Origin of the sequence: Streptomyces sp. NPDC053431 (assembly GCF_044544925.1) — a bacterium.
In the GTDB taxonomy this organism is placed as follows: domain Bacteria; phylum Actinomycetota; class Actinomycetes; order Streptomycetales; family Streptomycetaceae; genus Streptomyces.
Genome location: NZ_JBITXX010000001.1, coordinates 556162 through 613311 on the forward strand (window position 1 = coordinate 556162; position 57150 = coordinate 613311).

45 protein-coding genes and 3 tRNA genes (1 of these 48 only partly in view) are annotated in these 57150 nt (G+C 73.5%); 19 read left to right on the forward strand and 29 right to left on the reverse strand.

The features are described from left to right. The 6 genes from ACIGXE_RS02375 to ACIGXE_RS02400 all read left to right on the forward strand — a co-directional run. Positions 1-327: the 3' end of a hypothetical protein gene (locus tag ACIGXE_RS02375; RefSeq protein WP_399741768.1), read on the forward strand. It extends 375 nt beyond the left edge of the window; 327 of the gene's 702 nt are visible here — the last part of the coding sequence; its start codon lies beyond the left edge, outside the window; it ends in the stop codon at positions 325-327. Positions 328-417: 90 nt separating this feature from the next. After that, positions 418-1311, forward strand: coding sequence for a sirohydrochlorin chelatase (locus tag ACIGXE_RS02380; protein WP_399741771.1), 894 nt, complete (start codon positions 418-420; stop codon positions 1309-1311). Between the two features lie 36 nt (positions 1312-1347). After that, positions 1348-2703: a deoxyguanosinetriphosphate triphosphohydrolase gene (locus ACIGXE_RS02385; protein ID WP_399741774.1), complete on the forward strand. Its 1356-nt coding sequence runs from the start codon at positions 1348-1350 to the stop codon at positions 2701-2703. Between the two features lie 172 nt (positions 2704-2875). After that, positions 2876-4138 carry an NAD(P)/FAD-dependent oxidoreductase gene (locus ACIGXE_RS02390; protein WP_399741777.1) on the forward strand — a complete coding sequence of 421 codons (1263 nt, stop codon included), beginning with the start codon at positions 2876-2878 and terminating at the stop codon, positions 4136-4138. Positions 4139-4174: 36 nt separating this feature from the next. Further along, on the forward strand, positions 4175-6073 hold the full coding sequence (gene dnaG, locus ACIGXE_RS02395; RefSeq protein WP_399741780.1) for a DNA primase: 1899 nt from the start codon (positions 4175-4177) through the stop codon (positions 6071-6073). Positions 6074-6237: 164 nt separating this feature from the next. Continuing rightward, positions 6238-7302: an RNA polymerase sigma factor gene (locus ACIGXE_RS02400; RefSeq protein ID WP_399741783.1), complete on the forward strand. Its 1065-nt coding sequence runs from the start codon at positions 6238-6240 to the stop codon at positions 7300-7302. A gap of 88 nt (positions 7303-7390) precedes the next feature. On the opposite strand, the gene ACIGXE_RS02405 is transcribed toward ACIGXE_RS02400, so the two are convergent. The 4 genes from ACIGXE_RS02405 to ACIGXE_RS02420 all read right to left on the reverse strand — a co-directional run bounded on the left by ACIGXE_RS02405 (position 7391) and on the right by ACIGXE_RS02420 (position 13210). Further along, a complete protein-coding gene (locus ACIGXE_RS02405) occupies positions 7391-9316 on the reverse strand; it encodes an ABC transporter ATP-binding protein (RefSeq protein ID WP_399741786.1) in 1926 nt (641 codons plus the stop codon). Continuing rightward, positions 9316-11049 carry an ABC transporter ATP-binding protein gene (locus ACIGXE_RS02410; RefSeq protein ID WP_399741789.1) on the reverse strand — a complete coding sequence of 578 codons (1734 nt, stop codon included), beginning with the start codon at positions 11047-11049 and terminating at the stop codon, positions 9316-9318. Before ACIGXE_RS02410 ends, ACIGXE_RS02405 begins: the two co-directional genes overlap by 1 nt. A gap of 397 nt (positions 11050-11446) precedes the next feature. Next, on the reverse strand, positions 11447-12886 hold the full coding sequence (locus tag ACIGXE_RS02415; protein WP_399741792.1) for an FGGY family carbohydrate kinase: 1440 nt from the start codon (positions 12884-12886) through the stop codon (positions 11447-11449). Between the two features lie 36 nt (positions 12887-12922). Continuing rightward, entirely contained in the window at positions 12923-13210 is a 288-nt protein-coding gene (locus ACIGXE_RS02420; RefSeq protein WP_399741795.1) for a YtxH domain-containing protein, read from the reverse strand. 136 nt (positions 13211-13346) lie between these two features. Between ACIGXE_RS02420 and ACIGXE_RS02425 the strand changes: the two genes are divergently transcribed. The 3 genes from ACIGXE_RS02425 to ACIGXE_RS02435 all read left to right on the forward strand — a co-directional run bounded on the left by ACIGXE_RS02425 (position 13347) and on the right by ACIGXE_RS02435 (position 13740). Beyond that, positions 13347-13419: transfer RNA gene (locus ACIGXE_RS02425), tRNA-Asn, on the forward strand. A 5-nt stretch (positions 13420-13424) separates the two neighbouring features. Further along, positions 13425-13500, forward strand: a tRNA-Asn gene (locus tag ACIGXE_RS02430). 163 nt (positions 13501-13663) lie between these two features. Then, positions 13664-13740, forward strand: a tRNA-Ile gene (locus ACIGXE_RS02435). A 492-nt stretch (positions 13741-14232) separates the two neighbouring features. Here the strand turns inward: ACIGXE_RS02435 and ACIGXE_RS02440 are convergent. The 9 genes from ACIGXE_RS02440 to ACIGXE_RS02480 form a co-directional block, all read right to left on the reverse strand. Beyond that, positions 14233-15453, reverse strand: a complete 1221-nt coding sequence (locus ACIGXE_RS02440; protein ID WP_399741797.1) for a DUF6236 family protein — start codon at positions 15451-15453, stop codon at positions 14233-14235. An 88-nt stretch (positions 15454-15541) separates the two neighbouring features. Beyond that, on the reverse strand, positions 15542-15805 hold the full coding sequence (locus ACIGXE_RS02445; RefSeq protein ID WP_399741799.1) for an HAD-IA family hydrolase: 264 nt from the start codon (positions 15803-15805) through the stop codon (positions 15542-15544). 220 nt (positions 15806-16025) lie between these two features. Next, entirely contained in the window at positions 16026-16526 is a 501-nt protein-coding gene (locus tag ACIGXE_RS02450; RefSeq protein ID WP_399741802.1) for a hypothetical protein, read from the reverse strand. 19 nt (positions 16527-16545) lie between these two features. Continuing rightward, positions 16546-16896 carry a hypothetical protein gene (locus ACIGXE_RS02455; RefSeq protein WP_399741805.1) on the reverse strand — a complete coding sequence of 117 codons (351 nt, stop codon included), beginning with the start codon at positions 16894-16896 and terminating at the stop codon, positions 16546-16548. A 145-nt stretch (positions 16897-17041) separates the two neighbouring features. Then, positions 17042-19096: a phosphocholine-specific phospholipase C gene (locus ACIGXE_RS02460; RefSeq protein WP_399741808.1), complete on the reverse strand. Its 2055-nt coding sequence runs from the start codon at positions 19094-19096 to the stop codon at positions 17042-17044. 429 nt (positions 19097-19525) lie between these two features. After that, entirely contained in the window at positions 19526-22360 is a 2835-nt protein-coding gene (locus ACIGXE_RS02465; protein ID WP_399741811.1) for an aKG-HExxH-type peptide beta-hydroxylase, read from the reverse strand. A gap of 21 nt (positions 22361-22381) precedes the next feature. Next, the gene (locus ACIGXE_RS02470) at positions 22382-22561 is read right to left on the reverse strand and encodes a hypothetical protein (RefSeq protein ID WP_399741814.1); all 180 of its coding nucleotides are present in this window, start codon (positions 22559-22561) and stop codon (positions 22382-22384) included. Between the two features lie 81 nt (positions 22562-22642). Continuing rightward, a complete protein-coding gene (locus ACIGXE_RS02475) occupies positions 22643-23857 on the reverse strand; it encodes a caspase family protein (protein ID WP_399741817.1) in 1215 nt (404 codons plus the stop codon). Next, a complete protein-coding gene (locus tag ACIGXE_RS02480) occupies positions 23854-25029 on the reverse strand; it encodes a hypothetical protein (RefSeq protein WP_399741820.1) in 1176 nt (391 codons plus the stop codon). Before ACIGXE_RS02480 ends, ACIGXE_RS02475 begins: the two co-directional genes overlap by 4 nt. A 294-nt stretch (positions 25030-25323) precedes the next feature. Between ACIGXE_RS02480 and ACIGXE_RS02485 the strand changes: the two genes are divergently transcribed. Further along, entirely contained in the window at positions 25324-26679 is a 1356-nt protein-coding gene (locus tag ACIGXE_RS02485) for a cation:proton antiporter (RefSeq protein ID WP_399741823.1), read from the forward strand. Positions 26680-26798: 119 nt separating this feature from the next. Here the strand turns inward: ACIGXE_RS02485 and fxsT are convergent, their stop codons facing one another. From fxsT to ACIGXE_RS02505, 4 genes are all read right to left on the reverse strand, one after another. Further along, complete coding sequence (gene fxsT, locus ACIGXE_RS02490; protein WP_399741827.1) at positions 26799-31250, reverse strand: FxSxx-COOH system tetratricopeptide repeat protein; 4452 nt, start codon at positions 31248-31250, stop codon at positions 26799-26801. Next, positions 31250-32455, reverse strand: a complete 1206-nt coding sequence (locus ACIGXE_RS02495; protein WP_399741830.1) for an AAA family ATPase — start codon at positions 32453-32455, stop codon at positions 31250-31252. Before ACIGXE_RS02495 ends, fxsT begins: the two co-directional genes overlap by 1 nt. Next, the gene (locus ACIGXE_RS02500) at positions 32452-33909 is read right to left on the reverse strand and encodes a hypothetical protein (protein ID WP_399743692.1); all 1458 of its coding nucleotides are present in this window, start codon (positions 33907-33909) and stop codon (positions 32452-32454) included. Before ACIGXE_RS02500 ends, ACIGXE_RS02495 begins: the two co-directional genes overlap by 4 nt. A gap of 191 nt (positions 33910-34100) precedes the next feature. Then, positions 34101-34517 (reverse strand): organic hydroperoxide resistance protein, encoded by a 417-nt coding sequence (locus tag ACIGXE_RS02505; RefSeq protein ID WP_399741833.1) that lies wholly within the window; start codon positions 34515-34517, stop codon positions 34101-34103. Between the two features lie 127 nt (positions 34518-34644). On the opposite strand from ACIGXE_RS02505, the gene ACIGXE_RS02510 reads away from it, so the two are divergent. From ACIGXE_RS02510 to ACIGXE_RS02525, 4 genes are all read left to right on the forward strand, one after another. Continuing rightward, positions 34645-35157, forward strand: a complete 513-nt coding sequence (locus tag ACIGXE_RS02510; protein WP_399741836.1) for a MarR family winged helix-turn-helix transcriptional regulator — start codon at positions 34645-34647, stop codon at positions 35155-35157. A gap of 41 nt (positions 35158-35198) precedes the next feature. After that, on the forward strand, positions 35199-35663 hold the full coding sequence (locus tag ACIGXE_RS02515; RefSeq protein ID WP_399741838.1) for a GNAT family N-acetyltransferase: 465 nt from the start codon (positions 35199-35201) through the stop codon (positions 35661-35663). Next, positions 35660-36943: an MFS transporter gene (locus tag ACIGXE_RS02520; protein ID WP_399741841.1), complete on the forward strand. Its 1284-nt coding sequence runs from the start codon at positions 35660-35662 to the stop codon at positions 36941-36943. Before ACIGXE_RS02515 ends, ACIGXE_RS02520 begins: the two co-directional genes overlap by 4 nt. 184 nt (positions 36944-37127) lie before the next feature. Next, positions 37128-37301 (forward strand): hypothetical protein, encoded by a 174-nt coding sequence (locus ACIGXE_RS02525; protein ID WP_399741843.1) that lies wholly within the window; start codon positions 37128-37130, stop codon positions 37299-37301. A 28-nt stretch (positions 37302-37329) separates the two neighbouring features. Here ACIGXE_RS02525 and ACIGXE_RS02530 read toward each other — a convergent pair whose 3' ends face one another. The 6 genes from ACIGXE_RS02530 to ACIGXE_RS02555 all read right to left on the reverse strand — a co-directional run bounded on the left by ACIGXE_RS02530 (position 37330) and on the right by ACIGXE_RS02555 (position 45245). Then, positions 37330-38631, reverse strand: coding sequence for a carboxyl transferase domain-containing protein (locus ACIGXE_RS02530; RefSeq protein WP_399743695.1), 1302 nt, complete (start codon positions 38629-38631; stop codon positions 37330-37332). Positions 38632-38944: 313 nt separating this feature from the next. Continuing rightward, positions 38945-40519 carry an acyl-CoA synthetase gene (locus ACIGXE_RS02535; protein WP_399741846.1) on the reverse strand — a complete coding sequence of 525 codons (1575 nt, stop codon included), beginning with the start codon at positions 40517-40519 and terminating at the stop codon, positions 38945-38947. A 20-nt stretch (positions 40520-40539) separates the two neighbouring features. Continuing rightward, entirely contained in the window at positions 40540-41724 is a 1185-nt protein-coding gene (locus tag ACIGXE_RS02540; RefSeq protein ID WP_399743698.1) for an MFS transporter, read from the reverse strand. Between the two features lie 112 nt (positions 41725-41836). Next, positions 41837-43378, reverse strand: a complete 1542-nt coding sequence (locus ACIGXE_RS02545; protein WP_399741849.1) for a GAF domain-containing protein — start codon at positions 43376-43378, stop codon at positions 41837-41839. A 34-nt stretch (positions 43379-43412) separates the two neighbouring features. Then, positions 43413-44459, reverse strand: coding sequence for a rod shape-determining protein (locus ACIGXE_RS02550; RefSeq protein WP_399741852.1), 1047 nt, complete (start codon positions 44457-44459; stop codon positions 43413-43415). Positions 44460-44606: 147 nt separating this feature from the next. After that, positions 44607-45245, reverse strand: coding sequence for a hypothetical protein (locus ACIGXE_RS02555; protein WP_399741855.1), 639 nt, complete (start codon positions 45243-45245; stop codon positions 44607-44609). Positions 45246-45367: 122 nt separating this feature from the next. Between ACIGXE_RS02555 and ACIGXE_RS02560 the strand changes: the two genes are divergently transcribed. Beyond that, positions 45368-46243: a hypothetical protein gene (locus tag ACIGXE_RS02560; protein ID WP_399741858.1), complete on the forward strand. Its 876-nt coding sequence runs from the start codon at positions 45368-45370 to the stop codon at positions 46241-46243. Positions 46244-46261: 18 nt separating this feature from the next. Here ACIGXE_RS02560 and ACIGXE_RS02565 read toward each other — a convergent pair whose 3' ends face one another. Next, positions 46262-46693, reverse strand: a complete 432-nt coding sequence (locus ACIGXE_RS02565; protein ID WP_399741861.1) for a MarR family winged helix-turn-helix transcriptional regulator — start codon at positions 46691-46693, stop codon at positions 46262-46264. A gap of 90 nt (positions 46694-46783) precedes the next feature. On the opposite strand from ACIGXE_RS02565, the gene ACIGXE_RS02570 reads away from it, so the two are divergent. The 3 genes from ACIGXE_RS02570 to ACIGXE_RS02580 all read left to right on the forward strand — a co-directional run bounded on the left by ACIGXE_RS02570 (position 46784) and on the right by ACIGXE_RS02580 (position 49263). Further along, positions 46784-47803 carry an NADP-dependent oxidoreductase gene (locus ACIGXE_RS02570; RefSeq protein WP_399741864.1) on the forward strand — a complete coding sequence of 340 codons (1020 nt, stop codon included), beginning with the start codon at positions 46784-46786 and terminating at the stop codon, positions 47801-47803. Positions 47804-47867: 64 nt separating this feature from the next. Continuing rightward, complete coding sequence (locus tag ACIGXE_RS02575; RefSeq protein WP_086831271.1) at positions 47868-48290, forward strand: organic hydroperoxide resistance protein; 423 nt, start codon at positions 47868-47870, stop codon at positions 48288-48290. Between the two features lie 154 nt (positions 48291-48444). Then, complete coding sequence (locus ACIGXE_RS02580) at positions 48445-49263, forward strand: EI24 domain-containing protein (RefSeq protein WP_399741867.1); 819 nt, start codon at positions 48445-48447, stop codon at positions 49261-49263. 55 nt (positions 49264-49318) lie between these two features. On the opposite strand, the gene ACIGXE_RS02585 is transcribed toward ACIGXE_RS02580, so the two are convergent. The 3 genes from ACIGXE_RS02585 to ACIGXE_RS02595 all read right to left on the reverse strand — a co-directional run bounded on the left by ACIGXE_RS02585 (position 49319) and on the right by ACIGXE_RS02595 (position 53048). Continuing rightward, positions 49319-50542 (reverse strand): serine hydrolase domain-containing protein, encoded by a 1224-nt coding sequence (locus tag ACIGXE_RS02585; protein ID WP_399741869.1) that lies wholly within the window; start codon positions 50540-50542, stop codon positions 49319-49321. A gap of 75 nt (positions 50543-50617) precedes the next feature. Next, positions 50618-51835: a PP2C family protein-serine/threonine phosphatase gene (locus ACIGXE_RS02590; protein ID WP_399741871.1), complete on the reverse strand. Its 1218-nt coding sequence runs from the start codon at positions 51833-51835 to the stop codon at positions 50618-50620. A 253-nt stretch (positions 51836-52088) separates the two neighbouring features. After that, positions 52089-53048 carry a LysR family transcriptional regulator gene (locus ACIGXE_RS02595; RefSeq protein ID WP_399741875.1) on the reverse strand — a complete coding sequence of 320 codons (960 nt, stop codon included), beginning with the start codon at positions 53046-53048 and terminating at the stop codon, positions 52089-52091. Between the two features lie 146 nt (positions 53049-53194). On the opposite strand from ACIGXE_RS02595, the gene ACIGXE_RS02600 reads away from it, so the two are divergent. After that, positions 53195-55384: a M4 family metallopeptidase gene (locus ACIGXE_RS02600; RefSeq protein WP_399741878.1), complete on the forward strand. Its 2190-nt coding sequence runs from the start codon at positions 53195-53197 to the stop codon at positions 55382-55384. Between the two features lie 67 nt (positions 55385-55451). Here the strand turns inward: ACIGXE_RS02600 and ACIGXE_RS02605 are convergent, their stop codons facing one another. Together ACIGXE_RS02605 and ACIGXE_RS02610 are read right to left on the reverse strand one after the other, a co-directional pair. Continuing rightward, positions 55452-56174, reverse strand: coding sequence for a carbon-nitrogen hydrolase family protein (locus ACIGXE_RS02605; RefSeq protein ID WP_399741880.1), 723 nt, complete (start codon positions 56172-56174; stop codon positions 55452-55454). A 32-nt stretch (positions 56175-56206) separates the two neighbouring features. Next, entirely contained in the window at positions 56207-57124 is a 918-nt protein-coding gene (locus ACIGXE_RS02610) for a LysR family transcriptional regulator (protein ID WP_399741883.1), read from the reverse strand. Between the last annotated feature and the right edge of the window lie 26 nt (positions 57125-57150).

Genomic DNA, 57150 nt, shown 5'->3' on the forward strand with positions numbered 1-57150 from the left:
CTCGCCTGGAGCGGCGGCGACGCCGAGGAGGCGGAGCTCTTCCGCCCCGGACTCCTCGCCGACCCGACGACCACGATCGTCGCGGGCCACGACGGGGACGGCCGGATCCTCGGCGGTGCCGTCCTCACCGAGTCCGCCGGCGTCACCGGCGTCTCCAACCTGTTCACCGCCGACGGGGTCCCCGCCTCCTACGCCTGGTCCGGCGCCCTCGCCGCGGCCGCCCCCGGCCTCCCCGTCGTCGGCTACGAGTCGGGCGACGACCTCGACGCGGCCCTGGCCGAGGGCTTCGAGGCGATCGGGCACCTGCGGGTCTGGCTCGCCGTCTGACACGAGCGGCCCGGCCCGCCGTGAGGCCACGGCAAACACCCGTGACCCAAGCGAAACGGCCAGGCAACGTGACCCCGGCAGGATCGGCGCATGACGACGCAGGAGCCGGACCTCATGTGCGACAGCAGCGCCGACCTGCTCGGCCGCGTCGGAACCCAGCTGGGCGCCCGGCTCCGCCGGGTCCGCCCGGTGGGGCCGGGCGCCGCGCCGACGCTGATAGCCGTCGGTCACGGCAGCCGCGACCCGCGCGCCGCCGCCACCCTCCGGCTGCTCCTCGACCGCGTGCGGGACCTGCGCCCCGGACTCGACGTGCGGCTCGCCCACATCGAGCTCGACGCGCCCCTGCTCGGCGACACCCTCGCGGGCCTGGCCGAACTCGCCGGTCCCGCCGAGACGTTCGGCCCGGCCGGCGACGCGCCCGGCGCCGTTCTCGTCCCCCTCCTCTTCGCCCGCGGCTACCACGTCAAGCACGACCTGCCCGCGGCCGTCGCCGCCGCCCCCTCCCTGCGGGCCCGGATCGCCGAGCCGCTCGGCCCGCACCCCCTCCTCGTCGAGGCCCTCGCCGACCGGCTCGCCGAAGCCGGCTGGACCCCCGAGGACGGCCGCTCGGCCGCCACCGGCGTGGTCCTCGCCACCGCCGGCTCCCGCGACCCCGAGTCCGCCGCCGCCGTCCGCCGGATCGCCGGCCGGCTCGGCGAACGCCTCGGCGGAGTGCCCGTCGTCCCCGCCTACGCCTCCGCCGCCGCGCCCACCGTCCCCGAGGCCGTCCGCGCCCTCGCGGCCCGCGGCCGCCACCGCATCGCCGTCGCCTCCTGCTTCACCGCCCCCGGCCTCTTCGCCGCCCGCGCCGCCGCCCACGCCCCGTGGCTGGCCGCCGACCCGCTCGGCGCCCACCCCGCCCTCGCCCGGCTGGTCCTGCACCGCTACGACGAGGCCCTGCGGCCCGCCGTGTCCGCCGCACGGCGAGAACTCGCCGCCATCTGACCCGTTCCGTCCGTCCCTCCCGTTACCTTCGGGACTATGGAAGGCATCGCAGACCCCGACAGCACCGGCACCGACACCCCCGGCTACGACGAGACCGCCACCGAACGCTGGGCCGCAGAGCCCGACAAACGCCCCGGACGCACCGCCTTCCAGCGCGACCGGGCCCGCGTCCTGCACTCCGCCGCACTGCGCAGACTCGCCGGCAAGACCCAGGTCGTCACCCCCGGCACCCTCCCCCTGGCCTTCGGCTCCGCCCAGGCGGGGGAGACCCCCTCCCACGCCTGGGACGCCAGTCCCCGCACCCGGCTCACCCACTCCCTCGAATGCGCCCAGGTCGGCCGGGAGCTCGGCGCCGCCCTCGGCTGCGACCCCGACCTCGTCGAAGCCGCCTGCCTCGCCCACGACATGGGACACCCGCCCTTCGGGCACAACGGGGAGCAGGCCCTCAACGACGTCGCCAAGGACTGCGGCGGCTTCGAGGGCAACGCCCAGTCGCTGCGCCTGCTCACCCGGATCGAGCCCAAGCGCTTCACCGCCGACCCTGTCACCGGCGAACCGGTCAGCGTCGGCCTCAACCTCACCCGCGCCGCCCTCGACGCCGCCACCAAGTACCCCTGGCCCCGCGGCGGCCACCCCACCGACCCCGGCTCGCCCAAGTTCGGCGTCTACGAGGACGACCTGCCCGTCTTCGCGTGGATCCGGGCCGGCGCCCCCGCCCACCGCAAGTGCTTCGAGGCCCAGGTCATGGACTGGTCCGACGACGTGGCCTACTCCGTGCACGACTTCGAGGACGGCCTGCACGCCGGACACATCGACCCCGGCATGCTCCTCGCCGCACCTGAGCGCGCCGACATCTGGGCCGTCGCCCTCGGCCGCTACGTACCGGAGGACACCGACCCGCAGGAGCTCGCCGACGCCCTCGACCGGCTCGTCGACCAGGAGTGGTGGCCGCACGGCTACGACGGCTCCGCCGCCGCCCAGGCCCGGCTCAAGGACGCCACCAGCCAGCTCATCGGACGCTTCTGCCTCGCCGCCGAGGGCGCCACCCGCCAGGCCTACGGCTCCGGCCGGCTCACCCGCTACGACGCCGAGCTCGTCGTCCCCCGCGAGACCCGCAACGAGTGCGCCGTCCTCAAGGCCGTCGCCGACCGGTACGTGATGCAGCGCGCCGAGCAGGAGGCGCTCCGCGCCGACCAGCGCATCGTCGTCGCCGAGCTCGCCGAGGCGCTGGCCGCCCGCGCCCCCGAAGGGCTCGAACCCCAGTTCCGCGCCCTGTTCGTCAGCGCGCCGGACGACCGTTCCCGCAAGCGGGTGATCGTCGACCAGATCGCCTCCCTCACCGACGCCTCCGCCCGCACCCTGCACGCCCGGCTGCGCACCCCGCGCGGTTAGGGCGTGTCCCGGGCGTGTCCCGGGTGTCCCTCCCGGATCAGGCCGGGCCGTTCGCCCTCTTTCGCCGGCCCGGCCGGTGCGGGACCCTCGCATGCACGGCCCGAGGCGGTACGGCCCGGGCCGCACCCGGGGGCGTAGCGTAGGGAACCGGTCGCAACGAGGAGGAATCAACGTGGTCGACGCAGATCAGACCTTTGTCATCGTCGGCGGGGGCCTGGCCGGCGCCAAGGCGGCGGAGACGCTCCGCTCCGAGGGGTTCAACGGGCGGGTGATCCTCATCTGCGACGAACGCGAGCACCCCTACGAGCGGCCCCCGCTGTCGAAGGGCTACCTCCTCGGCAAGCAGGAGCGGGACTCCGCCTTCGTCCACGAGGCCTCCTGGTACGCGCAGAACGACGTCGAACTGCACCTCGGCCAGCCCGTCACCGCCATCGACCGCGAGGCCCGCACCGTCCGCCTCGGCGACGGCACCGTCATCCGCTACGACAAGCTGCTGCTGGCCACCGGCGCCGAGCCGCGCCGCCTCGACATCCCCGGCACCGACCTCGCGGGCGTGCACCACCTGCGCCGGCTCGCCCACTCCGAGCGGCTCCGTGACGAGCTCAGGAACCTCGGCCGCGACAACGGGCACCTGGTGATCGCCGGCGCCGGCTGGATCGGCCTGGAGGTCGCCGCCGCGGCCCGTTCGTACGGCGCCGAGGTCACCGTCGTCGAGGCCGACCCCACCCCGCTGTACCGGGTCCTCGGCCCCGAGCTCGGCCAGCTCTTCACCGACCTGCACACCGAGCACGGCGTCCGCTTCCGCTTCGGCGCCCGGCTCGCCGAGATCGTCGGCCAGGACGGCATGGTCCTCGCCGCCCGCACCCACGACGGCGAGGAGCACCCCGCGCACGCCGTCCTCGTCGCCATCGGCGCCGCCCCCCGCACCGCGCTCGCCGAGAACTCCGGCCTCGCCCTCGTCGACCGCGCCGACGGCGGCGGCATCGCCGTCGACGAGTCGCTGCGCACCTCCGACCCCGACGTCTTCGCCGCGGGCGACGTCGCCGCCGCCCACCACCCGTCCCTGCACCGGCGCATCCGCGTCGAGCACTGGGCCAACGCCCTCAACGGCGGCCCGGCCGCCGCCCGCGCCATGCTCGGCCGGCACGTCTCCTACGACCGCGTCCCGTACTTCTTCTCCGACCAGTACGACCTCGGCATGGAGTACTCGGGCTGGGCGCCGGCCGGCTCGTACGACCAGGTCGTCTGCCGCGGGGACGTCGGCAAGCGCGAGTTCATCGCCTTCTGGCTGAACGAGGGCCGGGTCGTCGCCGGCATGAACGTGAATGTGTGGGACGTCACAGAGCCGATCCAGAAGCTGATCCGGTCCCGCGCCCAGGTGGACCCGGAGCGGCTGGCGGACCCCTCGGTGCCCCTGGAGGACCTGGCTTCCTGAGCCCGGCCGCACCGGCCACCCCCGTATCATTCATGCGTGGCCGGCAGGATCAACGACGATGACGTGAAGGCGGTACGGGACGCGGTCCCGATCGACGCCGTCGTGTCCGAGTACCTCCAGCTCCGCAACGCGGGCGGCGGCAACCTCAAGGGCCTCTGCCCCTTCCACGACGAGAAGTCGCCCTCCTTCCAGGTCAGCCCCAGCAAGGGACTCTTCCACTGCTTCGGCTGCCAGGAGGGCGGCGACACCATCGCCTTCGTGATGAAGATCGACCACCTCTCCTTCTCGGAGACGGTCGAGCGCCTCGCCGCCAAGGCGGGCATCACCCTGCGCTACGAGGAAGGCGGCTACAACCCCGGCCACCAGCGCGGCGAACGCACCCGCCTGGTCGAGGCACACCAGATCGCCGCCCGGTTCTACGCCGACCAACTCGGCTCCGCCGAGGCCGAGATCGGCCGCCGGTTCCTCGCCGAGCGCGGCTTCGACCAGGCCGCCGCCGAGCACTTCGGCGTCGGCTACTCCCCGGTCGGCTGGGACCATCTCACCCGCTTCCTGCGCGGCAAGGGCTTCACCGACCGCGAACTGATCCTCTCCGGCCTCTCCCAGGACGGCCGCCGCGGCCCCATCGACCGCTTCCGCGGCCGGCTCATGTGGCCGATCAAGGACGTCGGCGGCGACGTCGTCGGCTTCGGCGCCCGCAAGCTGCGCGAGGACGACAACGGGCCCAAGTACCTCAACACCCCCGAGACGCCGATCTACAAGAAGTCCCAGGTGCTCTACGGCATCGACCTGGCCAAGAAGGACATCGCCAAGGTCAGCCGCGCCGTCGTCGTCGAGGGCTACACCGACGTCATGGCCTGCCACCTGGCCGGCGTCACCACCGCCATCGCCACCTGCGGCACCGCCTTCGGCGGCGACCACATCAAGATCCTGCGCCGCCTCCTCATGGACAACGGCTCGGCCCGGGTGATCTTCACCTTCGACGGCGACGCCGCCGGCCAGAAGGCCGCCCTGCGCGCCTTCGAGGACGACCAGAAGTTCGCCGCCGAGACCTACATCGCCATCGCCCCCGACGGCATGGACCCCTGCGAGCTGCGCCTCGCGAAGGGCGACGAGGCCGTGGCCGACCTGGTCGAGCCGCGCACCCCGCTCTTCGAGTTCGCGCTGCGCCAGATCGTCGGCCGCTACGACCTGGAGACCCCGGCCGGCCGCGCCGCCGCCCTCGACGAGGCCGCCCCGGTCGTCGCGAAGATCAAGAACCTGGCCTCCCAGCACGAGGTCGCCGTCCAGCTCGCCGGCATGGTCGGCATCCTCGACGAGCGCTTCGTCGTCCAGCGCGTCGCCCAGATCGCCCGCTGGCAGCGTGACCGCGGCGGCCGCGGCCCCGGCCCCGCGGGACCCGAGCGGCGCCGCCACGACGTCGGACAGATCCAGGCGCCCACCGCGCCCGCCGGGCCCGCGCTCAACCTGCGCAGCCCCGCCCACCGCACCGAGCGCGAACTCCTCAAGCTCGCCCTCCAGCGCCCCGAACTGGTCTCCCCGGCCTTCGACGCCTACGGGATCGACGAGTTCACCGCCCCGCCCTACGCGGCCGTCCGCCAGTGCATCCAGGACGCCGGCGGCACCACCGGCGCCCCCGCCGACTACCTCGACGCGGTCCGCGAGGCCGCGCCCGACGACACCGTCCGCGCCCTCGTCACCGAACTCGCCGTCGAGGCGATCTTCGCCAAGAACGTCGACGAGGCCTACGCCGGCGACCAGCTCGTCACCGTCCGCCTCCGCGCCGTCGACCGCCGCATCCGCGACGTCCAGGGCACCCTGGCCCGCCTCGGCGCCCACGGCGACCCGGCCCAGCTCTCGGCCGTGCAGAACGAGCTGTGGGTGCTCACCCAGTACGGCCAGTCGCTGCGCAACCACGGGGCCGCGGCCCTCTGACGTCGGTCCGGCCTACGTTCGGTCACGCGACGAACTCAAAAAGTCACCGCACGCCCCTCGTGGCGGTGATGTGTCGTACCCCACACTGGGTCACGGTGCCGTCCCGCTGCCCCGTACGCCCCCGAACCGGCAGCGATCACCCACCCCCCTGGAGGTCGCCCCCCGTGCAGACCCAGACCCAGACCCTCGCCCTGTCCGAGCCCGCGCCGGTGGAGCTGGTGGCCGTGGAGGAACAACCGGAGCCGGAGTCCGATCCGGAGACCGAGGTCCAGGAGGTCCCCGAACGGCGGCGCCGCGTCGCCGACCTCGGCGGCAACGGGCCCTCGTCCGACCTCTTCCGCCAGTACCTGCGCGAGATAGGCCGGGTCCCGCTGCTCACCGCGGAGGAGGAGGTCGAGCTCGCCCGGCGCGTCGAGGCCGGTCTCTTCGCCGAGGAGAAGCTCGCCAACACCCCCGACCTGGACACCCGGTTGGCGCTCGACCTGGACCGGCTCGTGGTCCTCGGCCGGATCGCCAAGCGCAAGCTCATCGAGGCGAACCTGCGGCTCGTCGTCTCCGTCGCCAAACGCTACGTGGGCCGCGGCCTCACCATGCTCGACCTGGTCCAGGAGGGCAACCTCGGCCTCATCAGGGCCGTGGAGAAGTTCGACTACGCGCGCGGCTACAAGTTCTCCACCTACGCGACCTGGTGGATCCGCCAGGCCATGTCCCGGGCCCTCGCCGACCAGGCCCGGACCATCCGCGTCCCCGTGCACGTCGTCGAACTCATCAACCGGGTCGTCCGCGTCCAGCGCCGGATGCTCCAGGAGCGCGGCTACGAACCCACCGCCGAAGAGGTCGCCGCCCAGCTCGACCTGGCCCCCGAGCGGGTCGGCGAGGTCCTCCGCCTCGCCCAGGAACCCGTCTCCCTGCACGCCCCCGTCGGCGAGGAGGAGGACGTCGCCCTCGGCGACCTCATCGAGGACGGCGACGCCGCCTCCCCCGTCGAGTCCGCCGCCTTCCTGCTGCTCCGCGAACACCTGGAGGCCGTGCTCTCCACCCTCGGCGAACGCGAACGCAAGGTGGTCCAGCTGCGCTACGGCCTCGACGACGGCCGGCCCCGCACCCTGGAGGAGATCGGACAGCTCTTCGGCGTGACCCGCGAACGCATCCGCCAGATCGAGTCCAAGACCCTCAACAAACTGCGGGACCACGCCTACGCGGACCAGCTGCGCGGTTATCTCGACTAGCCGGCCTCCCCGGCGGCGCGAGTGACCCGTCCCGCACGTCACGCGGCACGGGTCACGGCACGTCGATCACACGAGGCCGGTCCGCCGGTCAGTCGACCTCGACGACCGCCTGCGCGAACTGCGCCGCGTACAGCCGGGCATAGGCGCCGCCCGCCGCCAACAGCTCCTCGTGCGTGCCCTGTTCGACGATCGAGCCGTTCTCCATCACCAGGATCACGTCCGCGTCCCGGATGGTGGAGAGGCGGTGCGCGATCACGAACGACGTGCGCCCGTGGGCCAGTCGGGCCATCGCCTTCTGGATCAGGACCTCGGTGCGGGTGTCGACCGAGCTGGTCGCCTCGTCGAGGACCAGGATCACCGGGTCGGACAGGAACGCCCGCGCGATGGTGATCAGCTGCTTCTCGCCGGCGCTGACGCCCGCGCCCTCGTCGTCGATGACCGTGTCGTAGCCGTCCGGCAGGGTGCGGATGAAGCGGTCCGCGTGCGCGGCCCGCGCCGCCTCCTCGATCTCCGCCCGGCTCACCTCGCGCGTCGCGCCGTAGGCGATGTTGTCGGCGATGGTGCCGCCGAACAGCCAGGTGTCCTGGAGGACCATGCCGATGCCGGAGCGCAGGTCCTCGCGGGACATCTTCGCGATGTCGACCCCGTCGAGGGTGATGCGCCCGCCCGTCACCTCGTAGAACCGCATGAGGAGGTTCACCAGGGTGGTCTTGCCCGCGCCGGTCGGGCCCACGATCGCGACCGTGTGCCCCGGCTCCACCTTGAGGGTCAGGTCCTCGATCAGCGGCTTGTCCTTTTCGTAACGGAAGGCCACGTTCTCCAGCGCGACCCGGCCCTTGAGCTCGCTCGGCCGCTCGCTCACCGGCGCGTCCGGCTCCTGCTCCGCCGCGTCGAGCAGCTCGAAGATCCGCTCGGCGGAGGCGACACCGGACTGCACCAGGTTCGCCATCGAGGCGACCTGCGTCAGCGGCATCGAGAACTGCCGGGAGTACTGGATGAAGGCCTGCACGTCACCGATGGACAGACTGCCGGTCGCCACCCGCAGACCGCCGACCACGGCCACCAGGACGTAGTTCAGGTTCGAGACGAAGAACATTACCGGCTGCATGACACCGCTGTTGAACTGCGCCTTGAACCCGGCCTCGTACAGCGCCTCGTTCTGCTCGTGGAAGTCCTTCGCGGACTCCTCCTGCCGGCCGAAGACCTTCACCAGCGTGTGGCCGGTGTACATCTCCTCGACGTGCGCGTTGAGCCGGCCCGTGGACTTCCACTGCTGCACGAAGTGCGGCTGCGAACGCTTGCCGATCCTCGTCGCCACGACCACCGACAGCGGCACCGTGACCAGCGCCACCAGGGCGAGCAGCGGCGAGATCCAGAACATCATCGCCAGCACGCCGACGATCGTGAGCAGCGAGTTGATCAGCTGGCCCATCGACTGCTGGAGGGTCTGCGAGATGTTGTCGATGTCGTTGGTCGCCCGGGACAGCACCTCGCCGCGCTTGGCCTTGTCGAAGTACGACAGGGGCAGCCGGGCCAGCTTCGCCTGGACGTCCTCGCGCATCCGGTAGACCGTCCGGTTGATCACCTTGATCGACATGCGCGTCGAGACCAGCATCAGCAGGCCCGCGAGCACGTACACGGCCAGCGCCAGACCCAGGACCTCGCCGACCGCCGAGAAGTCGATGCCCTGGCCCGGGGTGAAGTCCACCCCGGCGAGCATGTCCGCCATCCCGCCGTCGCCCTTGGCGCGCAGCGCGTCCAGGGCCTGCTGCTTCGTGGCGCCCTCGGGCATCTGCCGCCCGACCACCCCCGCGAAGACCAGGTCGGTCGCCCGGCCGAGGATCTTCGGCCCGACCACCGAGGCCGCCACCGACAGCACACCGGCGAGCAGCATCACCCACAGCGAGCCCCGCTCCGGCGCCAGCTGCTTCAGCAGCCGCTTGCCGGAGCCCTTGAAGTCCATCGACTTCGAGTCCGGGCCGCCCCCGGCCATCGGCATACGTGGACCGGCCATCAGGCTGCCTCCGCCTCGGTCAGCTGGGAGAGCACGATCTCCCGGTACGTCTCGTTCTCCGCCATCAGCTCGTGGTGCCGCCCGGTGCCGACGACCCGGCCCTCGTCGAGGACCACGATCCGGTCGGCGTCCCGGATGGTCGACACCCGCTGGGCGACGATCACCACCGTCGAGTCGGCCGTCTCCTCGGCGAGCGCGGCCCGCAGCAGCGCGTCCGTCTCGTAGTCGAGCGCGGAGAAGGAGTCGTCGAAGAGATAGATCTCCGGCTTCTGCACCAGCGTGCGGGCGATCGCGAGCCGCTGCCGCTGACCGCCGGACACGTTCGTGCCGCCCTGGGCGATGGGGGCGTTGAGCCCGCCCTCCAGCTTCGAGACGAAGTCCTTGGCCTGGGCCACCTCCAGGGCGTGCCACAGGTCCTCGTCGGTCGCGTCCGGGTTCCCGTACCGCAGGTTGGTCGCGACGGTCCCGGAGAACAGGTACGGCTTCTGCGGCACGAGTCCGACCGTCCGCGCCATCAGCGCGGGTTCCAGCTTCCGTACGTCCACGCCGTCGACCAGCACCTCGCCGTCGGTCACGTCGAACAGCCGCGGCACCAGCCCGAGCAGCGTCGACTTGCCGCTGCCGGTCGAGCCGATGATCGCGGTGGTCTCGCCCGGCCGGGCGACCAGCTCGACGTCCCGCAGGACCGACTCCTCGGCGCCCGGGTACCTAAAGTCCGCGCCCCGCAGCTCCAGGTGCCCGCGCCGGGCGAGGGTGCCGACCGGCTCGGCCGGCGGAACGACGCTGGACTCGGTGGCGAGCACCTCCTCGATGCGCTCGGCGCACACCTCGGCCCGCGGCACCATCATGAACATGAAGGTGGCCATCATCACGGCCATCACGATCTGCATCAGATACGCGAGGAAGGCGGTCAGCGCGCCGATCTCCATGTCCCCGCTGTCGATGCGGTGCGCGCCGAACCAGACGACGGCGATCGACGACACGTTCACGACCGTCATCACGGTCGGGAACATCAGCGCCATCAGGCGCCCGGTGGCCATCGACACCTCGGTCAGCTCGGCGTTGGACCCCTCGAACCGCTCACGCTCGTAGGCGTCCTTCACGAAGGCGCGGATGACCCGGTTGCCGGTGATCTGCTCGCGCAGCACCCGGTTCACCGTGTCCAGCCGCGTCTGCATGGTCCGGAACAGCGGCCGCATCCTCCGCACGATCAGCGAGACCGCGATGCCCAGCACCGGCACCACCGCGATCAGCACGGCCGACAGCGGCACGTCCAGGCTGAGCGCCATCACGATGCCGCCGACGCACATGATCGGCGCGGAGACCATCAGGGTGAACGCCATCAGGACCAGCATCTGGACCTGCTGCACGTCGTTGGTCGTGCGGGTGATCAGCGACGGCGCGCCGAAGTTTCCGACCTCCCGGGCCGAGAAGGACTGCACCCGCTCGAAGACCGCGGCACGGACGTCCCGCCCGAGCGCGGAGGCGGTCCGCGCCCCGAAGTACACGGCCCCGATGTTGCAGACGACCTGCACGACGGACACGCCGATCATCAGCGCGCCGAACCGCAGGATGTAACCGGTGTCCCCGTTCACGACACCGTTGTCGATGATGTCCGCGTTCAGGGTCGGCAGATAGAGGGTGGCGCTGGTCTGCAGCAACTGCAGCAGCACCAGCAGTCCGATGGGTTTCCTGTAAGGCCTGAGGTGGGTTCGGAGAAGTCTTATGAGCACGGGTTCTACTATCGCCCGCGCTCCCGAGACGTTACGACTCGTTTTGCGGGCGCGCGAGGTGGCCTGAAGAAGTCTTTACGAACCCGGGGACGACGGCCTGGGCGGGCGCGACGAGGGCCCTGCCGGCGCGAGGCGCGAGCCCAACTGGCGGCGTCCGGGGCGGGGCGGCGCGAACTTTCGGCGGGGGTCCCGGGCGGACGCCACGAGCGCCCCGCCCCGCGTGCGCGGCGAGCCCGCCTGTTGGTCGTCCGGGGCGGGGCGGCGCGAACCTTGGGTCGGTGTCCCGGGCGGGCGCCGCGAGCCTGCGGCCGGAGTCCCCGGCGCGGGCCGGGGCTCCCCCTGCCGCCGGGCGCCGCGACCCCCCAGCCGCCGTGCGTGGCGATCCGCCTGCCGAGGGTCAGGAGGCGAACGCCCCGGGGTGGATCTGCTCCCGGGTGGCGGTGTACTGCTGGCGCACGGCCTGGCCGACGGCGAGCTCCTCGCCCGGCTCGAAGACCTGGGCGGCGGCGCCCTGCCAGGCCGGCGGAACGGCAGGGGAGAGCGTGCCCTGGGAGACCCCGAGCGCCCAGGCGGCCTGGCGGGCGGCGCCGAGCGCCGCGTACTCGGCCGGCTGCGGGACGACGACCTGGGCGCCGAAGACGGTGGGGGCGATGACCTGGACGGCGGGCAGCCCGGCGGCGGCGCCGAGCAGGAAGACCCGCCGTACGGCGACGCCCCGCCCGCGCAGCACGTCCATGGCGTCGGCGAGCGAGCAGAGCATCCCCTCGAAGGAGGCCCGGGCGAGGTGCTCGGGCTTCATCGACTCGCGGCGGAGCCCGGAGAGGGTGCCGGCGGTGTGCGGCAGGCGCGGGGTCCGCTCGCCTTCGAGGTAGGGCAGCAGGACGAGCCCGGAGGAGCCGGGGGTCGACTTGAGGGCGAGCGCGGAGAGTTCCTCCAGGGACTCCACGCCGAGCATCTCGGCGGTCCCGCGCAGGGCCCGTACGGCGTTGGAGGTGTGGACGACCGGCAGGTGCGTGCCGGCGGCGTCGGCGAAGGAGGTGATCATGCCGTCCGGGTCGGCGAGCGCCTCGTGGTGGACGGCCATGACGGAGCCGGAGGCGCCCAGGGAGACCACGGCGTCCCCGATGCCGAGCCCGAGGCCGAGGGCGGCGGCCATGGTCTCTCCGGTCCCGGCGGAGATCAGCAGCCCCTCGGGCGTGGTGCCGGCGGCGTCGGCGGGCCCGAGCACCTCGGGCAGCGCGGCCTGATGCCCGAGCGCCAGCTCGACGAGATCGGGCCGGTACACCCCGGTCCGTGCCGACCAGTACCCGGTCCCGGAGGCGGCACCGCGGTCGGTGGTGCGGCGCGCGGGCCGGCCGAGCAGCTGCCAGACCAGCCAGTCGTGCGGCTGGAGGACCGTCGCGACGCGCTGGGCGTGCTCGGGCTCGGTGCGGGCGAGCCAGCGGAGCTTCGCGACGGGCAGCCCGGCGGTCGGCACGGTCCCGACCGCCTCGGTCCACGCCTGACGCCCGCCGAGTGCCTCGACGAGGTCGGCCGCGGCGACCTGGGCGCGCTTGTCGTTGCCGACGAGGGCGGGCCGTACGAGGCCGCCCTGGGCGTCGAGCGGCACGAGCCCGTGGCCCTGCGCGGACACGCCGATGGCCTGCACGCCCTCGAGCAGCCCGCCGGTCGCGGCCTCCCCGAGGGAGAGCAGCCAGGCCTGTGGGTCGACGTCGGTGGACTTGGGCTCGACGGGATGCGCGGCATGACCCTGCCGCAGCACGGCACCCGTGTCGGCATCACAGACGACGATGCGAGTGGAGTCCGAAGAGCTGTCCAGACCGGCGACTATCCCCATGGCACATGATTCTGCCGTACTTCGGGCGTCGGCGGGTCAGGTGTTGCTGGTGCCCCACTCCTCCTCGTACTGCCCGCCGGTCCCGTACTGCCCGTTGTGATCACGCCGGGCGCGGATCTTGTGTGCCTGGTCCCCGACGGCGTGCATCGCCTTCCCGGCCGCCTGCCGTCCCGACTGGGCTGCGGCCTCGGCCGCGTTCCGCACGGCGGGGTTCTCGGCGACCCGCTGGGCCCCCTTCCTCATCCGCTCGTACCACTCTCGTCCGGCCCGCGTCCCGATGACGAAACCGAGGGCAAGGCCGCCGATGAAGATCAGCTTGCGCACGCTGCGATCCTTCCGTGGAGCGCCCTGGGGATACCGATTGGCGGAGCACCCCCCTGCTTGCGCTAATCTATGTCTCGCAGCGAACGCCCGCCCCTCGGCAAGGCCGGAGGTGGGACCGTTCGTCGCAACGCAGCAATCCCCTGTAGCTCAATTGGCAGAGCAGCCGGCTGTTAACCGGCAGGTTACTGGTTCGAGTCCAGTCGGGGGAGCGCGATCCCCTGTAGCTCAATTGGCAGAGCATTCGGCTGTTAACCGGAGGGTTGCTGGTTCGAGTCCAGCCGGGGGAGCCACACGGAAGAGGACCCTTCGGGGTCCTTTTTCGTTTCCGGTGGAACCGTCCACCCGCTCCCGGAGTCTTCTTGATCGAGCATGGCCGACCATCCGGAGCAGGAGATCGTATGAGCGGCTATGCTGCGGCAGACGGCGCGCACACTTGTACGCGCCGTGGTGTTCGGGGCGGTAGCTCAGCCGGTTAGAGCAGCGGACTCATAATCCGTCGGCCGTGGGTTCGAGTCCCACCCGCCCCACCACGAAAAAACGTTCTGATCAGCCAGCTCGGCGGCAGAACGCGAGCGCGAAGGGTCCTGGCGGCTCGTCCTGAGCAGGAAAGCACACCGGTTTGGGCAACGCGGGGACGCGGGGCACGCGGCGCGCTCGAACCCCCCGTTCGGCGCATCCATGACCGTGTCCCGCGTCACCTTCGGAGCTTCGGCAGCGCTCCCGTCTTTCTGCGCCGGCGTCTGGTCGACCTCCCGCCGCATGGCCGGCAGGCGCCCGCGGCGCGCGTGCGTCTCCACCAACCGGCGTATCCACTGCACATCGCTCGGTGCGCACACCGGCTTCTCCACCCCCACGTCAGCGTGCGGGTCCAGGGCGCATAGGGCCGCCAGCACCTCGGCGTGTGCCGACGGGGGCAGTGGTCGCTCCCGCACACCTTCCGTCGGCCCTGACTTCGGCCGATGGCGATCCGCGATCCGTCCGCACCTGAGGCGTGGCGTGGACCGGAGTGTGACCCGTGATGCTCAGATCGACGTTCCGGCGATCCGGCCGAGGCCCCGTGTCACCCGCTTGTGGAGCTGTCGGGGCCGGAGATCTTTCTCCACTCGCAGTAGGTACGCCGTCGGCGTGGTGCGCAACTGGGCGTCTCGGGCCCGGGCGGTGCTGTGCCGAAGGGCGGCCAGGCCGAGGACCGCACCGCTCGCCATGACCAGCGGCTGACCGGCCGGGATGCCGCCGAGGAGGAGCGCGGTGGCGGTGCCCAGTTCGAACTTCGAGTTCATGGCGCCGAACGTGGTGGTGATCCCCAGGAAGTTCATGGATTTCCGCAGGTCCGCCAGCGGGGTCTCGAAGGACTGGGCGATGGCGAGTTCGAGGTACTGCCGAAGGGCGTCCGGGTCGTCGATCGACCCGAGGGACTCGCGGAGGTTCTTCGTCACGGTGCTCACCGCGTTGGTGAACGCGTCGAACTCCGCACGGTGCCGCGTGCGTAGTCGGACGATCTTCTCCACGGGTACGGCGTCGAGGTTCTCGGGGACGACGAGGCGCAGCGACAGCAGACCGACGGCTTGTTCCAGGCTCTCGGCCGGGCTGGGAGGGGTGTGGTCGCCGAGGTCCAGCAGCGCCCGCGCGACGAGTCCGGCGTCCCATCCGTGGACGGCGTGGGAGACCGACTGATCGGTCAGGGGGGCGAAGCGTGTGCGCCGGGCCAGCTCGTCGGTGAGCACGCACTTGTAGAGCCAGGCCAGCCGGGGGCTCATGGCGAGCCAGGGAATGCCGTACCGATACGGCGGATGAGTGCGTGCCGTTGCGAAAGCCAGCCGATGTTCGAGCAGTGCGTTTCGCAGCGCCGGGGCCACCTCGTCCTCATGGAGCGCGGCGAGACCGAGCCGCCGCTGGGCGACGCGAGTGCGCATCCCGACCGCCGGTGCGCTCGCCTCGGCCATGACGCGGTAGCCGTGCGCCCTCTGCGTCTCGCTGATGCCGTGGATGGCGCGGAGCGCCACGCCGTGTTCCCGTAACAGCTCGAGGAAGAGCGGTGCGACCGCCTCCGCGGCGGCGCCCGGGGACGTGGGCTGAAGGAAGCCGCCGAGCCCGTCGTCCAGGGCGGCGACGGTGTCCGAGTCGGCGACCGGGTATCCGTCCGGGACGACCCGCGCGAGCTTCGGCCAGTACAGGGCCGTCAGCTTGAGCCAGCGTTCGTCGCGACAGTGGATGTACGGGTAGTACAGGCCGATTCGTTGCATGACCGCTCCCCCCAGGGCGAAGGCTCCTCGGAACCACCGTCCGGTCCCCGGCTCCGGCGGTGGCGACGGGTTCACCGTACAAGCACGTTCACCGCTCCAGAAGCTCGTCCCGGGCGGTGCTCAGGTCCTCCGCGCCGGTGAAGTGGAGTGCGGTGATCCCCACGGCCCGGGCGCCCGCGATGTTGTTGGGTTTGTCGTCGATGAAGACGGCCTCGCCGGGGGAGCAGTCCACCAGCTCCAGGGCTCGAGTGGAGGCGGCGGAGGCGGGCTTGGTGGCCATGAGGCGGCCGGAGAACAGCAGGACGTCGAAGCGGGAGGCGACCTCGGGGAGCACCTCCGGGAGCGCCTCCATGAACCAGCAGGTCGTTGTTGGTGAGCAGGGCGGTGCGGTGCGGCGGTCGAAGCCCGTCCACCAAGGCCAGCATCCGAGGGTCGGGCTCGAAGCGTGTGCTCCACCTCGGTCGTGCTCCTCCCGCACGTCTCGCTCAGAAGGGCGAGCCGCCGTTCGGGGTGGAAGCGGCAGACCACGTCCCCAGGTCGAAGAAGATCACCTCTGGTCGCATGCGCCGACCCTAGCCGGGGTGGTCCACGACCGTGAGGTGGTACGTCGTGTCCACCCAGAAGCCCTCGGTCGTGGCGGCCTTGATCTCCAGGACGTACTGGCCGGGGAGCAGCGGAGCGAGGGCCGCCCAGATGCCCCAGGCGAGGTGCATCTGGAGGCCCAGGCGGAAGGGGCGGGTGACGAACTCGCGGAGCGGGAGCGGGGCGCCGTTGAGGTAGGCCTTCGCGGAGGAGACGTCCAGGGCCTGCGGCGTGCGGGAGAGCAGCTTGGGGTGGTGGACGTTGAGGACCGGGAAGAAGACCGGGCGGTCGGCGGGGATCTCGCAGCGGCGGACCACCCGTCCGCCGTAGGTGCCGGCGAGGAACCACACGTCGTCGGGCTGCCGCCAGGCCGCGTGCTCGCCGGTCGTGTCGGCGACCGGGCTCATCCGGTCCGGGGCCGAACGGGCCCACTGCCACCAGCGGGCGGCCAGCGTGCCGCCCTCGTCCTCGGATATCCGCCATTCGCTCACGGCGCCCCACCCTACGCCGTCACGGCGTCTGCAGAAGCCCTGCGAAGAGCATCGCCGTCACCACGACCGTCAGCGGCGCGGCGAGGGCGAAGCCGATGCGGCGGGGGACGTTCCGGGCGTTGCGGGGTAGGGCCCAGCTGGTGATCAGCAGGACCAGGGAGACGAGCAGGCCCACCATGGCGGTGGGAAAGGCCACGGCGAAGCTCGCGTCGAAGCGGTCGGCGTCCGCGCCGTCGCAGGAGTCGCAGGCCATCGGGGAGAGCATCGTGTACGCGAGGGTCAGGAAGCCCAGGGGGAGCGTGATCACCGTCGAGACGAGCGGGGCCACCCAGCCCCCGGACACCGGTGCGTCGAGATCGTTCATCGCCATGACCCCAGCCAAGTCCGTTGTCGGCGGTCCCGCATGAGTGTGCGTACTCAACCGGGGTGGGGGGCCTGGGGGAGTGGGGTGTGGCGGGTCGCCGGGGCGGGCGAGGTGGTGTGGCCGTCCGCCCCGGCTGCGTGCCCGGCAGGGCTCAGTACGTCAGGATGCCCGGGTCCGTCACGCCCGCCGCGCCCGTTTCCACGTGGCCCGCCAGTCGGCGGAGGTAGTCCGTCGAGGAGGCGGCCGTGACGGTCACGTCGTACCAGCGGGAGGAGGAGGTGAGGGGCACGGTGTGGGTGACCGTCGCGCCCTTCGGGACCGAGACGGTGGTCGGCGTGCCTCCGTAGGCGTTGGTGACCGTCACCGTGGTGGACGTGCCCGCGTTGGTGAACGTCAGGTCCAGTGCCCCCGTCGTCGCGTTGTGGCGGGCCTGGACCTCCGGGACGGCCGTCTTGCCGGGGGAGCGGAAGCGGCGCAGGAAGCCGTTGGGGCCGTGGACCGTGAGGTCGGTGAGGCCCTTGGAGTACTTGGTGTTCCAGGTGTCCGAGATCGACTTGCCGGCCTCGGTCGTGTACGTCCACGGGGCGTCGGTGCGGTTCGCCGAGGTGATGTAGAACTGGGCGCCCGCCGACGGGCCGCCGCTGAAGGTGAGGCGGTAGGTGCCGGCCGTCACGTCGGCGCTGCCGTCGACGTACGGGGCGTACTTCAGCGGCCGGGTGGGCTTCGCGCCCGGCTCCTGGCGGGGCATCGTGCCCACCGCCGGGGCGGTCGCCAGGAAGTCGGGGTGGCGGTTCCTGTCCGGCGGGTAGTAGCCGTCGGTGGCGGGGAGGGCGGCCGGCTGGGTCTGCGTGCGGGAGAAGTCGAAGGCTGAGGTCAGGTCGCCGCAGATGGCCCGGCGCCAGGGGGAGATCTGGGGCTCGCGGACCCCGAAGCGGGTCTCCATGAAGCGGATGATCGACGTGTGGTCGAAGGTCTCCGAGCAGGTGTAGCCGCCCGTCGACCACGGGGAAACGACGAGCATCGGGACGCGGGGGCCGAGGCCGTACGGGCCCGCCACGTAGCCGGTCTTGCCCGGGAAGTAGTCCAGGGTCGTGGAGACGGTGGACAGGCCCTGGGAGGCCGAGGCGGGGACGTACGGCGGGACCACGTGGTCGAAGAAGCCGTCGTTCTCGTCGTACGTGATGAACAGGGCCGTACGCGCCCACACGTCCGGGTTCGAGGTCAGCGCGTCCAGCACCTGCGCGATGTACCAGGCACCGTAGTTCGAGGGCCAGTTGGCGTGCTCGGAGAAGGCCTCGGGGGCGGCGATCCAGGAGACCTGCGGCAGCCGGCCCGCCTGCACGTCGGCGCGCAGGATGTCGAAGTAGCCCTGGCCCGCCTTGGCGTCGGTGCCCGTACGGGCCTTGTCGTAGAGCGGGTTGCCGGGCTGGGCGTTGCGGTAGCTGTTGAAGTAGAGCAGGGAGTTGTCGCCGTAGTTGCCGCGGAAGGCGTCGTTGATCCAGCCCCACGATCCGGCGGCGTTCAGGCCGTCGCCGATGTCCTGGTAGATCTTCCAGGAGACGCCCGCGGCCTGCAGGCGCTCGGGGTAGGTCGTCCAGCCGTAGCCCGCCTCGGCGTTGTTGAGGACCGGGCCGCCGCCGGTGCCGTCGTTGCCGGTGTGGCCGGTCCACATGTAGTAGCGGTTCGGGTCGGTCGAGCCGATGAACGAGCAGTGGTACGCGTCGCAGATGGTGAACGCGTCGGCGAGCGCGTAGTGGAACGGGATGTCCTCGCGGGTGAGGTGCGCCATCGTGGCCTTGGTCTTGGCCGGCACCCAGTTGTCGTACTTGCCCTTGTTGAAGGCGCTCTGGCCGCCCGCCCAGTCGTGGTTGAGGCCCTGGAGGTACTCCATGCCGAGCTTGTCGCTCGTCGGGCGGAAGGGCAGGGTCTCCGTCTTGCCGTCCGACTGGTTCCAGACGGGCTTGCCGCTGGGGAGCGTCACCGGGCGCGGGTCGCCGAAACCGCGTACGCCCTTCAGCGCACCGAAATAGTGGTCGAAGGAACGATTCTCCTGCATGAGCACCACGATGTGCTCGATGTCCTGGATCGTGCCGGTGGCGCCCTGGGCGGGTATGGAGGCGGCGCGGGCGATGCTGTCGGAGAGCATCGTGAAGGCGGCGGTTCCGCCCGCCAGTTGCAGGAACCGGCGGCGATTGAGGTCGGCCATGGGGGAGTGGTCCTCCGGTGTGGGGAACGGACGGTCGTGTGCGGGTGCGGTGGTGCGGTGCGGTGCGGTGATTCGCTGTGCGGTGCGGTGCGTTTTGCGGTGCGGTGCGGGCCGTGCGTCGCTGTGCGGGCCGTGCGAGCCGTGCAGTGCCGTGCCGTGCCGTGCCGTGCCGCGCGGTGCGGTGCGTCGCTTTGCGTGGTGTTGCGGTGTGTTGCGTTGCTCCGCCGTGCGTTTTCCGGCGGGGCCGGCGGCGGGCGCCCCAAGGAGAGCGCCCGTGAACCACCGCGCGGCGGCCGTCCCATGACTGCCCGTCGTACGGCAGGCGAATCCCCCGTGCCGAACACAATCGCGCAAATTCCGACGCGCTTCACCGTCTGCCGCCCGTGAGACCGCGTGGCCGCGCGGTGGCGGAGGGGCTGGGGGCGTCCCCTAGGTGCCGCCGTCCGCCGTGCCGGCCAGCCAACGGGCCACGTCCCGTGGGTCGGCCGCCGTGCCGATGGCGCGGAGTTCGCGATGGACCGCCCGTAGGAGTTCCGGGCGTCGGAGCAGCGGGCGGGTGGTGGGGTCGGCGTTCGCGAGGGCGAGGACGAGACCGGTCCACGCCTCGGGGGCCTCGGGGTCGCCGGCCAGGAGGCGGGCGTAGGCGTCGGGCGCGGCCGGATCGCCGGTGACGAGGGCGCGGTCGGCGTCGGAGGGCTGGGGGCGCTCGGGAGGGGAGGGCCGGGGGCGCTCGGGAGGCGCGGGTCGGGGGCGGTTGCCCGGGAGGGCGGTGTCACCGTCGGAGGGGCTGGGACGGTCGGGGGCGATAGGCCAGGGGCGGCCCCCGAGAGCGGTGGCCCTGTCGGAGGTGTCCGGCCGGGCGGCGTTCGAGGGGCCCGAGCGGTCGCCGTCGTCGGCGTAACTGGTGGATGGACCGGGCCCCTTGACGTCGGAGGGCCTGGCCCGGCCGCCGCCGTGGGCTACGTCCTCGGGCGTACCTGGCCACCCGACGAAGCCTGTGGAGCCTGAGGGGTCCGTGGAGCCTGAGGGGCTTGTGGAGCCTGAGGGGCCTGAGGAGCCCGTGAAATCCGTGGAACCTGTGGAGCAGAGGGAGCCTGATGGGCCAGGGGAGCCCGGGGAGCCTGAGGGGCCCGATGAGCCGGAGTAGCCCGGCCGTTCACAGCTGGGACAGCCGCCGTCGGACGAGCCGGGTCGATAGGGGGCGGCGGGCAGAGGCCGTTCAAGGCCAGGGGTGGCGCCGTCGGAGAGTGCGGGCGTCTCGACGTCCGAGCCGGAGGACTCTGCGCGGTCGCCGCCGGAGGCGGAGGGCTGCGCGCGGTCGGCGTCGGGGCCGGCGCTTTCCCGGTCGGCGCCCTTGAACGAGGCGAGTTGGTGCCCGCCGGGACAGCCGCCGTCGCACGACCGCGCCCGGTCGGGATCAGCACCCTCCCGATCGGCGCCCGTCGGCGGGCCGGGACGGCCTGGGGTGAGGCCAGCGCCCATGTGTGGGTCGCGGGGACCGGTGCTCTCGGACGGGTCGAGGCGGCTGTCGTCGGGGTCGGCGCCCATGTGTGGGTCGGGGTGGCCGTTGTCGGGGCCTGCGCCCTCAGGTGGGTCGGGGCGGCTGTCGTCGGGGCCGGTGCTGTCGGGTGGGTCGGGGCGGCCGTCGTCGAGGCCGGCGCTCTCGGGCGGGTCTGGGCGGGCGCCGTCGGTACTGGTGGCGTCCAGGCGTGCGAGGCGGCGGCCGTCCGCCGCCGTGAGCGCGTCGAGTACCTGGTGGATCAGGGCTGTTCGGGCGTGAGGCCAGCGGGCGGGGTCGGGGGTGACCGAGCGGGTGCCGACGGGGCAGTCGGCGGCCCGGGCACCGGTCACGTAGGCCCTCGCCAGGGCGCGTACGTCGTCCGGGGCCGGGACCAGGTGGCGGATCCGCCACTCCGTGCGGTGGTCGGTGGCGGCGAACTCGGCCAGGGCGTCGACGGCGGGCCGGACGCGGATGTCCGTCGCCCAGGAGGACAGGCGCGCTGCCATGCCGGCCACGAAGCGGCGCCCGTGGGCGGTGAGCGCGGGATCGGCGGCGAGGGTGTCGACGGCCTCCCCCGTCTGCCGTCGGCTGAGGGCGAACTCGAACTCAGCCCTGGCCCGTTCGGTCAGCGGCGCCCGGTCCAGGTAGCGGGACCAGAAGTCGGTGATCCCCAGGAACGCGTACGCGCCCTGGAGCAGCCCGCTCAGGGGGCGCGGGTCGTCCCGCCAGGGGGCGTGGTGCCGCTCGGCGCCGCCGTCCTCCTCCAGCGTCAGCAGATGGAGCAGCGCGCCCAGTTTCGTGTGCTGGAACTCGTGGACCAGCGTCACCGCCATCGTGACCGGATCCGGCGGCAAGGAGGTCAGCATCCCGCCGAACGCGTCCCCCGAGGAGGCGCTGAGCACCAGCCCGCGCGGTGACGGCGCCACGGCCGTCATGCTGCGCAAGCCCTCCGCCAGGGCCGCGGCCATCTCCGGGTCGCTGTCCTCCAGGAGGGCGAGCGCCCGGCCGAACCGGTCCTGCCAGCAGGCGACCTCGCTCGCGCCGAGGCGCTCCGGCGGCAGCGGCTCGCTGAGGTCCCGGAAGGGGTCGACGTCGTCGAGCCAGACCTCTAACCGGCGCCCGGTCACGTACGCGTGCAGCCGGCGCAGCCCCTGCCAGCCCGGCGCGTCACCGTCGAGCGGCGGCCCGCCCGCCGGCCCCACCCCCGCCCCGTGCGGGTCGACCCGGAGGCGACCCGACTCGACCGCCACCTCCGCCGTGCCCCAGCGCGGACGCCCCGGTAGGCGGGCGAGTCCCAGGGTCGGGAACATCGCGGCTCCGTCTCGCAGGGGCACCGTGGTGTGCAGGGTCAGGCCCGCCCGCAGTGCGGCGACGGCGCAGATCGCGAAGAGGTGGCCCAGGTCCGTCCAGAGCGGACCGTCGCCCCAGCCCGTGTGCCGTAACCGGCGCAGGCCGTGGCCCAGCCACACGCCGGTCTGTGGGTGCAGCAGCAGCGCCCGGAACTCCTCCGGCGCGTGCTCCTGAGCGGCGGTCAGCGTGTCCCAGGCGCTGTCCACGGACGGCAGCGGTCCCAGGGCGCCGGGCGTCCGCGCCATCTCGTCGAGCAGTGCCCGCAGCAGCAGGAGCCGCCTGCTGTACTCCGTGGTCCGCAGGAAGCGGATCGTGTCCGGACCGCCCCGGCCCGCGGCCAGGGCGTCGAAGTGCGCCGAGGGAATGAGATGGTGCACGGTACGGGCGGGCTCGTGGCGTCCGTCGGTCTGCACGGATCTCCTCCCAACGAACCGTCAGTCGGCTCGACCGGGCTGCCCGTCCGTGGCGAAGTTGACCCGCGGACGCTCGACCTGACGGAGCAGCAGCTCCAGCGAGCGGGCGTGCAGTCGCGGGCTCTGCGACCGGAGGACGGACAGCGGGACCTCGGTGAGATCGACCAGCTCGGACCCCAGGTATTCGTCGGACGTGTGCATGTGACATCCCCCTTGCCATGCCCTGAACAACCCCGTTGGCTCTCATGATGGCGCAGGCAGGAGGCTTCCGGAAGGGCGTGATCAGGCGGTTGCGCCCCCTGGATCCGTCCCCAGCCAGCGCGCCGCCCACTTCTCCAGCTCCCTTTGCTCCAGGGCGCCCGGTTCGAGCAGGGCGACCGCCTCGACGAGGGCGGCCAGGCCCCCCGGGTGGCGACGGCAGGTGCGCACGATGCTGATGATGTCGGGGCGGGCCGCCCCCAGCCGGGGGATGGCGCCGGCCAGGTCGGGGGGCAGCATGCCGAGGACGAGCTGGCGGTGGTCGCGGTCCGTCATGGTGGGCCAGCCGGCCAGCAGGGCGATCAGTTCGTGCAGGCCCTTGTCCGGCACCGGCTCCTCCAGGCGCCGGGTGGCCGGGAAGGCGAGCCGGCGCTCGTCGCCCGCCCAGGAACGGGTGTAGAGGGAGGTGGGGCGCTGCCCTCCCGCGCCGTATCCGGTCGCCCCCGCGCCGGACCCACCAGCGCCCGCGCCGGACCCACCAGCGCCCGCGCCGGACCCGGCCGCTCCCGCGCCGGACCCGCCCGCCCCCGCCGTGAATCCGCCGATCACGGTGTCCGCGATCGCGCCCATGTCCGGCGGCCACGTCGCGTCGTCCGTCGCGGCCAGCGCCTCCAGGACGGCCAGGGAGAACGCCCCGGTCTGCCGTACGGGGTCGTTGACCGCCCGCTGCCCCGGGCCCGAGGCCAGCAGGACGAACTGCTCCCGGCCCGGCAGGCGGTCACCGCCCGGCGGTACTTCGGCGGGCAGGGAGCGTGCGAAGCCGAGGTCCTCGACGAATGTCTGGCAGGAGTCCACCACCCAGATCTGGCGCTGGAACCCGGGCACGAGGTCGGTGGTGAAGGCGGCCAGCCAGGCGTCCAGGTCCAGGTTCCGGCGATCGTCCGGGCCGGCGTCGGCGTAGAAGAGCCGGCGGTGTCCCTGCGGGTCGGTGACGCCGTGGCCGCCCCAGAACACCCAGAGCAGGTCGCCCTCCAGGGCCGGGAGCCGCCGCGTGAGCACGTCCTGCACGGCCTCCCGCCCGGCCGGGCCCGCGGGGACGTCGACCTCCGGCCCGCCCGCGCCGGGCAAGGGAGCGAGCAGCAGCGAGATGTGGGACGCGGGCACCCCGCGCCCGCGTAGCCAGGCGGTGAAGCGGCGGGCGTCCGCCGCCGGGCCGGGCAGGTCCCAGGCCTGGCCCGCCGCATAACGCTCCACGCCGACCACGAGGGCGTACGTGCGGTCCGGGCGCGCCGCGGTCACGGCAGCTCCGCCGCGAGGAGGCGGTACAGCTCCGGGTTGCTCCAGTAGGCGCTGTGGGAGAGCGGGAAGGGCTGGCGGCTGTCCACGGCGACGTCGTCGACGCGGCCCGGGAAGACGCCGGAGCCGACATAGCTGAGCAGGTCCCGCCGGTCGTAGACGTTGAGCCAGCGCGGCACGTGCGCGGGCAGCGGACTGCCGTGCTCCAGGCTCGGCAGCGCCCCCAGCTCGTACAGGAACGGCGCCTGCGAGCCGACCGTGACCAGCAGTTCGACCTCCGGCAGCTCCCGCAGCACCAGCAGGTCGAGGGAGGCGATGCCGCCGAGGCTGTGCGCGAGCAGGACGACGGGCGGCTCGGCGGCCCGTACGGCCTCGGCGACGATCTCGCGGATCGCGGCGCCCCGGGACAGGTAGAGCAGGACGTCCCCGGCCGCCGGATGCGCCGCGTCCGTCAGCGCCGAACGTCGCTTCACCGCCTGGGCGGAGGCCAGCCCGAGGGCCAGCCGTCCGGTCAGGCGCTTGATCCGGCGGGTCACCGGGCCGCGGTGGGTGCCGGCCTCGTCGGACGGATCGCCGGGGAGCAGGGTGGCGATCCGGGCGACCGCCTCGTCGCGGGCGGTGCCGTCGAAGGCCGGTGCCGAGCCGTTCCGCTCGGTCCGGCGGCGTACCGCCTCCGCCACGAACGCCCGTGCCAGGACGTCCGTCGCGGCGCTCGCGGCCGGGGTGCGCAGGAACTGCCGGCAGTCGGAGGAGGTGAGGACGGCGGCCACGGCCGCGGCGAACTCCTCGCCGATTCCGGCGGCGTCGAGGAGCCCGCGCAGCGGGACGTCCCCGCCGAGGGCCATGGCCGCCGTGGAGAGGGCCTCTCCCGGTGGCCGCGCGCCCGGCGCCAGCTCCTCCCGGGCGGTGGACTCCAAGGTGACGAGCCGGAGTTCGAGGAGGGGGTCGAGGTAGAGGAGTCCCCAGAGCTCGACGTCCTCGTCGAACTCGCCGCCGTCCTGGGTCGTGGGGGAGTCTGCCGTCAGGATGCCCGCCCCCGGGCCGGCCCCTGGGATGCCTGGCCCTGGGCCGGTCCCTGGGACGCCGGCCCCCCGTCCGGAGCCGGGGATGCCTCCCGGTCCGGCCCCCGGGCCGCCCGCCCCCGGCACTCCCCGTCCCGTCCCGTATCCCGGCACGGAAATACCGTTCGAATGCAGCGCCGATCCGGCGCTTCCACCCCAATAACAGGGAGTAACGGCGACTTCGGGCCGTAAAGGACGCAATCCCTCCCGTACGCGCTCCACCGATTCGGTGAATCCCGGCTCGCGCACCCCCGTGCCGTGTACGAACAGCACTGTCGTCACAGCTGACCCCCCGTCCGTGGCGGCATACGCCAAACGGCTTCCACGATAGGCCACTTACCACGCGAACGGCTACACTGCGTAGGGGCTGTGCCTCAGTGGGCGGCACTTGCCGGAAGGGGAATGCCGGTGAGCTCGGAATCCGTCGTCACGCATGTCGTCGCGGCCCTCGCCGTGGTGATCGCGGCATCCCACGCCCTGGGTGCCGCATCCCGCAGGTTGGGTCAACCGGCCGTCATCGGGCAGCTGTTCGCCGGCATCGCCCTCGGGCCGAGCCTGCTGGGGCTGCTGCCCGGCGAGGTGCGGGAATCGCTGTTCCCGAAACAGATCCAGCCCATTCTGACCTCGCTGGCACAAGTGGCTCTCGTGTTCTTCCTCTTCGCGGTCGGATATGAACTCGACCTGCGTCTCCTGCGTCAGCAGACGGCCGTGACCGCCGTCTCCGTGAGCGGTTTCGTCCTTCCGATGCTCATGGGCGCCGCTATCGTCCTCGCCTTTCCCGGCGGATTCGCCGCGGTGAACGAGGGAAGGCCGGTCGACGCCACCTTCATCCTCTATATGGCCGTCGCCCTGTCCATTACGGCGGTTCCCGTCCTGGCGAGCATCATCAAGGACCAGGGACTTTCCGGGAGCAGGCCGGGCACGATCGCCATGGCCTCCGCCGGAGTCATCGACGCGCTGAGCTGGCCCGTGCTCGCCGTCGTCCTGGTGGGCGGTGCGCACGGCTCGGCGCGCGCCTGGATCGCCAGGGCGGCCCTGCTGGTCGTGTACGTCCTGGTGATGCTGTTCGCGGTACGGCCGCTGCTCGCGTGTTGGATGCGCCGGCCGGGCACCTCGCCGGGCCGCCAGGTGCCCGTCGCCGTCACCGTCGCCCTGGCCTCCGCCTGGGCCACCAACGCGCTCGGCCTGCACGTCATCTTCGGCGCGCTGCTCGCCGGCGTCGTCATGCCCCGCCTTCCCGACGGCTCGCCGGACACGCGCCTGCTGCGTCCGCTCCAGGAGGTCGGCGGGCTGCTGCTCCCGATGTTCTTCGCGATCTCCGGGATGGCCGTCGTCCTGGGCGGGCTGCACGCGTCCGACCTGCTGATCCTCGTGGTGATATGTGCCGCGGCGGTGGTGAGCAAGGTGGCCGCCGGCTCGCTCTCGGCACGCGGCGCCCACCAGCCCTGGCGCGATTCGCTGCTGATCGGCGTCCTGCTCAACACCCGAGGCCTGACCGAGCTCATCGTGCTCAACGTCGGGCTGCAGGCGGGGATCATCGGCCCCCGGCTCTACGCGCTGCTGGTCGTCATGGCACTGCTGACCACGGCCGCCACCGGCCCGCTGATCAGACTGCTCCGCCGGTCGGCCGACGCACCGCCTCCCGCCGCCCTGCCCGCCGAGGCCCGGCCGGGCCCCGGACCGGTCCCGGAGGGCAGGTCCGGGGCGGACCCCGGCCCCGCCCCCGTCTCCACCGCCGGCGCCGAGACGGCCCCGAGCCCCTAGCCCCCTAGGGACCCTTGGGGGCTCGCCCCACACGCGCCTCCCCCCCCGCACGACAGGGACAACACAAAGCCGGCCGGGTCCCCTGGACCCGGCCGGCTTCGTCGTACGCGCCCCGCTCCCTAGAACGGCACCGGCGCGATGTCCACGTCGGCCCGCCGGCCGTTCGCCGAGGACGCCGTCGCCGGGTGGTCCTCGCCGAGCCGCTGGCGGAAGCGCGCCAGGGTCTCGATGTGCAGGGCCGTGGCCTCGGTGTCGCGGTCCAGCGCGCGCAGGTCGAGGACCTTGTTGTTGGCGCAGGCCAGCGTCGTCGGGTGGTCCGCGCCGTGGTCCCGGGTCAGGATCTCCAGGGCCCGCTCGTCCAGTTCCAGGGCCTCCGCGTGCCGCCCCTCGGCGGCGTACTGGCTGGCGGTGCCGAGGGCCGCGGTCACGGTGAGGATGTGCTCCTCGCCCAGCTTCTCGCGCAGGCCGGGCAGGGCCGCCGCCATGTGCGCACCCGCGGCGGCGAGGTCGTCCAGGTGGCGCAGGGTGATGGCGAGGTTGACGCGGGCCGACAGGGTGTACGGGTGGTCGTCGCCGAGCTTCGCCGCGTACCGCTCGACCGTCGCCTCGCCGAGCTCCCGCGAACGCCGCAGCTGCCCGTCCTGCCGCAGGTCCACGACCAGGTTGGCCGCGCAGGCGACGGCGTCGGGGTGGTCGGGGCCGTAGCGGTTCACGAACTTCGTCCACACCGACTCCCCGAGGGCCAGCGCCCCGGCGTGGTCACCGGCGCGGCGGCGGCACACCGCGAGGACGCGGGCGCAGCCGAGGCTGGCGGGGGTGTCCTCGCCGAAGTGGAGGCAGTAGCGGGCGTAGACGTCCTCCTGGTGGGCGGCGGCCTCCCGGTAGTCGCCGGTCTCGCGGATGTCGATGGACAGGCCGCTGAGGGTGTTCAGGGTGTCGAAGTGGTTCTCGCCCAGGTTGAGGGCGCGCAGCCGGGCCGTCTCCGTGTCGTACGTGCGGGCCTCCTTGTAGAGGCCCATCAGGCGCAGGCCGACGCCCAGGCTGTGCGCGGCGCGCAGGGCGGCCGGGTCGTCCTCGCCGAAGGCCCGCAGGGAGCGCTCGTACACCGAACGGTTGATCTCCAGGCCCCGGGCCATCTCGGCCCGCAGCCGCAGACCGCTGCACAGCTGGATGAGGGCGTCGAGGGTGCCCTCGTCGTCCTCGCCAGCGGTCCGCAGGTAGGTGTCGGCGGTGCGCTGCATCATGGCGGCGGCTTCCTGGTACTCACCGAGCGTGCGCAGGATGAAGGCCAGCCATTTCGCCATCTCCAGGGTCTGCTGGTCCTCCTCGCCGAACTTCTCGGTCCAGATCTCCAGCGCCTCCCGGGCCATCGCCGCCGAGCCCGCGTGGTCGCCCCAGACGTAGAGGAACTCGACCATGCCGCGGAGCAGGCCGCGCACCCAGGGGGACTCGCACTCCACGGCCCGGGACACCACGACGTGCGGCAGCAGCGCCTGGTAGCGCGGCCAGAGCTCGCGCGAGCCGGGGCTGTTGGGGTTGGCGTCGGCGAGCAGCAGGTGCGCGCCGTGCCGCATGTCGGCCTGCTGCTGCGGCGACATGCGGTTGACCAGCACGGCCTGCACCAGTCGGTGCAGCTGGATGGTGTCGTGCCGGTGCTCGATCCGCGCCAGGGCGTAGACGTTGATCTCGCGGATGGCCCGGCCGAGCTTGATCGGGTGCCGCAGCGCGTCGTCCAGCTCGGGGGCGATGGTGGTGCTCCGCGAGTTGTTGAAGAGCGAGCGCGAGATCGGCTCGGGGGCGAAGAAGGAGCAGACCTGGAGGAGTTGGAGCGCCGCCGGGTTGCGCTGTTCGAGCTGGCGCAGCGAGACGTCCCAGGCGGCGGCCACCGACATCGGGTAGTCCGGCGACGGGACGAGTTCGAGCATCAGTTCCGCGATCTTCTCGTTGATCAGCCGCAGGTAGTCCGGCACGGCCATGCCGGTCACGGCCTGCCAGGCCGCCGCCTGCTCGATGGCGAGCGGCAGGTCGCCCAGCGCCTCGGCGAGCTTGTCGGCGTCCTCGTCGCTCAGGTCGCGGGCGCGCCGGCGGAGCAGCGCCTTGCTCTCCTCGCGGGTGAAGACGTCCACCGACAGCGTCCGGGCCACCCGGTCCCACTCCTGGTTCCGGGAGGTGATGAGGATCTTCCCCGTTCCGCCGGTGGGGAAGTAGGGGCGGACGGCCTCCACGTTCTCGGCGTTGTCGAACACCAGGAGCCACCTGCTGTAGGGCTCTCCCCGGCGCAGCGCCTCACGGACGGCGGGCACGGCCCGGTTGGCCTCGCTGCTCACGTTCAGGCCCATGCGCTGGGCGAGTTCGGTGAGCGCGGTGAGGATCATCGTCGGCTGCTCGGAGGGGATCCACCAGACGATGTCGTAGTCGGACGCGTACCGGTACACGTACTCGATGGCGATCTGCGACTTCCCGACGCCGCCCATGCCGTGCAGGGTGTGCGGCAGCACCGCCGAGGTGTCGCCGGTGAGGAGCTGCTCGCGCACCTGCGCCAGGAGGTCCTCGCGGCCGACGAAGTTGGGGTTGTTGGGGGGGACGTTGCCCCAGACGGAGGGCACGGCGTTGCGTGGCCGGGAGGGCTGCGGTGCGGCAGGGCCCGGGATCGGCGTGCCGGTTGGCGGGGTCTGGTGGGCACTCGACTGCCCGTCGGGACTCGGGGCCGGGAGCGACTGGACCCGGGTCCCGTTCAAGGTCCCTCCCTCTTCACGCTGGTGCTGACTGGCAGTGCTGTCGGTCATGGCAAGGCCGCCCGTGTCGGTATCTTCTGGTGTATTGCGGATATCGTGGACCAATGCTGCGGCGTTCGGTATGAGCGACGCTCCCGGTGAACCGCCCTCCAGGGCGGCGCTGATCCGATGGGCCCGGAGCAGGTAGGGCCCGGACAGAGCCCGCAGAATGGCGAGCTCGACCCGGACGAACGGGAGACTCTCCGCCGTCAGCGGCGGGTCGGGCGCCTCCTCCGGGGCGAGCAGGGCGCCGTGCAGCCCCCTCGCGGCCTCGGAACGGGCGCCGAAGAAGTCGGACACCGAGCGCGCCACCCGCGCCGTGTCCGCCCGCATCGCGCTGGAGAGCAGGGCCTCGCGCGCTCCGTCGACGAAGTCCAGCGGCGCCGCCTGGAGGACGGTGCCCGGCGGTTCGTCGGGCGGGGCCTGCTCGACGAGGCCGCTCAGGAACAGCTCGGCCACGTGGACCGGCCGCGCCTCCGGTACGAGGGTGCGGCGCACGTCCCGCACCAGGCGCGGCTCCAGGATCGCGGCGGCCAGATGGGTGGCGAGCCGGAAGGCGGTGGGGGTGGCGTGACTGCGGAAGCGGCGGATGCGCTCCTGGACGGACGGCTCCGGTGACGCGGCCGGCGGCTCGGCGGGTTCCGGCTCGGCGCGGCCGGGAGCGCCGAGCAGCAGGACGGTGGCGTCGAGCCAGCCGGTCTCCTCGCCGGCCACGAGCGAGGCCCAGCGGCCCAGCCAGTCGGCGGCCAGTTCGAGGACCGGGACGGCGACCCGCCAGGTCTCCGGCGGCGGGTCGAACGGGTCGCGCTCCTCCGGCGGGAAGGACACCGACAGCTCGGTGTTACGGGCTGCCGCGCGCGGGCTGCGCAGCCGTACCCGCCAGGGCGTCAGCGGGGTGCGGTGCCAGTCCCGCTGGGACAGCAGGTGCACCATGGCCGTCGGTCCGGCCGTCGCCCACACCTCCAGGGCGTCCAGGCCGGCGCCGGTCGTCCACAGCGGTCCCAGGGCGTCGGTCAGGACGAGGACGATGCGCCGGCCGGTGCGGTCCGCCAGCTCGGCGGGGACGCCGACGGCCTCGTCCCCGTGCGGGCCGCGCAGCACCGCCTGCGCGCCCTCGGGGGTCTCGAGCAGGCCGAGCCGCCGGACCCGTACGTCCCGGAAGGCCCCCAGCTGCTCGGCCAGGGCGGTGAACTCGGCGACGGTCTGGTCCCAGATCGCCATGGTCGCGTGGTCGTCCACCACGAGCACCAGGTCGAAGCGGCGCTCGTCCGCCGCCCGGATCCAGGGCATCCACAGCCCGGCCTCGGCGGCGTGCTCGGCCGTGGCCTCCTCGTCCAGCTCCACGTCGGTCCGGGAGGGGACCACCTGCTTCAGCGGGCGCAGCCGGCGGCTGATCTCCGGCGCGTCGCGCAGATCGGGCAGCGGCTCGGCCCGGACGTACCCGTTCTGGAACTCCCGTACGGGGTGGGCGGCGGACGCCGTCGGTCTTCGGGGCGTGAGCGGGTCCGAGTGGCCCGGCCGGGACGACTCGGCGGGGGACCGGATGCCGCCGGGCGCTTCGTCCGGACGTCCCGTACCGGAGTCGTCCTCCGCGCCGGACGCACCGTCGGGGGATCCGTCCGCCGGAGGCGGCCGGTCGGTTCCGGGCAGCCCGGAGAGACCGGGCGGGGTCACCGGCCGGGTCTGCGGCGGATCGGTGGACGGGGGGAGCCGGGCGGCGAGCGTCTGGTACGCGTGCAGCCACAGTGCCTCCGCCACTTCGAAGGCCTCGGGAAGCGAACGGGCGTCGTCGTCCATCAGGGTGCTCCCGACAGTTGACGCCAGAGCGCGTCCAGGAGCTCGCTCCAGGCCTCGTCGTCCTCCCGGACGCCGGCCGTCCGCAGGAAGATCGCGTTCAGCAGCTGGTCGGTGGCGAGGCCGCCGTGTTCCTTGCTGCGCTCCATGAACTCCCTGATCATGGCGTCGTGCCGGCCGCCCTGGTCGCGGAAGTGGGCGGCGATCATGGCGGCGAGCTGGTCCTCGCGCGGCGGCGAGACGTCGAGCCGGACGCAGCGGCGGAGGAAGGCCGGCGGGAACTGCCGCTCGCCGTTGCTGGTGATCACGATGAAGGGGAAGGCCCGGCAGCGGACGCGTCCGTCGGTCACCGTGACGGTGCCGTCGGGGTCGTCGGTGAACACCTGGGCGCGGCCCTCGTGGTGGCGGGCGCGGACCAGCTCGGGGATGTCGTAGGAGCCGTTCTCCAGGACGTGCAGGAGGTCGTTGGGCAGGTCGATGTCGCTCTTGTCCAGCTCGTCGATGAGCAGGACGCGGGGGAGCGCGTAGGGCAGGAGCGCGGTACCCAGCGGGCCGAGCCGCACGAAGTCCCCGATCCGGGCCCCGTTCTCGCCGCCGCCACCGCCGTTGGCGCCGTCGACACCGTGGCCGCCGACGCCCGCGCCGCCGCTCCCGCCGCCGTCCGGGAGCGGTGCGGACGCCTCGTCGGGGGAGCCGGTCGCCTGGGCCGGTACGGGGACGCCGGTGAACGGGGCGCCGGTCCGGACCCGCCCCAGGGAGGCCTGGGCGCGGCCGATGGCGTCGTACTCGTACAGGCCCGAGCGCAGGGTGCTGCGGGACGTGATGCCCCAGTGGAGGACGCGGCCCAGACCCAGCTCGCGGGCCACCAGGTAGGCGAGGGTGGACTTGCCGATGCCGGGCCGCCCGGTCACGAGCAGGGGCCTGCGGAGCAGCAGGGCCGTGTTGATCAGGTCGATGTCGTGCGGGTCCTGCCGGGGGGTGGCGCGGCCCACGGCGCCGAGCCGGCGGTCGGTCTCGGCGCTCTCGGCCGGTACGGGAGGCAGCACGGGGCCGCCGTCGAAGTCCCGCCAGCCGGGTGGCGGCGGCAGGATGTCGCCGAGGCGGATGTCCGTCAGCGGCTGTCCGGTGCCTCGGTAGATCCACCAGCTGCGGCTGGTGACGGGCCCTCCGTTCCGGTCGCTGTGGAACGGGTGATGGACACCGCTCATGATTCCCCCTCCTCGTCGTGTCCGCCGCGCGCGTTCCAGGCGTCCGCCCCGGGCGAGCCGGACCAGTCGACGAGTCGGTTCGGGTCGTCGAAGAGGACCGCCAGGTGCCGTCCCATGTGGACGTCCCGTTGCGCCGCGGCGGCGGTGGCCGCCTCGTGCCGCAACTGCTGCACGCGCTGCGGCAGTTCGGCGGCCCTGCCCTTCATCAGCTTCCTGGCGCGCTTGCGGAAGTCGGGCACCGCCGGGCGGCGGTCCCATACGGCCATCGGTACCCCGGCGAACAGGGCCGACTCCAGCGAGGCCCGGCTGCCGCCGGATCCCGGCAGCGGAGGAGCGTTGAGGGCGACGGAGACCAGCCGCTCGTCGCTGGTGAGCGCGCTGGCCCACCGGCCGGGGTCGTGACCGCGACTGCCCGCCGTGTCCCAGTGGCAGCCGCTGTCGGGGCTGTTCTGCAGCTGCTGCCAGCGGTTGTGCCAGCGCCGGTGGAGCTGGGGTTTCCGCATGCGTTCCAGGCTGCGCAGCACCACCGGGTAGCTCAGGCACAGGGCCGTCGAGACGGGCGAGTCGGACCCCAGCGGCAGCCACTCCAGCGGCTGGTTCAGCAGATGGACGGGGAGCACGAACTCCATCACCGGCCGGCCGGGGCGCCCGGCCCAGTCCTGCTCCGCCTGGTCGACCAGCTGTTCCACCACGGCCCCGACCTCGTCGAGGGACACGAGCCGGTCCTCTCCGCGCTCCGGTCGCCAGGGGCCGGGTCGGATCTGGCGCCAGTGGGAGAGCAGATACCGGTCCGGCTCCATTCCGTGTCTGCACAACTGGACAACGAGACAGGCGGGCGCTGGTTGTGCCGCGGGGCCCCGGGTCACGTCCGCGCGTACCGCCTCCAGCTGCGGCGTGAGGCCGAGCTTGGCGGCCTGGACGTCGTTCCACTCGCGCAGCCCGGCGGCGACCTGCCGGTGGGCGTCGGACCCGTGGAGCGCGGTGATCACGTGCTCGACCAGGACCATCACCGGGAGCAGCCCGTCGGGGCGGGCGTTGACCCGGCCGAGGAAGTCGAAGGCCTCGACGAGCGTGGTCACGGGGCGCGGCGGGAGCGGGAGGTCCCCGGCCGCCGCGTACAGCGTGCCGTGGGCGTCGAGGTGCCGGACGCGGTCCAGCAGCGCGCGCACGTCCTGTAACGCCGCCTCGGGCAGCACCTCGAGCACCGGGGGCGAGGTGGTGACGAGCTCCCGGATCCGGAGCACGGGGGCGGATCCGGGGTCGTAGACGGTCAGGGTGTCGAGCAGCTCGCGCAGACCGCGCGGCTCGCGCAGGCAGGCGCGGACGATCTCCAGCATCTCCAGGCGCGTGCGGCCGTGCCGCTGGACGTTACCCAGTTCGGGTAACCGTTCCGTGAGCATGCTGATCAGCAGATCCCGCCCGGGTGGGGCGTCGAGCCCGGTCACCGCGCACATCTGATCCACCAGCTCACGCTCGAACTCCGGTGCGTAAGCGCCGTGGCCCCCATCGAACAAAAGCCCCCCCGTCACGGCTCCGATGATCCCAACTCCGGTTCGGAGACGGTCAGTCCGGGCGCCGTCGCCCACGGACAAGGGTATGACCCGGGCCTGACGCGTCGCCACCCCGTGAGGCGGGTTGGTTGCCTCTACTCGACGACCAGCTCCACCGTGATGTTGCCCCGGGTGGCCTTCGAGTACGGGCAGAAGGCGTGGGTCTTCTCCAGCAGCGCCGCTCCGGCCTCGCCCTGCAGGTGCTCGGGGAACTCGGCGCGCATCACGACGGCCAGGCCGAAGCCGCCGTCGGCGGCGTCCTTGCCGATGGAGACCTCGGCGGTGACGGAGGCCTCCGAGATGTCGATCTTCTCCTGGCGGGCCACGACGCCCATGGCGCTGGCGAAGCAGGCCGCGTAGCCGGCGGCGAACAGCTGCTCCGGGTTGGTGCCCTGGCCGTTGCCGCCGAGGGCGACGGGGTGGGCGAGGGGGAGGTCGATGTGGCCGTCGGAGCTGACGGCGCGGCCCTCGCGGCCGTTGGCGGTGGCGACTGCGGTGTAGATCGCGTCCATGGGGAGTCCTGTCCTCGGCCCCTGGAGGAGGGGCGGTGTGTCGTGCTGCCTCCGCAATTATTAGTGCGCGATTAAGTTGCGCACAACTCAATCGCGTGTGATGCGCGTCTCCCGTACTCTGGAACCCATGGACCGACCCACCACCGACCGCCCCGCCGGCGAGGACTTCCTCCGGCTCGACAGTCAGATCTGCTTCTCCCTGCACGCCGCCACCCGCGCCTTCAACGGCGTCTACCGGGGCGCGCTCAAGGAGCTCGGGCTCACCTATCCCCAGTACCTGGTGATGCTGGTCCTGTGGGAGCACGGGGAGCTCCCCGTGAAGGGGATCGGGGAGCGGCTGCACCTCGACTCCGGCACCCTGTCGCCGCTGCTCAAGCGTCTGGAGGCGGCCGGGCACGTCGAGCGCCGGCGCAGCGCGGAGGACGAGCGGTCCGTCACCGTGCGGGTCACCGACGGCGGGGCCGCGCTGCGGGAGAAGGCGCTCGGGGTGCCGCGGGGGATCGCCGCGGCGACCGGGCTCGACCTCGCGGAGATCCAGGAGCTGCGCGACCGGCTGCACGCGCTCGCCGCCCGGCTCGACGCCGTCGACCCGGAGGACGTGGCGCGCTGCGTCGGCGCGGTACCTGCGTCCGACATCTAAATGTAAGGATCGGATCGGCAGGCCGATCCTATACTCGGGCCATGCCCGACATCACTCTGCGGCGCGCCACCGCCGCCGACGCCAAGCGGCTCACCCAGCTCGTCCGGACCTCCTCCGCCTACGCGGGCGAGTACGCGGCCATGGTGGACGGCTACCAGGTCGGCGGGGCCTACATCGAGCACCACCCCGTCCACGTCGCCGTCGACGCCGACGGCCGCGTGCTCGGCTTCTACGCCCTGCTCCTCGACGAGGCCGAACTCGACCTCGCCTTCGTGGCCGACCGGGCCCAGGGCCTCGGCATCGGCCGGATGCTCATCGAGCACATGATCGGCGAGGGGCGGGCCGCCGGGCTCGACACGATACGCGTGGTCGCCCACCCGCCCGCCGAGGAGTTCTACCTGCGCACCGGCGCCCGCCGCACCGGGACCGTCCAGCCCACCGGACACGTGCACTGGGCCCGCCCCGAACTGCGCTACGACCTCGCCGTCACGGCCGGCGCCGCGTGACCGCCACCCAGGAGGCCGGACCCGCGAGCCGCCGGGTCCTCGCCGACCTCACCCCGCTGCGCACCTCCGCCGACTACCGCCGCCTCTGGTTCGGCAACAGCGTCACCTGGGTCGGCCAGGGCATGACCACCCTCGCGATCTCGCTCCAGGTCTACGACATCACCCGCTCGCCGTTCGCCGTCGGCCTCGTCGGGCTCTTCTCCCTCGTCCCGCTCGTCGTGTTCGGCCTGTACGGCGGCGCCATCGCCGACACCGTCGACCGCCGCAAGCTCGGCCTCGCCAGCTCCACCGGCCTGGCCGTGCTCTCGGCCGGCCTCGCGGCCGCCGCGTTCGCCGGCTTCCACCAGGTCTGGTTCCTCTACGGGATCGTCGCCCTCCAGGCGGTCTGCGCCGCGCTCAACGCGCCCGCGCGCAGCTCGATGATCCCCCGGCTGCTGCCGCCCGAGCAGCTGCGCGCCGCCAACGCGCTCAACTCGATGACCACCACCTTCGGCACGCTCGTCGGGCCCAGCCTCGGCGGCGTGATCGTCGGACTGGCCGGCTACCAGACGGCGTACCTGATCGACGCGATCGCCTTCTCCGCCTCCCTCTACGCGATGTGGCGGCTGCCCTCGATGCTGCCGGAACGCGCCGGTGGCCCGGGGACGCCGCCGGGCGAGGGCCGCAAGCGGGCCTCCGTCCTCGACGGGCTGCGCTTCCTGGCCACCCGGCCCAATCTGCGCATGACGTTCTTCTCCGACTTCTGCGCGATGATCCTGGCCCATCCGCGCGCGCTGTTCCCGGCCGTGGCCGTCCTCTGGTACGGCGGGGACGCCCGCACCACCGGACTCCTCGTCGCAGCCCCGGCGTTCGGCGCGCTCCTCGGCGGGGTGCTGTCCGGCTGGCAGGGCCGGATCCGCCACCACGGGCAGGCGATCCTCCTCTCGGTCGCCGCGTGGGGCACCGCGATCGCCGCCTTCGGCCTCACCCGCGAGCTGTGGCTCGGACTGCTGCTGCTCGCCGTCGCCGGCTACTCCGACACCGTCTCGATGATCTTCCGGAACACGATGATGCAGGTGGCGGCCCCGGACGAGATGCGGGGCCGGCTCCAAGGAGTCTTCATCGTGGTCGTGGCCGGCGGCCCCCGGCTCGGCGACTTCCTCGCCGGGTCCGTCGCCGACCTCACCTCGCCGGCCGTGGCGATCACCGGCGGCGGCCTCGCCTGCGTGCTCGCCATCGGGCTGCTCGCCCTCTACGGCAAGGGCTTCCGGCGGTACGACGCGCGCAACCCCACGGCCTGAGCCGGCGGCCGCCCGCGAGCCCACGGGAGCGGCGCGCGGGGAGATCATCCGGGTGGTGGGCGTGATGCGAATGCGCCCCCGCCGAACGGGTCATCCCCCGGCCCGGTCCGGGCGCGGGCGCTTGCCGAGGGCCTATGCCGCCGAGAGGCTCCGCATGAGCAACTCCGCTCCTCAGGAGGTTTTCATGCGCAAGTTCATCGCCACGGCCGCCCTGGCCGCCGCCGTCGTCCTCTCGGGTTCGGGCACCGCCCTCGCCCACGGGTACCTCGACGAAGGCGACGGCCCCAGCGTGACCGTGGTGGACAACACGGTCGTGGTCTGCGAGGACTTCAGCTCCTGCGCGGGCGACATCGGCTGATCGTCACCCGGACCGCGGCGAAGCCCCCTCACGCCGAGGGGGCTTCGTGCTGCCCCGCCTCCCCGCGGACGATGCCGCGCACGACGCCCAGCTCCACGAGGTCCTGGGGCCGCAGCCGCAGCCGCTCGGCCGTCTCCGGGACCAGGTCCGGCGGGCGCTTGAGGATCTGCGCGGCGAGCTCGGGCGCGATGACGGAGAAGTAACTGTCCGGGGTGGCCCAGGTGTTGCCGGGCGCGGCGAGCGCGAGCGCACCGCCGGAGCCGCCCTCGCCGACCAGCAGCGACGTGACGGGGACGCGGGCCCCCGCGATCGCCGCGAAGGCCTCCGCGATGGCCGGGCCCGCCCCGGCCCGCTCGGCGGCGGCGTCGTTGGCCGCGCCCGGGGTGTCGACCAGCGTCAGGACCGGGATCCCGAGCCGGTCCGCGAGCCGGACGAGCCGCGCCACGGTCCGGAAGCCGGCCGGCCGGGTGGCCCCGCCGTCCTGCGCCGCGTACGCCACGACCCGCCCCTCGCGCAGCCCGAAACCGCACTCCACGCCGGGATCCACGCCCCCGGCCCGGTCCCCGCGGACCGCCGCGCGCACCTCGAAGTACGCGTCCAGGTAGGCCCCGGCCCGGGGGCGGCCCGCGGCCCGCGCCGCCTGGACGGCCGCCCACCCGGTGCCGGGCAGGCCGAGGTCGCCGAGGGCGTGGGGCGGGGGAGCGGCGGCCGGCGCCGGCCCGGCCGCCGGGGTCAGCAGCCGTAGCCACAGCGCCAGGGTCCGACGCAGCCGCTCCGGCGGTACGAGCGCGTCCACATGGCCGTGGGCGTGCTGGTCCTCCGCCGTGTACGCGGCGGGGTCGGCGTCCGAGGGGCGCACACGGGAGCCCGCGAACGCGACCTGGGCCGTGGGCAGGGCGAGGACGACGTCGGCGCCCGCGCCGACGGTGGCCCAGCCGCCGCCGGTCGTGGGGTCGCGCAGCACGGTCACGTGGGGGACGCCGGCGGCGCGGAGGCGGACGGTCTCGGCGGCGACGCGCTGCAGCTGGGTGAGGGCGATCATGCCCTCCTGCATCCGGCTGCCGCCGGTCGCGACCAGCGACACCAGCGGGAGCCGCCGCTCGGCCGCCGCACGGAACGCGGCGACCAGCCGGTCGCCCGCCGCCCGGCCGAGCGAGCCGCCGAGGAAGCCGAACTCGAACACCACGAGGACGCAACGCAGCCCGCCGACGGTCGCGGTGCCGTACCGCACCGACTCGTCCTCGCCGGTGCGGGCGCCGGCCCGGGCCCGCGAGGCGTCGTAACCGGGCCAGCCGAGGGGGCCGTCGGCACCGGCCGACGGGCCGGGCACGGGAGGCGCGTTCTCGGGAAACGCGTCCTGCGGAGCCGTGTGCTGCGAAGTCGCCTGCTGGGGAGCCGCGTTCCCCGGGGCCAGGGAATCGAAGGCCGCGTCCTCAGGGACCGCGTTCTCAGAAACCGTGTCCGCAAGGTCCGCGCCCTCGGGTGTCCAGTCGGCCGCCGTCGCGGGGGCGGGCGTCGTGGGAGTGGCGTCCTCCGGGAGCCAGTCCTCCCGCGCGGCCCGGCCGGGCGCGGGCGCCGGAGGGGCGGTGAGCTCGACGAAGTCGTCCGTCACCAGGGCGACCGCCTCCCGGGCGGACAGGCGCTCAGTCACGGGCGGGCTCCTGGAGGGCCTTCTTCAGGACCTTGCCCATGTCGTTGCGGGGCAGCGCCGTCAGGAAGCGCACCTCGCGGGGACGCTTGTGCGGGGCCAGCTGGGCCGCGACGTGCGCGACGAGCGCGTCCGGCGCGGGCGGGGCGGCGGGGTCCGCCGGGACGACCCAGGCCACGATCCGCTCGCCCAGGTCCGGGTCGGGAGCGCCGGTCACGGCGGCCTCGCGCACCTCCGGATGGTCCAGCAGGGCGTTCTCGATCTCCCCCGCGCCGATCTTGTAGCCGCCGCTCTTGATGAGGTCGGTCGCCTTGCGGCCGACGATCCGCACGTAGCCGTCGGCCTCCCGCACCGCCATGTCGCCGGTGCGGAACCAGCCGTCCTCGGTGAAGGCGGCCGCGGTCGCGTCGGGGCGGTTGAGGTACGCGGAGAACAGGTTCGGTCCGCGCACCTGGATCTCGCCGACCGTCTCGCCGTCGTACGCCTCCGCGCCGAGCACCGAGCCGTCCTCCTCCGCCAGGCGCAGTTCGACGCCGTTCAGCGGCAGCCCGACCGAGCCGGGGCGCGGCCCCGAACCCCCCGGGACGGAGGTGTTCATGAGCGTCTCGGTCATGCCGTAGCGCTCGACCACCGTCCGCCCCGTCGCCGCGGTGATCCGCTCGTGGTCGTGCACGGGCAGCGCCGCCGACCCGGAGACGAGGAGCCGGGCACCCGACAGGGCGCGTACCAGCGCCGGGTCGTGGGGGAGCGCCTCCGCCAGCCGGTGGTACATCGTCGGCACGCCGAACAGCATCGTCCCGCCGCCGTCGCCGAGCTCCTTCGCGACGCCCTCGACGGAGAAGCCGCCCAGGTGGCGCAGTTCGCCGCCGCGTCGCAGCGGGCCGAGGACGCCGAGGACGAGGCCGTGGACGTGGAACAGCGGCAGCCCGTGCACGAGGACGTCCGCGTCCGTCCAGGACCAGGCGTCCGCGAGCGCGTCGAGGGAGGCGGCGAGTGCCCGCCGGGAGAGGACGACGCCCTTGGGCGGGCCGGTCGTTCCCGAGGTGTAGACGATCAGCGCGGGGGTCTCGGGGTCCTCCGGCTCCGAGCGGAGGGGCACCCGGGCCCCGGCCTCCGTCCCTGCCTCCGCCCCGACCCCGGCCTCCGCCCCGACCTCGGCCTCCGCCCCGACCTCGGCCTCCGCCCCGACGGCGGTCCCGGCCCCCCTCCGGGCCCCCGCCTCCGCCTCGACGTCGATCCGCGGCAGCGCCGCCAGCGCCGCCGGCAGGGCGTCGCCGGCGCCCGCGAGCACCACGCCGGGCTCGCTGTCGCCGAGGATGTGCGCCAGCTCGCGCTCCCCGACGCGGGGGTTGAGCGGGACGGCCGGCACGCCGGCGAGCAGCGCGGCCACGACGCCCACGGCCGTCCGCGCGGTGGGCGTGGCCCAGACGGCGACCCGGCCGGCCGCCAGGAGCCGGGGCGCCAGGGCGCCGGCGGCGCGCGCCAGTTCCCGGTACGTGAGGGTGTCGGCGCCGAACCGCAGGGCGGGTCGGTCGGATGGGGCCTCCAGGGCCGGGAACAGGGCGCTCATGGGCGCATTCTGCCCAGCCGTCAGGGACGGCGTGCTGCGACCTTGCTCACGTCCGGCACGGGCGTGTCGCTCTCCGGGCGGACGTACCGCATCCGCCCGTACGCGTAGACGCAGCCGGCGAGCGCCAGGTCGGACAGCAGCATGAAGCCGATCGAGTACGAGCCCTTGGCGCTGTAGATCGCACCCATGACCAGCGGCGGTACGAAGCCGCCGAGGCCGCCCATCGCGCCGACGATGCCGGTCACGCTGCCGACCTGCGGCTGCGGGGTGACCTGGGAGACCAGGGCGAAGACGGAGCCGCTCGCGGTGCCGAGGCCGGCGGCCATGACGAGCAGGGCGGTCGTGCCGCCCGGGTTCAGCGGCGGGTCGAAGGCCTGGACGATGGCGAGCAGGGCGACGACGCCGAGCGCGCCGGCCGTCACGAGGGCCGGGTGGACCCGGTCCGAGAGCCAGCCGCCGATCGGCCGGAAGACGACCGTCACCAGGGCGAATCCGGCGGCCTTCGTGCCCGCGTCGGTCGGGTCGAGCTCGTACCAGGTCTTCAGATAGGTCGGCAGGTAGACGCCGAAGGCGACGATGCCGCCGAAGCCGATCGCGTAGAGCGCCGACAGCTCCCAGGTGACCCGCAGCCGCCCGGCCCGGCCGAGCCGCTCCCCGAGGGAGGCGGCCGGGATCGGCCGGCCGGGGCGGTCGGTGACGAGGAGCGCGGCGAGGACGGCGTACGCGGCGAGGGCGACGGCCACGACGACGAACGGCAGGTTCTCGCCGTGCCGGGCGATCCGCGGGGTGAAGTAGCCGGAGAGCGCCACGCCGCCCATGCCCATGCCGAAGACGCCCAGCGCGAAGCCGCGCTTGGCGGGCGGGAACCAGGAGTTGACCAGCGGGATGCCGATGGCGAAGGTCGTGCCGCCGAGCCCGAGCAGGAACGCCACGCACAGCAGCAGGCCGTACGAGTCCTTGACGACGATCAGGAGCAGCACGGGCACGATCGTCAGCGCCGACACCAGCGGGAACATCGTCTTCGCGCCGTACCGGTCGGTGAGCGCGCCGGCCGGGATCCGGCCGAGCGAGCCGACCAGGACGGGGATCGCGACGAGCAGCGACTGCTCGAAGGAGCTGAGCGCGAGCCGGTCTCCGTACCAGCTGCCGAGCGGCGCGATCAGGTCCCAGGCCCAGAAGGTCAGCGTGAAGCCGACGGTGGCCATGAGCAGGTTGCGATAGGCGGCCGTGGGGATCTTCGCTTCGGTGTCCACGCCCTCAGTCAAGATCCGGTGGACGGGCGCGGCGCGCCGGACTGCTCCGTACGAGGAGTCCGGCTCACGCCTCCCGCGGCCACGTCACCACGGTGGGCGGCTCACCGTCGTCCTCGAACCGCAGCCGCGGTCCGGCCTCGTCGGCGGTGATCTCCACCGTCACGGCGCGGACGCCCGGCCGCCGGTGGGCCACGGCCAGCGCGCCGCGCAGCGCGGCGAGCAGCCGGTCGGCGGAGGCCTCGTCGGAGAGGGTGTCGACGGCGCCGGAGAAGTGCACGGAGGGCTGGAAGCCCAGCAGCGCCGCCGCGCCGCCGGTCTCGCGCAGCACCCGGCCGCGGAAGGAGGCCGGGGCGTCGGCCGGCGGCTGCTGGAGCGCGAAGATCGTGGTGCGGACCTCCTGGATCGTGGAGTCCAGTTCGTCGACGGCCCGGGCGAGGAGGGTGTCGACCTCGTGGAGGGCGGCCCGCCGCCGGGTCGACTCCAGCATCATCTCGGTGGCGAAGAGGCGTTGGACGACGAGGTCGTGCAGGTCGCGGGCGATCCGGTCGCGGTCCTCGTAGACGGCGAGCCGCTCGCGGTCGTGCTGGGCGTCGGCGAGGACGAGCGCGAGCGCCGCCTGGGAGGCGAACTGGGAGGCGAGGAGACGGTCCACCGCCGTGTACGGGCGGTCGCCGCGCCGGCGGGGCAGGGCGAGGGTGCCGATGAGCTGTCCGCCGCTCTGCAGCGGCAGCATCATCGACGGCCCGAAGCGGCTGCGCACATGGGTGGTCATCCGGGGGTCCGTCGCCGAGTCCTCGACGAACACCGGCTCGCCGCCGAGCAGCTGGACCAGGACGGGGGAGCCGGGCGCGATCGTGGTGCCGACCAGGTCGCCGGGGTCGTCGGGGGTGGAGGCCGCCACGATCTCCATGCCGCCCTCCGCGGTCGGCTGGAGCACCACGCCCGCCGAGGCGCCGGCGAGCAGCCTGGCCCGCTCGGCGACGGTCGTGAGGGCGTCCTCGGCCGGCTTCCCGGTGAGCAGCGCGGTCGTCACGGCCGCGGCGCCCTCGATCCACCGCTCGCGCTGCCGGGCCGTCTCGTACAGGCGGGCGTTGCCGATGGCGATGCCGGCCTGGGTGGCGAGGATGCGCAGCAGGGCCAGGTCCTCGTCGGTGAAGGGGCCCGTGGACCTGTCGGCGAGGTAGAGGTTGCCGAACACCTCGGTGTGCACCCGGATGGGCACCCCGAGGAAGGAACGCATCTCGGGGTGGCCCTCGGGGACGCCGGTGGAGCGCGGGTCGGCGGTCAGGTCGTCGAGCCGCAGCGGCTGCGGGTCCCGGACGAGGACGCCGAGGAGCCCGGTGTGGCCGTCGGGGAGCCGCCCGATCCGCCTCCGCTCCTCCTCGGTCATGCCGGAGGTGAACAGCTCGGTGATGCGCAGGCGCTCGGGGTCGACGACCCCGAGCGCCCCGTAGCGGGCCCCGGTCAGCGCGGTGGCGGTGTCCACGATGTGCTGGAGGGTGGTCCGCAGTTCGAGCTCGGTGCCGACGCCGAGGACGGCTTCGAGCAGCATGGGCAGCCGGGGCGCCAGGTCGTTTCCGTAGGCGTCCTCGTCCATGATCGGCATGGTGTCATTGTCGTACAAAACGCCCGGCCGTGGCTTATTCGGCGGGCTCGGCCAGCGGGTCGAGGACCAGCGGCTGGATGCGGCCCTCCAGCATGGCGCCGAGGCCGAGCACGGCGCAGACGTCCGGGCGCTCGGCGATGTGCACGGGCATCCCGGTGGCCTCGCGCAGCATCTGGTCGAGGCCCGGCAGCAGGGCGCTGCCGCCGACCATCATGATCCCGCGGTCGGCGAGGTCGGCCACCAGGTCGGGCGGGCAGTCGCGGAGCACCTTGCCGATGCCGTCGAGGACGGCGGTCAGCGGCGTCTGGATGGCCTGCCGCACGGCGGCGGTGTCGACGGTCACCGAGCGGGCGAGGCCGGTGGCCACGTCGCGGCCGTGGATCTCGGTGAAGGTGGGGCCCTGCAGGGTCAGCCCGTTGCCGTGCAGGGCGACCTGCAGCGGGCGCACCGACTGGCTGGGCAGCATGAGTTCGTGCTGGTGGCGCAGGTGCTGGATGACCGCGTGGTCGATGGCGTCGCCGCCGACGGGCATGCGCTCGGCGGTGACGATGGCGCCGAGCGAGAGCACCGCGACCTGGGTGGTGGCCGCGCCGCACACCAGGATCATGGTCGCGGTGGGCTGCTCGACCGGGAGCCCGCAGCCCACGGCCGCCGCGATCAGGGTGTCGACCAGTTCGACCCGGCGGGCCCCCAGGCCGACCAGGGTCTCCACGGCGGCGCGCTGGGCGAGCGGGTCGCTGTCGTGCGGGGTGCAGGCGGCGGCGCGCAGCCGCGGCTTGCGGCGCAGCTGGCGGCGGAGCTTGTCGCCGAGGAGGTGGCGCAGCATCCGCTGGGCCATCTCGATGTCGACGACGGTGCCGCCGGAGACCGGCCGGACCACCCGGATGTAGTCGGGGGTGCGGCCGGTCATCTTCTCGGCGAGGGCGCCGACGGCGATGAGCGCGCCGGTGCGGGTGTTGACGGCGGCGACGGACGGTTCGTCGACGACGAGTCCGGCGCCCTTGACGAAGACCCGGGTGCGGGCGGCGCCCAGGTCGACGGCGACATGGCAGCGGCGTAGCTGCTCAAGGCTGACGGTCACGGCGGTCCTCCGGAGTGCGGTGCTGGCACGGGCGAGGCGGAGAGCGCGGGGTGCGGGGGTGCGCGGTCCTGTTGGCATCGTCCTGCCGCCCCGCCCGGGGCGCGCGCTGAGCTGAGCCGCCCGGGGGTGGCCCACCCTGACGGAACCTCAGGCCAGGGGTGCCGCTTCCGGCCCGGCCAGGGGCGGGACCTGACGCTGGAGAAGCCCCCAGGCGAACTCGGCGGCGGCGCGGCTGCCGTCGGCGAGGGTGAGGTCGAGCCGGGCGAGCGCGGGGGAGACGCCCTCGCGTGGCTCGACGTCCCGGCCGGCGCGCCAGACCTCGTCGATCGTGCACCGCCACGGGCGCAGGTCCTCGGCGGTACGCAGCTCGGGCACGGCGGCACCCGGGGCGCGGGTCAGGGAGCGGGACCACACCGCGCGGCGCGGGCCCACCAGGACGGTGAACCGCAGCTCCGGCCAGAGCGGCACCGGCCACGTCCACGCCTCGCTGTCGCCGCGGACGGGCTGTCGCGTCTCCGGCTCGCCGAGGGCCTGCCGGTAGCGGTCGAACTCACCCGGGCCGCTCGGAGTGAAAGGGGCCGCGCGAAGCGCGTCAGGCGGGGTGGCGGCGGATGTCGGGCGGGCATGCGCCCACGCCTGCCAGCGCTTGTTCGCCTCGCGCATCTCGGCGCGCGTGGCGCCGAGTTCGCGCAGCGCCTCCTCGACGAGTCCGGCCTGGTGGTCGGCCATCCGGCGGAGCAGGACGAGCTGGAACTCGTACGGCCCAAAGGGGGCGGCAGGGGTCATGTGCCCATCCTGCCCGAAGGGGGAGATTCGCGACGGCACGCCGACGACCTGCGGTTTCCTCACAGGATCCTCACTTCCACGTCTATCAGCCGTGTCCGGGCGGCGCATAGCCTGCGGGCGCCATGGACTACTGCAACCAGTGCCGACGGCATCTCAACGGAGCCCTGGCCTGTGCAGGTTGCGGCACCCCCGCCGAGGAGCTGCGGTACTTCGCCCCCCACCTGCCCGCGCCCGCGCCTGCCCCCGCGCCCGCGCCCGCGCCGGTGTCCACGTTCACGTACTCGGAACCGGCGGAGACCCTGTCGTCCGGTGCGCCGGAGTACGACCACGCCTACGAACTGGACCCGGTCGAGCCGCCCCGCCCCGCCGAGGGGCGCGCCGCCGCGCGCCGGAGCAGGAGCCGGACGGGCGGCCGGGGGGCCGCGCGCGGGGGGCGCCGGGCGCGCTCGCGGCGCGGGCGCACGGTGCTGCTCGGCACGCTCGGCTTCGCGCTCGCGGCCGGCTCGCTGAGCATGGCCCGGCTGGCCCTGGAGCAGTCCGAAGGCGGTGCCGCCACGGCGGTGCAGGAGGAGGACGTCGTCGAGGAGACGCTCGACCCGGATCAGCCGGCGCCGTCGGAGAGCACCGGCCGGCCGGACGGCGCCGGGCCGGTCGAGTCGGTCACGGCGCGCCCGTCGTCCACCGGCCGTCCCACGCGCGGCTCGGTCCGCGGCGGCTACTCGGGAGGCGGCTCCGGGAGCGGTACGGGCACGGCCACGGGCGCCGGTGACGGTACCGGTACGGGCGAGGGGACCGGCTCGGGGGACGGCTCCGGCGCCTCGCCGACGGCGTCCGCGCCCGGCCCCGACAGCCCCTCCGGCACGCCCTCGGACGGCCCTCCGGGCAGCGCCTCGCCCACGGCCGGCGACGGTCCCGCCCCGGGCCCGGGCACGCAGACGCCGAGCCCGACCCCGAGCCCGACGCAGACCTGCACCCGGTTCCTGTGGTGGTGCGTCTGACGGAGGCGGGACACCCGGCTAGCCGGGCGTGCCCAGCATCCGCTTCAGCAGGTCGCGCAGGAGGGTGCGCTCGGTCTCGGTGAGCTCGCCGAGCGGTTCGCGGGCGAAGCGCAGTGACTCGCGCAGCCGGCGGGCGGTCTCGCGGCCCTCCTCGGTGGGGGCGGCCACCTTCACCCGGCGGTCGGCCGGGTCGGGGCGGCGCTCGACCAGGCCGCGGGACTCCAGGCGGTCGATGATCCCCGTCACGTTCGACGGCTCGCACTTGAGCTTCTCGGCGATCTTCCGCATGGGCGTGGGCTCCAGGGCCAGCAGCCCGAGGACGCGGGCCTGCGCGCCGGTGAGGGCGTGCGTCGCGGCGGCCTCCTCGTACTCGTCGTGGTAGCGGGCCACGACGGTGCCGATGAGCTCCACGACTTCCAGCGTCAGGGGGTCCGTGCGTTGGGTGGGCATGGCTCGATCCTACTCCGATGCTTGACAACATGAAATATCGAGGAGCATGGTTGTTTCAGTTCATGAAGCATTTTCTAGGAGGCCCCGCCGATGTCCGTACTCCCCGCGTCCAGCCGTGAGTGGCACCTCGTCGCCCGCCCGCACGGATGGCCCGTGCCCGCGGACTTCGCCCTCCGCGAGAAGCCGGTGACCGAGCCCGCCGAGGGCCGCATCCTCGTGCGCAACCTGCACTTCTCCGTCGACCCGTACATGCGCGGCCGGATGAACGACGTCAAGTCCTACATCCCGCCGTTCCAGCTGGACCAGCCGATGGACGGCGGCGCGGTCGGCGAGGTCGCCGCCTCCAACGCCGAGGGCTTCGCCGTCGGCGACCACGTGCTGCACGGCCTCGGCTGGCGCGAGTACGCCGACGTGCCCGCCCAGCACGCCACCAAGGTCGACCCCGAGCTCGCGCCCCTCTCCGCGTACCTCGGCGTGCTCGGCATGACCGGCCTCACCGCCTACGCGGGCCTCTTCGAGGTCGCCTCGTTCAAGGAGGGCGACGCCGTCTTCGTCTCCGGCGCGGCCGGCGCCGTCGGCAGCCAGGTCGGCCAGATGGCGCGGCTCAAGGGCGCCTCCCGGGTCATCGGCTCGGCCGGCTCCGTCGAGAAGGTCAAGTGGCTGGTGGAGGAGCTCGGCTTCGACGCCGCCTTCAACTACAAGAACGGCCCGGTCAAGGACCAGCTGCGCGAGGCCGCCCCGGACGGCATCGACGTCTACTTCGACAACGTCGGCGGCGACCACCTCGAAGCCGCGATCTCCTCGCTCAACGTGCACGGCCGCGCCACCATATGCGGCATGATCGCCCAGTACAACGACACCGAGCCGGTGCCCGGCCCGCGCAACATGGCCATGATCATCGGCAAGCGGCTCCGCCTCCAGGGCGTCCTCGTCGGCGACCACTACGGGCTGCAGCAGCAGTTCGTCCAGGAGGTCGGCGGCTGGCTGCGCTCCGGCGAGCTCAAGCACGGCGAGACCTTCGTCGAGGGCATCGAGAACGGCGTGGACGCCTTCCTCGGGATGCTCCGGGGTGACAACACCGGAAAGATGATCGTCTCGACGACCCGCTAGTCTTCCCTCAGCCGTCGCGATCGTGGGCGCGAGTCGCGGCGAACGGAAAAAGGAAGACAACAGCATGTCGATTCAGCAGTCCGACGTCCTGTACACCGCCGTCGCCACCGCCGAGAACGGCCGCGACGGCCGGGTCGCCACCGATGACGGCCAGCTCGACGTCGTCGTCAACCCGCCGAAGGCCATGGGCGGCTCCGGCGCGGGCACCAACCCGGAGCAGCTCTTCGCCGCCGGCTACAGCGCCTGCTTCCAGGGCGCCCTCGGCGTCGTCGCCCGCAACGAGAACGCGGACGTGTCCGGCTCGACGGTCACCGCCGAGGTCGGCATCGGCAAGAACGACGACGGCTTCGGCATCATCGTCAAGATCTCGGCGACCATCCCGAACGTGGACGCCGAGACCGCCAAGAGCCTCATCGAGAAGGCCCACCAGGTCTGCCCGTACTCCAAGGCGACCCGCGGCAACATCACCGTCGAGCTCGCCGTCTGAGCCGTCCCGCCGCAGACTGAGAGCGAGGGCCGCATCCTGACCGACCAGGGTGCGGCCCTCCCTCGCGTCCGGGCGCGGCCGGGCCGGGGCTCCGGCGTCTCAAGTTCGGAACAGGAATCGGACCCCCGCCGGACCCGCCGTTAGGCTGATCGTCATGCGTGATTTCGGGGCAGGATTCCGTTACCTGCTGCAGGGGCAGAAGTGGGTCGGCACTCACGGACGATGGTTCGGGTTCGGGCTGCTGCCCGGGCTCGTCACCTTCGTCCTCTACGTGGGGGCGCTCGTCGGCCTGTTCTACGGCGCCGACGACCTGACGGCCTGGGCGACGCCGTTCGCCGACGACTGGGGCTCGCCCTGGCAGGGCGTGTTCCGCGGCACCCTGACCTTCCTGGTCCTCGCGCTCGGCGTCTTCCTCGCCGTGATCACCTTCACCGCCGTCACGCTGCTCGTCGGCCAGCCCTTCTACGAGTCGCTGTCCGAGGCGGTCGACCGCAGCGAGGGCGGCGAGGTGCCCGAGTCCGGTCTGCCGCTCTGGCGTGAGCTGTGGATCTCGGCCCGCGACAGCCTGCGCGTCCTGCTGCGGGTCGCGCTCTACGGCGTCCTGCTCTTCGCGGCGGGCTTCATCCCCGTCGCCGGTCAGACCGTGGTCCCCGTGATCGGCTTCTGCGTCTCCGGCTTCTTCCTCACCGAGGAGCTCACCGCGGTCGCGCTGCAGCGCCGCGGGGTCGAGTTCAAGGAGCGCCTGGGAATGCTGCGCGGCCGCCGGATGGCCGTGCTCGGCTTCGGCGTCCCCCTCACCCTCGCCTTCCTCGTCCCCTTCGTCGCCGTCCTGCTGATGCCGGGCGCGGTCGCCGGGGCCACCCTGATGGCCCGCGAGCTGACCGGCGAGGCGACGGCCGAGGACGACGACGCCGCCGAGCCCGAGGCAGACGGGACGGGCCGGACGGCGGGCGTGCCGCACCACGCCGCCTGATCCGGCCCGCTCCCCGGCCACTCCCCGAGGGGTGCGCGGGCGGGCCCCGACCCGGTCAGGGCTGCAGCGGGTGCTCCGGGGCGAGCGCCGCCGCGATGCGCTCCGCGACCACCTCCGCCATGTTCCCCTCGGCGGTGTCCGGCGTCTTCGTCGCGGACACCGCGATGGCCAGGCGCTTCGACGGCAGATACGCCTGGATCGCCGCGTACCCGGAGAACGACGGGTTCTGCAGCAGCCAGGTGTCGGCGACGATGACCCCCAGCCCGAAGTGCTTGGCCTCCGTCTGCTTGAGGCAGATGTCGGCCGGGCACTTCGCGGTCGGCACGCCGAGGCCGACCGTGCCCGGGTTCAGCAGGGTGCGGTACGAGCGCCGTGAGATCAGCTCGCCGCTGCCGATGCCCTGCGCGGAGCGGGTCATGTCGCAGACGGTGGAGGTGATGACGGCGCCGGGACCGGTGGTCCACGAGGGATTCCAGAAGGTGGACTCCTCGTAGAAGCCGCGGTCCGAGGTGAAGGCGTGCAGCACCGGGCGGGGGATCTCAGGCGTGAACGCGTTCCGCGTGTTCCGCAGCCCCAGCGGGCCGGTGACCTGCTCCTCCACGAGCCGGTCGATCCGCTGCCCGGTGATCCGCTCCAGGGCGCGTTCCAGGAGCAGGTAGTTGGCGTGCGAGTAGCTCCAGTTGGTGCCGGGCGTGTACCAGAAGTCGTGGGAGAAGGGGAACGCGAGCAGTTCCTCGGGGGTCCAGGCGCGGAACGGGTGCGCCGTCAGCTCGGCCCCGAATTTCGGGTCGGTGACGTAGTCGTGCAGGCCGCTGGTGTTGTTTGCCAGCATCCGCAGCGTGATCTCCTTCGCCCGCGGGACCTCCGGCAGCCAGGGCTCCACCGTGGCGTCGAGGTCGACCCGGCCCTGCTCGACCAGCCGGAGCAGGGTCGTGCCGATGTGTGCGAAGGCCACCGAGCCGGCCCGGAAGTGCATGTCCGGCTCGGCCGGGACGCCGGTCATCGACTCGCCGAGCGCGTCGGTGACGACCTCCCGTCCGTCGACGGTGACCCGCAGCAGCACGGCCTTCAGCTTGAGGTCCCGCCGGGCCTTGCGGGCGATGTCGAGGACCCGGCGGCCCCGGTCGTCCAGGGAGTGCCGGGTGCGTACGCAGTCGCGGTCGCCGTGGCCGCCGGGCGGACCGGCGGGGGTGTGCGCGACGGCGGCCGTGGCCGGGAGGACGGTGGCGAGCAGGGCGGCGGCGAGGAGGGCCGCGCGGCCCCGGGAGGTGCGTCTCATGCCCGCACTATGTCCGGAAGGTCTGCTTGATCCCGTCGAACACTCCGCGTGGGCCCCGGGACCCGCCCGGACGCCTCACAGCCCCACGACGACCAGCGCCGTGTCGTCCGTCGCGCCGCCCACCGGCAGCATCTCCAGGAGCAGTGCGTCGGCCAGCGCCTGCGGCTCGGCGCCGCGGTGCCGCTCCAAGGTGCGGGCGAGGCGGGCGAGGCCGGCGTCGATGTCCTCGTGGCGCCGCTCGATCAGCCCGTCGGTGTACAGCACCAGGGCGGCGCCCGGGGTGAACGCCGCCTCCGCCTGCGGCCGGGGTGCGTGCTCCGGATCGGCGCCGAGCGGCGGATCCGTCGCCCGGTCCAGGAACTCCACCGTCCCGTCCGGGTGGAGCAGTGCGGGCGGCAGGTGTCCGGCGCTGCTGTACGCGATGGTCCGGCTGTCCCAGTCGATGCAGGTCTCGACGGCCGTGGAGTTCTCGGCGCCCGCGACGGACCGCGCGTACGTGTCCAGCACGTCCAGGGCCTGCGCCGGCCCCCGCACGACCCGGGACGCGGCGGTGAGGGCGCTGCGCAGCTGGCCCATCACCCCGGCGGCGGTCAGCCCGTGCCCCACCACGTCGCCGACCGCCACCCCGCCCCGGTCGCCGCCGGGCAGCGTGACCAGGTCGTACCAGTCCCCGCACACGTTCAGCGCGCCGACCGCGGGCCGGTAGCGCACGGCCGTCGGGTGCGGCCCGATCGGCCCGGGCGCGGGCAGCATCGCCTCCTGCAGGGTGAGCGCCACCTCGCGCTCCCGGGCGTGGGCCGCCCGCAGGCGCTCGTTGACCTCCTGCAGCTCCCGGGCCCGTGCGTACACCTCGGCCTCCAGGACCCGGGCGCGGCCGTCGCCCGGCCCGCTGCGGGACCGGATCAGCTCGGTGATCTCCTCCACCCGGTGGATGAGGAGCTCGACCCGGCCGTCGGCGCCGAGCACCGGGACGTTGACGGGGCTCCAGTAGCGCACCTCCCACTCCCCGGGCCGGTCCGCGCGCTCGACGTCGTACCGCTGGGGGGCCAAGGCGTCCCGCTCGCCGGTCGCGACCACCCGGCGGAGCGAGGCCACCAGGTTGCGCACGCCGTTCGCCGCCGGATCGTTCGGGTTGTCGGGGAACACGTCGAAGGGGTGCCGGCCGATCAGCTCCTCCCGGCCGCGGCCCGAGCGGGCGACGTACTCCGCGTTGACGTCGACGTACACCAGGTCGGTGGTGAGCAGCGCGACCATGCCGGGCAGCGCCCGGAACACGGCCGCGTAGTCGGTCACCGTCCCTCACCTCTGACACCAGGGTGCGCCGGGCGGGGGCGGTTCACATCCCGGAGCGAGGGCGCCGGGAGGGAGGGCGGGGCCCGCCCCCAGTAGGGGTACGCGCGGCGGGACGCGTCCGGCGGTGCGCCTCCACGCCCGGCGGGGTGCGCCCGTACGCCCGGCGGGGTGGGGCGCCGGGTCGGCGGGCGGGGTGCGCCCATACGCCCGGCGGGGTGCGCCGGGTCGGCGGGTGGGGTGTGCCGGGCCGCCGTCAGTCCAGGACCGGGTGGAGCTCCGGGCGGGACTCCCACCAGGTCCGGTGGAAGGCGTTGTGGGGGACGTTGTCCAGGTACGCGAGTCCCGCCGCCCGGTACAGCAGGCCGGCGCGCCGCTCGGAGACCGCGGCCCGGTTCCAGGCGAGCCGGATGCGGCCGGTGACCGGGTCGCCGGCCAGCGGGCGGAGCACGGTGCCCTCGGCGGGCGGCGCGGTCGGCTGGCTCAGGGAGATCGCCCGGCCCGCCGCGATCAGGTCGTAGTGCATCTTGCGGTCGGCGATCCGGTGGCGCAGCGTCGGGGTGAAGCCGGCCTTCCGGCAGGCCCGGACCAGCGCCTCCGGGCCGCCGTCGTCGTCCTCCACCATCGTCATCCAGGTCTCGCCCGCGAGGTCCGCCAGGTCGATCCGCTCCTGCCCGGCCAGCGGGTGGGCCGCGGACATGCGCACGCAGAACGGTTCCTTCGGAACGAGGGTGCGGGCCGCCACGCCCTCGGGCAGCGGGACCTCGTGGTCGGCGACCTCCCCGTACACGACGGCGTCGTACCGCCCGGCGCCGAGCAGCCGGCTGAGCGCGGTCACCGAGTGCTCGATGCTGACCTCGATCTCCTGGCCCGCGAGCTCCTGCTCCAGACGCCCGATCAGCCGGTCCACCAGCACCAGCAGGATGCAGCCGAGCCGCAGCGTCGGATGCGGAGCGGCGGCCCGCGCGCCGGCCGCGAGGGCGTCCATCTCGCCGAGCACCCGGCGCGCCGTGGACAGCACGAACTCGCCCAGCGGGGTGGGGTCGACGCCGTGCCGGCCGCGGGTGAACAGCTCGCCGCCCGCGGCCCGTTCGATCCGCTTCAGCTGGGCCGAGAGGGCAGGCTGGGAGACCCCGAGCCGAGCCGCCGCACGCCCCAGACTGCCCGCCTCCGCTATCCGGCAGACGGCCTCAAGATGCCTCAACTCCAGCTGCATTTCAGCAGCGTAGGCACGCCGGACCGATGGACGGAACGGTTCGGCATAACGCGCGTCCTATGCCCGGTGAGATGTCCCCTGATGGGCATGTCCACGCCCATACTCGGCGCGTCCCACCGTCTCCCCCCACCCGAAACGGAGCAGACGTGCACCCCACCAGACTCTCGGCGGCCCTGGCGGCGCTCGCCCTGACGGCGAGCCTCGCGGGCACCCTCGCGGCCACCGCGAACGCCGCCGCCCCGGGACCGTCGCAGCCCGTACCGCCCGGGCACGGCAAGTCCCTCGCCCTCGCCGCCGCCGACCGGGCCGCCGACAGCGGACTCGACGGGCTGCGCCACGGCACCGACGAGGAACTCGTCCGCACCGCGGTGACCCCGTGGGCGGGCGGCCTCTACTACGCCGCCTACCAGCGCACCTACAAGGGCCTCCCGGTGGCCGGCGGCGACGCGGTCGTCGTCTCCGACAGCGCCGGCAAGGTCCGCGAGGTCGCCGCCGCGCCCGCCCCGGCCATCCGGCTCTCCACCAAGCCCGCCGTCGGCTCCGCCGCCGCCCTCGCCACCGCCAAGGCGCAGCTCGCGGGCGTGGAGAGCGCGAGCACCCCGGAACTGACCGTGCTGCTCAAGGGGAACAAGCCGGTCCTCACCTGGCACACCCTGGTCGTCGGCCGCACCGCCAAGGGGCTGCCCAGCTCGCTCGACACCTACGTCGACGCCCGCACCGGCGAGGTCACCCAGGCGCGGGACAAGATCCTGCATGCGGACGGCCGCGGCTACCACAACGGCAACGTCACCATCGACACCGCCGCGACCTCGATGACCGACCCCAACCGCTCCGGCTTCAAGTGCGGCGGCCAGAACGGCAGCGCCTACACCGGCACCCCGCCGTGGGGCAACGGCACCGCCAACGACCTCGTGACCGCCTGCGTCGACATCATGTACGCGGCCCAGCGCGAGTCCGACATGCTCAAGCAGTGGTTCGGCTACAACGGCCAGAACGGCCAGGGCGGCATGGTCCCGGCCCGCGCCGGCCTGAGCGAGGTCAACGCCTACTACGACGGCACCAAGACCACGTACGGCCACAACCAGAACGGCACGATGCAGCTCACCGGCATCGACGTCGTGGCGCACGAGTACGGCCACGAGATCTTCGACAAGACCCCGGGCAGCTCCGGCTCGTCGAACGAGAACGGTGGCATGAACGAGTCCACCGGCGACATATTCGGGGCGCTCACCGAGCACTTCGCGAACAACCCCAACGACACCCCGGACTACACGGTCGGCGAGAAGCTGAACTTCCTCGGCGACAACAAGCCGATCCGCTACATGTACAACCCGTCCCTGGCCGGGGACCCCAACTGTTACCCGCAGCTGAACTCCGGCACCGAGGTGCACGCGGCGGCCGGCCCGCAGAACCACTGGTTCTACCTGCTCGCCGAGGGCTCCAACCCGGGCGGCGGCAAGCCGGCCAGCCCCATCTGTTCCGGCGGCCCGTCCTCGGTGACCGGCATCGGCATCCAGAAGGCCGGCAAGATCTTCATGGGCGCCCTGCTGATGAAGACCTCCTCCTGGAACCACCTGGCCGCCCGCAAGGCGACCCTGTCCAGCGCCAAGAACACCTACGGCAGCGCCGAGTGCAACGCGGTGAAGACCGCCTGGAACGCGATCGGCGTCCCGGCCCAGTCCGGTGAGACCGACTGCGGCGGCACCACCACGCCGGACTTCTCGCTCGCCCTGAACCCGGCCTCCGGCTCGGTCCAGCCGGGCGCCTCGGTCACCTCCACGGTCAACACCAGCACCACCGGCGGCAGCGCGCAGACCGTGCAGCTCTCCGCGAGCGGCGCCCCGAGCGGGGTCACCGTCTCCTTCAGCCCGTCCTCGGTGACCTCGGGCAACTCCTCGACCATGACCGTCCAGGTCGCGGCCGGCACCGCCAACGGCACGTACCCGATCACCGTCACCGGCAAGGGCTCCGCCACGCACACCGTCACCTACCAGCTGTCGGTCGGCACCACGACGCCGCCCACCGGCTGCGACAACACCGAGTACACGTACGAGGGTTCGCTGACCGACGGCCAGGCCGAGGCCCAGCCGGACGGCTCGTACTACTACTCGGCGACCTCCGGCACCCACGTGGGCTGCCTGCGCGGCCCGGCCGGCGCGGACTTCGACCTGTACCTCCAGAAGTGGAACGGGTCGGGCTGGGCGGACGTGGCGGTCGGCGGCACCGCGAGCGCGGACGAGGACATCAGCTACAACGGCACCGCGGGCTACTACCGCTACGTGGTCCACGCCTACAGCGGCTCCGGCGCGTACACGCTGGGCCTGAGCGCCCCGTAGCGGGGGCGGGGCACCGTCACGGACAGGGGGTTCCGTGACGGACTCCCGAGCCGGGCGGCCGGTCTCCCTACCGGCCGTCCGGCACGTCCACGAGCACGTACCCCGGCTTGTCCGGACCCGCGTCCGCGAGGCGCGCACCGTCCGGGCCCCAGGCACCCGCCAGACCGCCGCCGACGCCGTCCTCGTTGACGCCGAGGACGTTGCCGAGCACCACGTACAGGCCGAAGTCCCGGGCCCGCACCGGATAGACCGTCCCGAAGGAGTCGTTGTCGGCGGAGAGCACCGAACTCGCCAGATACGCCTGGCAGGAGTCGGCGGCCGCCCGCTCGGCGAGCTCGGGGAAGCGGTTGTCGTAGCAGGTGGCCAGGGCGAAACGGAGCCCGTCGAGCTCGAACCGCCCGTCGGTCGCGCCCGGGGCGAACACCTCGGCCTCGACCCCGTACAGGTGCTGCTTGTCGTAGCGGGTCAGGAGCGTGCCGTCCGGGCCGATGACCAGCGTGGTGATGCCCGGGCGTCCGCCGGGCGTGCGGACCGGGCCGTTGACCACGGCCGCCGCCGAGACCTCACGGCAGGCCTCCCGCAGCGGTGCGAGGCGCGGGTCGTCCTCGGCGAGGACGAGGGCGGGGGTGCGGTCGATCAGGCTCGGCTCGTAACCGGTGAGCGACAGCTCGGCGAAGACCACCAGCCTCGCGCCCTCCGCCGCGGCGGCGCGGACCGTCTCGGCGATGGTGCGGACGTTGGCGGCGACGTCCCCGGCGACCGGGGCGAACTGGGTGGCGGCGACGATCATGGCCGTCATCATCCCGCACCCTTCTGTAAGGGTCAATGGAGCTCGACGGGTGTTAGCTCGCGGGCCGTCTCGTGCAGCAGTCCCAGGAACGCCCGCGCCGCCACGGTCGGCGTCGGCGGGGTCGCCGCGCAGATCCGCCGGTACGGCACGTCGTCCGGATGGATCGTCACCAGCGCCACGTCCGGCCGCACCGAGGCCGCCGCGAGGGCCGGGACGAGCGTGACCCCGAGCCCGGCCGCGACCGCGCCCAGCTTCGCGATCCAGTCGTGCGCGACCAGGCCCGTGCGCGGCCGCAGTCCGGCGGCCACGGCCGGGCGGAACAGGGTGTCCTCCAGGCGCTCGTTGCCGACGATCCACTCCTCGTCGGCGAGTGCCGCCAGCCGCACGTCCCGCCGCCCCGCGTACGGATGCCCGCGCTCCAGGGCCACCAGCATCGGCTCGTCGAGAAGGTGATGCAGCGTCACCCCCTCCGGTACGGGGCCGCCGGCCGCGGGGCTGACGACGGCCAGGTCCTCCTCGCCGACCCCGACCAGCCCCAGGTGCTTCACCGAGGGGCCCTCGACCCGGGTCACGGCGACCCCCGGATGCCGCCGGCGGAAGGCGGCCTGTGCGCGCGGGACCAGCGCCGCGCCCGCGCTGGAGAAGGCGCCGAGCCGCAACAGTCCGCCGGTCAGGGTGCGCAGCGCCTCCAGCTCCGCGCGGGCGACCCCGAGCCGGTCCCGGACCGCCTCCGCGTGCGGCAGCAGCACCCGGCCCGCCTCGCTCAGCCGCACCCCGCGCGGCAGGCGCTCGAACAGGGCGGCGCCCGTCTCGTCCTCCAGGACCTGGATCTGCCGGGAGATCGCGGACTGGGTGTAGCCGAGCGTGCGGGCGGCCGCGGTGAAGGAGCCCTCGCGGGCGACGGCGAGGAAGACCTCGTAAGAGCCATGCGTAATAGGCATGGGGGTCATGCTAGACATTCGCTTGTCGCATGGTC

Coding starts and splice junctions, on each gene's coding strand:
- ACIGXE_RS02495 (WP_399741830.1), bottom strand. CDS start 32,455: ATGAGCGGTGTCCATCACCCGTTCCACAGCGACCGGAACGGAGGGCCC.
- ACIGXE_RS02515 (WP_399741838.1), top strand. CDS start 35,199: ATGCCCGACATCACTCTGCGGCGCGCCACCGCCGCCGACGCCAAGCGG.
- ACIGXE_RS02385 (WP_399741774.1), top strand. CDS start 1,348: ATGGAAGGCATCGCAGACCCCGACAGCACCGGCACCGACACCCCCGGC.
- ACIGXE_RS02555 (WP_399741855.1), bottom strand. CDS start 45,245: ATGACCCCTGCCGCCCCCTTTGGGCCGTACGAGTTCCAGCTCGTCCTG.
- ACIGXE_RS02540 (WP_399743698.1), bottom strand. CDS start 41,724: ATGGCCACCGTCGGCTTCACGCTGACCTTCTGGGCCTGGGACCTGATC.
- ACIGXE_RS02545 (WP_399741849.1), bottom strand. CDS start 43,378: ATGCCGATCATGGACGAGGACGCCTACGGAAACGACCTGGCGCCCCGG.
- ACIGXE_RS02500 (WP_399743692.1), bottom strand. CDS start 33,909: ATGTGCGCGGTGACCGGGCTCGACGCCCCACCCGGGCGGGATCTGCTG.
- ACIGXE_RS02580 (WP_399741867.1), top strand. CDS start 48,445: ATGCGTGATTTCGGGGCAGGATTCCGTTACCTGCTGCAGGGGCAGAAG.
- ACIGXE_RS02455 (WP_399741805.1), bottom strand. CDS start 16,896: ATGGCGATGAACGATCTCGACGCACCGGTGTCCGGGGGCTGGGTGGCC.
- ACIGXE_RS02585 (WP_399741869.1), bottom strand. CDS start 50,542: ATGAGACGCACCTCCCGGGGCCGCGCGGCCCTCCTCGCCGCCGCCCTG.
- fxsT (WP_399741827.1), bottom strand. CDS start 31,250: ATGGACGACGACGCCCGTTCGCTTCCCGAGGCCTTCGAAGTGGCGGAG.
- ACIGXE_RS02445 (WP_399741799.1), bottom strand. CDS start 15,805: ATGGAGGCGCTCCCGGAGGTGCTCCCCGAGGTCGCCTCCCGCTTCGAC.
- ACIGXE_RS02380 (WP_399741771.1), top strand. CDS start 418: ATGACGACGCAGGAGCCGGACCTCATGTGCGACAGCAGCGCCGACCTG.
- ACIGXE_RS02570 (WP_399741864.1), top strand. CDS start 46,784: ATGTCCGTACTCCCCGCGTCCAGCCGTGAGTGGCACCTCGTCGCCCGC.
- ACIGXE_RS02610 (WP_399741883.1), bottom strand. CDS start 57,124: ATGACCCCCATGCCTATTACGCATGGCTCTTACGAGGTCTTCCTCGCC.
- ACIGXE_RS02415 (WP_399741792.1), bottom strand. CDS start 12,886: ATGGGGATAGTCGCCGGTCTGGACAGCTCTTCGGACTCCACTCGCATC.
- ACIGXE_RS02535 (WP_399741846.1), bottom strand. CDS start 40,519: ATGAGCGCCCTGTTCCCGGCCCTGGAGGCCCCATCCGACCGACCCGCC.
- ACIGXE_RS02405 (WP_399741786.1), bottom strand. CDS start 9,316: ATGGCCGGTCCACGTATGCCGATGGCCGGGGGCGGCCCGGACTCGAAG.
- ACIGXE_RS02560 (WP_399741858.1), top strand. CDS start 45,368: ATGGACTACTGCAACCAGTGCCGACGGCATCTCAACGGAGCCCTGGCC.
- ACIGXE_RS02575 (WP_086831271.1), top strand. CDS start 47,868: ATGTCGATTCAGCAGTCCGACGTCCTGTACACCGCCGTCGCCACCGCC.
- ACIGXE_RS02440 (WP_399741797.1), bottom strand. CDS start 15,453: ATGCAACGAATCGGCCTGTACTACCCGTACATCCACTGTCGCGACGAA.
- ACIGXE_RS02595 (WP_399741875.1), bottom strand. CDS start 53,048: ATGCAGCTGGAGTTGAGGCATCTTGAGGCCGTCTGCCGGATAGCGGAG.
- ACIGXE_RS02460 (WP_399741808.1), bottom strand. CDS start 19,096: ATGGCCGACCTCAATCGCCGCCGGTTCCTGCAACTGGCGGGCGGAACC.
- ACIGXE_RS02470 (WP_399741814.1), bottom strand. CDS start 22,561: ATGCACACGTCCGACGAATACCTGGGGTCCGAGCTGGTCGATCTCACC.
- ACIGXE_RS02525 (WP_399741843.1), top strand. CDS start 37,128: ATGCGCAAGTTCATCGCCACGGCCGCCCTGGCCGCCGCCGTCGTCCTC.
- ACIGXE_RS02510 (WP_399741836.1), top strand. CDS start 34,645: ATGGACCGACCCACCACCGACCGCCCCGCCGGCGAGGACTTCCTCCGG.
- ACIGXE_RS02605 (WP_399741880.1), bottom strand. CDS start 56,174: ATGATCGTCGCCGCCACCCAGTTCGCCCCGGTCGCCGGGGACGTCGCC.
- ACIGXE_RS02505 (WP_399741833.1), bottom strand. CDS start 34,517: ATGGACGCGATCTACACCGCAGTCGCCACCGCCAACGGCCGCGAGGGC.
- ACIGXE_RS02565 (WP_399741861.1), bottom strand. CDS start 46,693: ATGCCCACCCAACGCACGGACCCCCTGACGCTGGAAGTCGTGGAGCTC.